The 56539-nt window shown below is 60.4% G+C and carries 54 protein-coding genes and 1 other RNA gene (1 of these 55 cut by a window edge); 35 read left to right on the top strand and 20 right to left on the bottom strand.

What is annotated here, in order from left to right; all coding sequences use genetic code 11:
- Positions 1 to 1983, top strand: the 3' portion of a protein-coding gene (locus tag CDA63_RS08300; protein WP_088463986.1) for a T9SS type A sorting domain-containing protein. It extends 480 nt beyond the left edge of the window; the window shows 1983 of its 2463 coding nt (coding positions 481–2463); its start codon lies off the left edge, out of view; its stop codon occupies positions 1981 to 1983.
- A 185-nt stretch (positions 1984 to 2168) separates the two neighbouring features.
- Here CDA63_RS08300 and CDA63_RS08295 read toward each other — a convergent pair whose 3' ends face one another.
- Together CDA63_RS08295 and radC are read right to left on the bottom strand one after the other, a co-directional pair.
- On the bottom strand, positions 2169 to 2783 hold the full coding sequence (locus tag CDA63_RS08295) for a DUF1684 domain-containing protein (protein WP_165768243.1): 615 nt from the start codon (positions 2781 to 2783) through the stop codon (positions 2169 to 2171).
- Positions 2784 to 2953: 170 nt separating this feature from the next.
- On the bottom strand, positions 2954 to 3715 hold the full coding sequence (gene radC / locus CDA63_RS08290) for a RadC family protein (RefSeq protein ID WP_088463984.1): 762 nt from the start codon (positions 3713 to 3715) through the stop codon (positions 2954 to 2956).
- A 113-nt stretch (positions 3716 to 3828) separates the two neighbouring features.
- Between radC and CDA63_RS08285 the strand changes: the two genes are divergently transcribed.
- The 6 genes from CDA63_RS08285 (at position 3829) to CDA63_RS08260 (ending at position 8306) form a co-directional block, all read left to right on the top strand.
- Positions 3829 to 5076 carry a metallophosphoesterase gene (locus CDA63_RS08285; RefSeq protein WP_088463983.1) on the top strand — a complete coding sequence of 416 codons (1248 nt, stop codon included), beginning with the start codon at positions 3829 to 3831 and terminating at the stop codon, positions 5074 to 5076.
- 220 nt (positions 5077 to 5296) lie between these two features.
- Positions 5297 to 5959, top strand: a complete 663-nt coding sequence (locus tag CDA63_RS08280) for a hypothetical protein (protein WP_088463982.1) — start codon at positions 5297 to 5299, stop codon at positions 5957 to 5959.
- A 187-nt stretch (positions 5960 to 6146) separates the two neighbouring features.
- Entirely contained in the window at positions 6147 to 6569 is a 423-nt protein-coding gene (locus CDA63_RS08275) for a carboxypeptidase-like regulatory domain-containing protein (protein WP_165768242.1), read from the top strand.
- Positions 6524 to 6808 (top strand): hypothetical protein, encoded by a 285-nt coding sequence (locus CDA63_RS08270; protein WP_088463980.1) that lies wholly within the window; start codon positions 6524 to 6526, stop codon positions 6806 to 6808. Before CDA63_RS08275 ends, CDA63_RS08270 begins: the two co-directional genes overlap by 46 nt.
- Before the next feature lie 156 nt (positions 6809 to 6964).
- Positions 6965 to 7888: a UV DNA damage repair endonuclease UvsE gene (uvsE, locus tag CDA63_RS08265; RefSeq protein ID WP_088463979.1), complete on the top strand. Its 924-nt coding sequence runs from the start codon at positions 6965 to 6967 to the stop codon at positions 7886 to 7888.
- Between the two features lie 70 nt (positions 7889 to 7958).
- Positions 7959 to 8306 carry a hypothetical protein gene (locus tag CDA63_RS08260; RefSeq protein WP_088463978.1) on the top strand — a complete coding sequence of 116 codons (348 nt, stop codon included), beginning with the start codon at positions 7959 to 7961 and terminating at the stop codon, positions 8304 to 8306.
- 72 nt (positions 8307 to 8378) lie between these two features.
- On the opposite strand, the gene CDA63_RS08255 is transcribed toward CDA63_RS08260, so the two are convergent.
- Positions 8379 to 8744 carry a hypothetical protein gene (locus CDA63_RS08255; RefSeq protein ID WP_126546780.1) on the bottom strand — a complete coding sequence of 122 codons (366 nt, stop codon included), beginning with the start codon at positions 8742 to 8744 and terminating at the stop codon, positions 8379 to 8381.
- A gap of 321 nt (positions 8745 to 9065) precedes the next feature.
- Positions 9066 to 9436: a transfer-messenger RNA gene (gene ssrA / locus CDA63_RS08250) on the bottom strand.
- A 177-nt stretch (positions 9437 to 9613) separates the two neighbouring features.
- Between ssrA and dnaX the strand changes: the two genes are divergently transcribed.
- From dnaX to icd, 4 genes are all read left to right on the top strand, one after another.
- A complete protein-coding gene (gene dnaX, locus CDA63_RS08245; RefSeq protein ID WP_088463976.1) occupies positions 9614 to 10876 on the top strand; it encodes a DNA polymerase III subunit gamma/tau in 1263 nt (420 codons plus the stop codon).
- Between the two features lie 202 nt (positions 10877 to 11078).
- Entirely contained in the window at positions 11079 to 11792 is a 714-nt protein-coding gene (locus tag CDA63_RS08240; RefSeq protein ID WP_088463975.1) for a hypothetical protein, read from the top strand.
- Positions 11793 to 12031: 239 nt separating this feature from the next.
- Positions 12032 to 14998: a M16 family metallopeptidase gene (locus tag CDA63_RS08235; RefSeq protein ID WP_242434609.1), complete on the top strand. Its 2967-nt coding sequence runs from the start codon at positions 12032 to 12034 to the stop codon at positions 14996 to 14998.
- Between the two features lie 216 nt (positions 14999 to 15214).
- Positions 15215 to 16477, top strand: coding sequence for an NADP-dependent isocitrate dehydrogenase (icd, locus tag CDA63_RS08230; protein ID WP_088463974.1), 1263 nt, complete (start codon positions 15215 to 15217; stop codon positions 16475 to 16477).
- Between the two features lie 86 nt (positions 16478 to 16563).
- Here the strand turns inward: icd and CDA63_RS08225 are convergent, their stop codons facing one another.
- Positions 16564 to 17631 (bottom strand): mechanosensitive ion channel family protein, encoded by a 1068-nt coding sequence (locus tag CDA63_RS08225; protein ID WP_088463973.1) that lies wholly within the window; start codon positions 17629 to 17631, stop codon positions 16564 to 16566.
- Between the two features lie 144 nt (positions 17632 to 17775).
- On the opposite strand from CDA63_RS08225, the gene CDA63_RS08220 reads away from it, so the two are divergent.
- On the top strand, positions 17776 to 18072 hold the full coding sequence (locus CDA63_RS08220; protein ID WP_088463972.1) for a DUF202 domain-containing protein: 297 nt from the start codon (positions 17776 to 17778) through the stop codon (positions 18070 to 18072).
- A 46-nt stretch (positions 18073 to 18118) separates the two neighbouring features.
- Positions 18119 to 19030: a glycoside hydrolase family 16 protein gene (locus CDA63_RS08215; protein WP_165768241.1), complete on the top strand. Its 912-nt coding sequence runs from the start codon at positions 18119 to 18121 to the stop codon at positions 19028 to 19030.
- 4 nt (positions 19031 to 19034) lie between these two features.
- Here CDA63_RS08215 and CDA63_RS08210 read toward each other — a convergent pair whose 3' ends face one another.
- A complete protein-coding gene (locus CDA63_RS08210) occupies positions 19035 to 19556 on the bottom strand; it encodes a DinB family protein (protein ID WP_088463970.1) in 522 nt (173 codons plus the stop codon).
- A 159-nt stretch (positions 19557 to 19715) separates the two neighbouring features.
- Between CDA63_RS08210 and CDA63_RS08205 the strand changes: the two genes are divergently transcribed.
- The 3 genes from CDA63_RS08205 (at position 19716) to CDA63_RS08195 (ending at position 23306) form a co-directional block, all read left to right on the top strand.
- A complete protein-coding gene (locus CDA63_RS08205) occupies positions 19716 to 20948 on the top strand; it encodes a pyridoxal phosphate-dependent aminotransferase (protein ID WP_206780453.1) in 1233 nt (410 codons plus the stop codon).
- Positions 20949 to 21087: 139 nt separating this feature from the next.
- Positions 21088 to 21582: a hypothetical protein gene (locus tag CDA63_RS08200; RefSeq protein ID WP_088463968.1), complete on the top strand. Its 495-nt coding sequence runs from the start codon at positions 21088 to 21090 to the stop codon at positions 21580 to 21582.
- Positions 21583 to 21758: 176 nt separating this feature from the next.
- Positions 21759 to 23306 (top strand): serine hydrolase, encoded by a 1548-nt coding sequence (locus tag CDA63_RS08195; RefSeq protein ID WP_088464041.1) that lies wholly within the window; start codon positions 21759 to 21761, stop codon positions 23304 to 23306.
- Between the two features lie 213 nt (positions 23307 to 23519).
- On the opposite strand, the gene CDA63_RS08190 is transcribed toward CDA63_RS08195, so the two are convergent.
- Positions 23520 to 24566, bottom strand: coding sequence for an NAD(P)-dependent alcohol dehydrogenase (locus CDA63_RS08190; RefSeq protein WP_088463967.1), 1047 nt, complete (start codon positions 24564 to 24566; stop codon positions 23520 to 23522).
- Between the two features lie 197 nt (positions 24567 to 24763).
- Between CDA63_RS08190 and CDA63_RS08185 the strand changes: the two genes are divergently transcribed.
- Positions 24764 to 25429 carry a cytochrome b/b6 domain-containing protein gene (locus tag CDA63_RS08185; RefSeq protein WP_088463966.1) on the top strand — a complete coding sequence of 222 codons (666 nt, stop codon included), beginning with the start codon at positions 24764 to 24766 and terminating at the stop codon, positions 25427 to 25429.
- A gap of 35 nt (positions 25430 to 25464) precedes the next feature.
- Here CDA63_RS08185 and CDA63_RS08180 read toward each other — a convergent pair whose 3' ends face one another.
- Complete coding sequence (locus tag CDA63_RS08180; protein ID WP_088463965.1) at positions 25465 to 26190, bottom strand: DUF1990 domain-containing protein; 726 nt, start codon at positions 26188 to 26190, stop codon at positions 25465 to 25467.
- Entirely contained in the window at positions 26183 to 26755 is a 573-nt protein-coding gene (locus tag CDA63_RS08175; RefSeq protein WP_088463964.1) for a DUF1990 family protein, read from the bottom strand. Before CDA63_RS08175 ends, CDA63_RS08180 begins: the two co-directional genes overlap by 8 nt.
- Before the next feature lie 113 nt (positions 26756 to 26868).
- Here CDA63_RS08175 and nfi point away from each other — a divergent pair, with 113 nt between their 5' ends.
- The gene (nfi, locus tag CDA63_RS08170) at positions 26869 to 27555 is read left to right on the top strand and encodes a deoxyribonuclease V (RefSeq protein ID WP_088463963.1); all 687 of its coding nucleotides are present in this window, start codon (positions 26869 to 26871) and stop codon (positions 27553 to 27555) included.
- Positions 27556 to 27568: 13 nt separating this feature from the next.
- Here the strand turns inward: nfi and CDA63_RS08165 are convergent, their stop codons facing one another.
- Positions 27569 to 28507 (bottom strand): glutamate--tRNA ligase family protein, encoded by a 939-nt coding sequence (locus CDA63_RS08165; protein WP_088463962.1) that lies wholly within the window; start codon positions 28505 to 28507, stop codon positions 27569 to 27571.
- A gap of 109 nt (positions 28508 to 28616) precedes the next feature.
- Positions 28617 to 30803 (bottom strand): S9 family peptidase, encoded by a 2187-nt coding sequence (locus CDA63_RS08160; RefSeq protein ID WP_088463961.1) that lies wholly within the window; start codon positions 30801 to 30803, stop codon positions 28617 to 28619.
- Positions 30804 to 31088: 285 nt separating this feature from the next.
- On the opposite strand from CDA63_RS08160, the gene CDA63_RS08155 reads away from it, so the two are divergent.
- Entirely contained in the window at positions 31089 to 31802 is a 714-nt protein-coding gene (locus CDA63_RS08155; protein ID WP_088463960.1) for a pirin family protein, read from the top strand.
- A gap of 394 nt (positions 31803 to 32196) precedes the next feature.
- Complete coding sequence (locus tag CDA63_RS08150) at positions 32197 to 34656, top strand: alpha/beta hydrolase family protein (RefSeq protein WP_088463959.1); 2460 nt, start codon at positions 32197 to 32199, stop codon at positions 34654 to 34656.
- 75 nt (positions 34657 to 34731) lie between these two features.
- Here the strand turns inward: CDA63_RS08150 and CDA63_RS08145 are convergent, their stop codons facing one another.
- Positions 34732 to 35784, bottom strand: coding sequence for a methyltransferase domain-containing protein (locus CDA63_RS08145; RefSeq protein ID WP_088463958.1), 1053 nt, complete (start codon positions 35782 to 35784; stop codon positions 34732 to 34734).
- A 123-nt stretch (positions 35785 to 35907) separates the two neighbouring features.
- On the opposite strand from CDA63_RS08145, the gene CDA63_RS08140 reads away from it, so the two are divergent.
- The 5 genes from CDA63_RS08140 (at position 35908) to CDA63_RS08120 (ending at position 39612) form a co-directional block, all read left to right on the top strand.
- Positions 35908 to 36843, top strand: coding sequence for a D-2-hydroxyacid dehydrogenase (locus CDA63_RS08140; RefSeq protein WP_088463957.1), 936 nt, complete (start codon positions 35908 to 35910; stop codon positions 36841 to 36843).
- Positions 36844 to 36978: 135 nt separating this feature from the next.
- Positions 36979 to 37494 carry an LVIVD repeat-containing protein gene (locus tag CDA63_RS08135; protein WP_126546779.1) on the top strand — a complete coding sequence of 172 codons (516 nt, stop codon included), beginning with the start codon at positions 36979 to 36981 and terminating at the stop codon, positions 37492 to 37494.
- A gap of 12 nt (positions 37495 to 37506) precedes the next feature.
- A complete protein-coding gene (locus tag CDA63_RS08130) occupies positions 37507 to 38268 on the top strand; it encodes an LVIVD repeat-containing protein (protein WP_088463955.1) in 762 nt (253 codons plus the stop codon).
- Positions 38265 to 38948 (top strand): hypothetical protein, encoded by a 684-nt coding sequence (locus CDA63_RS08125; RefSeq protein WP_126546778.1) that lies wholly within the window; start codon positions 38265 to 38267, stop codon positions 38946 to 38948. Before CDA63_RS08130 ends, CDA63_RS08125 begins: the two co-directional genes overlap by 4 nt.
- Positions 38949 to 39039: 91 nt before the next feature.
- Positions 39040 to 39612 carry a hypothetical protein gene (locus tag CDA63_RS08120; protein ID WP_088463953.1) on the top strand — a complete coding sequence of 191 codons (573 nt, stop codon included), beginning with the start codon at positions 39040 to 39042 and terminating at the stop codon, positions 39610 to 39612.
- A gap of 77 nt (positions 39613 to 39689) precedes the next feature.
- Here the strand turns inward: CDA63_RS08120 and CDA63_RS21570 are convergent, their stop codons facing one another.
- From CDA63_RS21570 to CDA63_RS08105, 4 genes are all read right to left on the bottom strand, one after another.
- The gene (locus CDA63_RS21570; RefSeq protein WP_262490653.1) at positions 39690 to 39824 is read right to left on the bottom strand and encodes a hypothetical protein; all 135 of its coding nucleotides are present in this window, start codon (positions 39822 to 39824) and stop codon (positions 39690 to 39692) included.
- A 61-nt stretch (positions 39825 to 39885) separates the two neighbouring features.
- A complete protein-coding gene (locus CDA63_RS08115) occupies positions 39886 to 40263 on the bottom strand; it encodes a DUF3037 domain-containing protein (RefSeq protein ID WP_088463952.1) in 378 nt (125 codons plus the stop codon).
- Complete coding sequence (locus tag CDA63_RS08110) at positions 40250 to 41035, bottom strand: HipA family kinase (RefSeq protein WP_088463951.1); 786 nt, start codon at positions 41033 to 41035, stop codon at positions 40250 to 40252. The genes CDA63_RS08115 and CDA63_RS08110 overlap by 14 nt, the downstream gene beginning before the upstream one ends.
- Positions 41036 to 41314: 279 nt before the next feature.
- Positions 41315 to 42487: an extracellular catalytic domain type 1 short-chain-length polyhydroxyalkanoate depolymerase gene (locus CDA63_RS08105; RefSeq protein ID WP_165768239.1), complete on the bottom strand. Its 1173-nt coding sequence runs from the start codon at positions 42485 to 42487 to the stop codon at positions 41315 to 41317.
- A gap of 172 nt (positions 42488 to 42659) precedes the next feature.
- Here CDA63_RS08105 and CDA63_RS08100 point away from each other — a divergent pair, with 172 nt between their 5' ends.
- The 9 genes from CDA63_RS08100 (at position 42660) to CDA63_RS08060 (ending at position 53020) form a co-directional block, all read left to right on the top strand.
- The gene (locus CDA63_RS08100; RefSeq protein WP_088463949.1) at positions 42660 to 43607 is read left to right on the top strand and encodes a 1-phosphofructokinase family hexose kinase; all 948 of its coding nucleotides are present in this window, start codon (positions 42660 to 42662) and stop codon (positions 43605 to 43607) included.
- 79 nt (positions 43608 to 43686) lie between these two features.
- Entirely contained in the window at positions 43687 to 44610 is a 924-nt protein-coding gene (locus tag CDA63_RS08095) for a DUF808 domain-containing protein (protein WP_088463948.1), read from the top strand.
- A gap of 199 nt (positions 44611 to 44809) precedes the next feature.
- On the top strand, positions 44810 to 45991 hold the full coding sequence (locus CDA63_RS08090; protein ID WP_126546777.1) for a toxin-antitoxin system YwqK family antitoxin: 1182 nt from the start codon (positions 44810 to 44812) through the stop codon (positions 45989 to 45991).
- Positions 45992 to 46170: 179 nt separating this feature from the next.
- Positions 46171 to 46572, top strand: a complete 402-nt coding sequence (locus tag CDA63_RS08085; RefSeq protein ID WP_088463946.1) for an NUDIX hydrolase — start codon at positions 46171 to 46173, stop codon at positions 46570 to 46572.
- Between the two features lie 98 nt (positions 46573 to 46670).
- On the top strand, positions 46671 to 46949 hold the full coding sequence (locus CDA63_RS08080; protein ID WP_088463945.1) for a hypothetical protein: 279 nt from the start codon (positions 46671 to 46673) through the stop codon (positions 46947 to 46949).
- Complete coding sequence (locus CDA63_RS08075) at positions 46946 to 47395, top strand: type II toxin-antitoxin system VapC family toxin (protein ID WP_088463944.1); 450 nt, start codon at positions 46946 to 46948, stop codon at positions 47393 to 47395. Before CDA63_RS08080 ends, CDA63_RS08075 begins: the two co-directional genes overlap by 4 nt.
- 136 nt (positions 47396 to 47531) lie before the next feature.
- Positions 47532 to 49061 carry a P-loop ATPase, Sll1717 family gene (locus tag CDA63_RS08070; protein ID WP_088463943.1) on the top strand — a complete coding sequence of 510 codons (1530 nt, stop codon included), beginning with the start codon at positions 47532 to 47534 and terminating at the stop codon, positions 49059 to 49061.
- Between the two features lie 171 nt (positions 49062 to 49232).
- Positions 49233 to 51848 (top strand): ATP-dependent chaperone ClpB, encoded by a 2616-nt coding sequence (gene clpB, locus CDA63_RS08065; RefSeq protein WP_088463942.1) that lies wholly within the window; start codon positions 49233 to 49235, stop codon positions 51846 to 51848.
- A 161-nt stretch (positions 51849 to 52009) separates the two neighbouring features.
- Positions 52010 to 53020: an SMP-30/gluconolactonase/LRE family protein gene (locus tag CDA63_RS08060; RefSeq protein ID WP_088463941.1), complete on the top strand. Its 1011-nt coding sequence runs from the start codon at positions 52010 to 52012 to the stop codon at positions 53018 to 53020.
- 201 nt (positions 53021 to 53221) lie between these two features.
- On the opposite strand, the gene CDA63_RS08055 is transcribed toward CDA63_RS08060, so the two are convergent.
- From CDA63_RS08055 to CDA63_RS08040, 4 genes are all read right to left on the bottom strand, one after another.
- Positions 53222 to 53560 (bottom strand): DoxX family protein, encoded by a 339-nt coding sequence (locus tag CDA63_RS08055; RefSeq protein WP_088463940.1) that lies wholly within the window; start codon positions 53558 to 53560, stop codon positions 53222 to 53224.
- 5 nt (positions 53561 to 53565) lie between these two features.
- Positions 53566 to 53916, bottom strand: a complete 351-nt coding sequence (locus CDA63_RS08050) for a DoxX family protein (RefSeq protein ID WP_088463939.1) — start codon at positions 53914 to 53916, stop codon at positions 53566 to 53568.
- 305 nt (positions 53917 to 54221) lie between these two features.
- A complete protein-coding gene (locus CDA63_RS08045) occupies positions 54222 to 54818 on the bottom strand; it encodes a hypothetical protein (protein ID WP_088463938.1) in 597 nt (198 codons plus the stop codon).
- Positions 54819 to 54823: 5 nt separating this feature from the next.
- Positions 54824 to 55324 carry a hypothetical protein gene (locus tag CDA63_RS08040; RefSeq protein ID WP_088463937.1) on the bottom strand — a complete coding sequence of 167 codons (501 nt, stop codon included), beginning with the start codon at positions 55322 to 55324 and terminating at the stop codon, positions 54824 to 54826.
- Positions 55325 to 55960: 636 nt separating this feature from the next.
- Between CDA63_RS08040 and CDA63_RS08035 the strand changes: the two genes are divergently transcribed.
- Positions 55961 to 56539, top strand: a 579-nt coding sequence (locus CDA63_RS08035) for a G8 domain-containing protein (protein ID WP_165768238.1), incomplete at its 3' end; no start/stop codon positions are given.

The raw sequence follows: 56539 nt of genomic DNA, 5'->3' as shown, positions 1-56539 counted from the left end.
AACAGCACCTTCAACTGGTACTACGGCCTCGACGGCGTGGTACCGGCCGGCAAGTACGACCTCGTGACGGTGGTGCTGCACGAGCTGGGCCACGGCCTGGGCTTTATTGCCGGCACCAGATATATTGCCCCCAACGGCTCGTATGGCATCCCGCCATCTATTTTCAGCACCTACATCGAGACCCAAGCCGGCGAGCTGCTAGTTAACAATCCGGCCTACCCCAATGGGTCGGCCGCGCTGGGCAGCCAGTTCGTCAGTAATCAGCTGTACTTCAACAGCCCTTTGGCCAAGGCCGTTAATGCCGACCAGCGCCCCCGCCTCTATGCTCCAGCCACGTATTCTGCGGGTTCGAGCATTTCGCACCTCAACGAGTCCACTTACATTGCCGGCAACATCAACTCCCTGATGACGCCTCAGATTGGGGCCGCCGAGGCCATGCACAACCCCGGCCCCATCACGCTGCGCATGCTCGATGAGATGGGTTGGTTTAACACGGCCATCCGCACCACGCCGCTCCCCGATTCGGAAGTGGCCCAGGATTTTCCCGTTACGGCCACCATCGTAAGCGACGGCACGGTTACGCCCGGCTCGGTGAAGCTCAACTACGCCATCGACAATGCCGCGCCGGTAGCTGTTACGATGACCAATACCGGCGGCAACGAGTACCGGGGCGTTATTCCAAATCCGGGCCTCAACCACAAAATCAGCTACTTCATCACGGCTTCCGACAACGAAACCAAGCGTACCTACACCGCCCCGGCCACCTACCAGCCGGGTGTAGCTACGGTGGCCCGCTACTCGTTCTTTGTTGGCCCCGACGTGATAGCGCCACTCGTGCAGTACCGCGCCCCCAACTACGTGTTTGCCGATCAGCTGCCGCTGGCGCTGCGCGTACAGGCCACCGACAACCTGGGCGTGGCCAGCGTGCGGGCTGAAATTTTTGTGAATGGCGTGGCCAAGCCTACCATTACGCTTACCCGCCAGGGCACGACCAATACGTACCTGGGCTCGTTGACGGCCGCTGGAGCCGTGGCTGGCGACGTGATTACCTACCGCCTCGTGACGCGCGACATTGCCACGGTAGCCAACCAGACCCTCAGCCCCGCCACGGGCCTCTACACGGTGAATGTGGTAAGCTTCAAGGCCGCCCAGGCCAGCTATGCCAACAATTTCAACACCACTGGCTCCATTGATTTCGTGGGCGAAGGCTTCAGCATCATGCAGCCGTCCACTTTTGCCAACCCCGCCATTCATTCCGACCACCCGTACGGCAACGACTCCTCGCTCATCTACCAGTTGCTAGTACCCATCACGGTTACGAACAAGAACCAGGTGATGAGCTTCGACGAAATCGTGCTCGTGGAGCCTGGCGAGCCCAACAGCCTATTCAACACGCCCGACTTCTACGACTACGTGGTAGTGGAGGGCAGCAACGACAAGGGTGCTACCTGGCAGCCTCTGGCCGATGGCTACGACTCGCGCTTTCAAGCTGACTGGCTGGCGACCTGGAACAGCCGGGTAACGGCAGAAGGCAACTCCACGGCCCTGCCAGCCCCGAGCCTGTACGCCAATCACTCCTTCAACCTGGCCGATAAATTTGCCCAGGGCGACGAGGTGCGGCTGCGTTTCCGCCTGACCTCCGACCCCGGCGCCTTTGGCTGGGGCTGGGCCATTGATAACCTCAACATCCGCACCGTGGTAACGGGCGTGGCCTCGGAGCTGCAAGCCACCGGCGGCCTGAACGTGTACCCCAACCCTTCGGCTGGCCAGTTCCGGGTGCGGGCCAACTTCGTGCGGCCCACCAGCGGCCTCGAAGTGCTCGTGCGCAACATGCTCGGCCAGGTGGTATTCCGCCAAGCCGTACCCACCACCACCGCCCTCGACCTGCCCGTTGACCTGAGCCAACTGGCCAATGGCCTCTACCAACTCAGCCTGGGCAACGGCGCCGACGCCGCCACCCGCAAAATTCAGGTGCAGCGGTAGGTACTTTGAGCTGTAGCTATCAGTTGTTAGCCATTAGCTTTCCGTTCTTACCCACCTAACAACAAGCCGCAAAAAAGGGCGGCCCCTCCAGTTTTGGAGGGGCGCCCTTTTTTGATGATGAACCCCGTCGGCTTGATGTAGCCATCCAGCCTGCGCTAACAGCTAACAGCTAACAGCCAGGGAACTCACTTATAGGCCTTCTCGCCGGCTTCGATCTGCAGTTTGAGACGGTTGTCGGCGGGCGGAACGGGGCAGGCGAAACCGTCGGAGTAGGCGCAGTAGGGGTTGTAGGCCTCGTTGAAGTCGAGTAGCACTTCGGTGTCGGCGGCGGCGGGCAGGGGGGCATCGAGGTAGCGGCCGCCGCCGTAGCTGCCGAAGCCGTTAGTGCGGTCGGTGAAGGGCACGAACAGGGTCGTGTCCTTGCCATCGGCCTTCAGAAACAGCGTGAGCTGGTACTCCTGCTTGTCGAACAGGAACTTGGCCCGGCCCCAGCGCAGGTACTTATCGGTTTTGCCGTCGGTGAGGGGCATTTCTACGGTATCACTCGCCGAAAAGTGCTCCAACTGCGCCTCCAGACGGTAGTCGCGGTCGGGCGGATAGAACTTGAGGCTGTCGAAGGCCTGGCGCTGGTCGGCGCTCAGGGGCGAGCTTTCGGGCCGACGGAAGGCCATATTTTTGGCCGTGCGGGCTTTACGGAGCAGGGCCACGTACTGGTCCTGGCCCAGCACGAGGTCTTGCAGAAAGTAGCCAAACACGAGCAGCAGGCCCAGGCCGATGAGTAGTTTAGGATTAAGGCGCAAAGGGAAGGAAGCTAAAAGTGAGGAATGGACCGTTCTGAGCACGGTTTTGCAAACGGAAGGTCGCAAAAGGCCAGACCGTAGCAGGAAGCCCTGCCACTTCATTTCCAACAAAGATGCGGCGGGCCAGCCGGCCAACTTTTAATTTTTCACTTTTAATTTTCAATTGATACTCACAGCATCCCCTCATCGGCGAAGCTGTGGTAGCCCTGGTCGGTGTAGATGAGGTGGTCGAGGATGGGCAGGTCGAGGAATTGGCCGGCTTCCTTGAGCTTGCGGGTGAGGGCAATATCGGCGGCCGAGGGGTTGCGGTTGCCGCTGGGGTGGTTGTGGATGAGGATGATGCTGCTGGCCAGCTGCTCCAGCGCCTCCTTGAAGATGAGCTTGGGGTCGGCCACGGTGCCAGCCACCCCGCCCCGGCTGATGCTCACAACCCGCATCACCACATTGGCCCGGTTTAGCAGAATCACCCAGAACTCCTCGTGGGGCAAATCCTGCAAGTAGGGCTGCACCACCCGGTAAATGTCGCGCGAGCCGGTGATGGTAGGCCGGGCAGGGGCCGCGGCATCGCGGCGGCGGCGGCCCAACTCCAGGGCCGCCACAATGGTAATGGCCCGGGCCTCGCCAATGCCCTTTTGCTTCATGAGCTCCTTCACCGAGAACCGGGCCAAGGTATTCAGGTCGTTCTGGGCGGCCTTGAGCACGAGCTTGGCCACATCGACGGCCGACAGTTTCGCGGTACCCGACCCCAGCAGAATGGCCAGCAGCTCGGCGTCGGAAAGGGCAGCCCGCCCCTTCTGAAGCAGCTTTTCGCGGGGTCGGTCCTCTTCGGCCCAGCTCTTGATGCCGAAGCTAACGGGCGCCGCGTAGAGTGCGGGGGCCGGCGGCAAAAGCTTTTCGGGGTGGTTTTCCGTCAGATTGTCAAACTCTTCCATGGGGCATCGTTGTTGTAGGCCCGGAATTTAAAATAAAAACCGGGGCAGCGCGTCTGCCCCGGTACCTTATCGGCTTGTTGTTGTCTGCCCCACTGGGGGTCGTTTCTCTTTGTATGTCCAGAAGTCTGTTTTTGCCTTTTTTCCTGGTGGTCGTGGCCGCCGCCGAATGGTATGCTTTTCAAGCCGTCCGCACGCTGGTGCAGGGCGTATCGCCCGGGGCCCGGCGCACCACCGTGGCGTTGTACTGGCTCGTAACGGCCCTGGTGTGGGGCCTGGGCATCTGGGCCATGAGCAACCGCCGCGCCCATGCCTCCTACAAAGCCTACCTGGGCGGATTGCTGCTGGCCGTTATTGCCGCCAAAATGGTCGTCATCGTCCCGCTGCTGCTCGAAGACGTGGTGCGGGTGGGCCGCTGGGCGGCCCGGCTTATCGGGCGGCCCAGCGGCAGCGGTTCGGGCACGGCCATTTCGCGCAGTGAGTTTCTGAGCAAGGTGGCCCTGGTAGCAGGGGCCGTGCCGTTCGTGGCCTTGCTCTGGGGTATGTTCAAGGGCCGCACCGACTACACCGTGAAGCGCGTGACGTTGCGCTTCCCCAATCTGCCGGCCTCGTTCGATGGGTTCAAAATGCTCCAGATTTCGGATCTGCACACCGGCTCGTTCCAGAGTAAGGAGCCGCTGCGCCGGGCCGTGGCCCTCATCAACGAGCAAGCCGCCGACTTGGTGTTCATGACCGGCGACCTGGTGAACAACTATGCCACCGAGGTGGAGGAGCACATCGATACGCTGGCCGGCATCCGCTCGGCGCGGCCGATTTACTCCATCTTGGGCAACCACGATTACTCCGATTACGTGGACTGGAGCAAGGAAGGCGGGCAGGCAGCCAAGGATGCCAACCTGGCCCGCATCAAAGCCAACCACGCCAAAATCGGCTGGGAGCTGCTGCTCGACGAGGCCCGCACAGTAGAGCACAACGGCGAGAAAATCAGCATTATCGGGGTGCAGAATTGGGGTGCCAAGGGTTTCGCCCAGTACGGCAATCTGGCCAAGGCCCACGCCGCCGCCGACCCCACTACGCCGTTCAAAGTCCTGCTCTCCCACGACCCCTCGCACTGGGATGCCCAGGTGCACCAGTACGAAGACATTGACCTGATGCTGGCCGGCCACACCCACGGCATGCAGTTTGGCGTGAACCTGCCCTTCCTCAAGTGGAGCCCCGTGCAGTACGCCTACAAGCAGTGGGCCGGCCTCTACCAGCGCGGCCGCCAGCATTTGTACGTGAATACCGGCCTGGGCTTCCTCGGTTACCCTGGCCGGGTGGGCTTTCTGCCCGAAATCACCGTGTTTGAGCTGCGGCGGGGCTAGATACGGGGAAAAGGCGGGGAGTTAAGAAGGAAGAAGACGGCAAAGTTGGTCAGGATAAAAATGGTCGTAGAGGAGGTGCGCTTTTCGCGTCTGCCCCGTGCCCATTTCACTTTCTAACTTCAAAACGTTCAAACTTATAAACTTCGGAACGAGCCGTTCCGTATACGCGCCATTCTCTCTTTTTCCCTTTCTCTTTCATTCTGACTTTCCCTCCCACCTCATGAAAAAGACCCTCCTTTTGCTCTCGGCCGCTGCGGCCTTCTCGCTTGGTTCATGCTCGGAAAATAACACGGCCGACACTGCCGCTACCGACGACATGACCACGACCACCACGACCACGACTACCTCCACGAGCATGGATTACTCGCCGGAGGCGGTCAACAGCCGTGCCGACCGCATGGCCAACGATATGGCCACCAGCATGAAGTTCGACGATGCCACCCGGACCAAAGTGCGCGATATCTACGCAACCCGGGGCCAGCGCATGGCCGAGCTCAACCAGAAGTACATGACCGACACGATGGGCATGGCCGCCGCCCGCCGCGACATTTACACCACCACCGATACGGAGATGAAGTCGGTGTTCACCGACCCCACGCAGTACTCGGCCTACGAAAGCAGCCGCAGCAACTACTACGATGAGCGGTACATGGACAACAGCAGCATGGGCTCATCGGACAACATGAACGCCTCTTCGGCCGACATGGACAACTCGATGGATGCCGGCTCTAAAATGAAGGACGACGCGGGCAACAAGGTGAAAGTGCAGGCCGACGGCGACGTTAAGATGAAGGATGCCGAAGGCAACAAGGCCAAAATGGATGCCGACGACGGCACCGTGAAAATGAAGCCCGCCGACGGTGACAAAACCGTTATCAAGTAGCGCATTGGCTGGGCCGGTTTATTTCGGCCGCCATTTTGCTATGCTTTAAGAGCCCGCACCTGCAACGGTGCGGGCTTTTTTTGTCTCCTTTTGGCGTTAGCGCCCCCATGAAGTCGGGGCGCTGGCAGGTTTATTCGTTTTCCCGAGCCAGGGTGCGTTAGTTTGTCTGTTGATGCTGTTAACTCGTTTGTCCGTTTCCCTGGTTCGTTGCTGGTTGCTGCTGGGGCCGCTGTTGTTGCTGGCCGGGCTGGCCGGGGCCCAGGTGCGCGTAACGGGTCGTGTATCGGAAGCCGGCTCGCGCAAGCCTATTCCCGGCGCCTCCGTAATGGTGCGGCGCACCCAGCTGGCCGTGGCAGCCGATGCCAGCGGCGACTTTGGCCTTTCGGCCGGCCGCACCGATACACTCGTGTTTCGGGCCGTGGGCTTCAAGGCCCAGCTGCTGCCCCTCGGCGGCACCGGCCTCTCCCAGCTCATCGTCCAGATCAAGCTCCAGCCCGACACCGTGCAGTTGGGCGAAGTGCGCATTACCGAGGGCCGCCCGACCGGGCCGTTATCAACCGCGCCTTGCGCAACATCAAGCGGCCCAGCACCGCGCCCACCAGCGCCGTAAAGCGCCCGCCCGCCCCCAAGCCGTTGTTCCCCGTCGATTCGGCGGCCCCCAAGGTGCCCGTGCCCTCCCTGGCCAGCCCGGTTAGCTTGCTATATGAGCAGTTCTCGCGGGCCGGCAAGGAGCGGCAGAAGATGCGCGATATTGAAGCCGCGGAAACCGCCCAAAAGGCCGCCCAAAAGGCGGCGCAGGACCGCCGCCGCTACAACCGTAACTTCAAGGATAACCGGGGCTACGAATAGCAAATAGGCTGACTGCGGCGCTGGAAGCCAGCAGAAGCGGAGCACTTGGGCTGACGTGTGGCCAGCGGGCGCAAGGGCTGGTTGCAACGCGAAATAGCTAGGTCACTTGAGCTGCTTTGCCGTATGCCTTTGGGAACATCATTCCCAGACCATCCCATGCGAATCGGCTATCCCTGCGTAAACGAATCCCTCGACTGCACCTCGACCAGTACGTTTCGGCTGGCTTCTTACTCCGATGAGCGGCTGGAGCTGACCGTGGGCAACAACCTACGGTGCCTGCGCCGGATTCTGGAATGGAACGTGGAGCACGGGCTACTGTTTTTCCGTATCGGCTCGGGCGTGGTGCCCTTCGGCTCCCACCCCATCAACACGTTTCCCTGGCAAACCCGCTTCGCCGCCGAGTTTCGGGCCCTGGGCGACTATATCCGGACCCACGGCCTGCGCATATCTTTCCACCCCGACCAGTTTGTAGTCCTTAACTCACCCGACACGGGCATTGTGGAGCGCAGCATTCAGGAGCTGATTTACCAGGGCTCGATGCTCGATTTGATGGGCCTCGACTCGACTCACAAGCTCCAGATTCACGTCGGCGGCCTCTACAACGACCGGGAGCTGGCCATTAGCCGCTTCATTGCCACCCACCAGCGCCTGCCCGAAGCCGTGCGGGTTCGGCTCGTGATTGAAAACGACGACCGCCTCTTCAGCCTCCAGGACTGCCTGCGGGTGCATGCGGTGGTAGGTATTCCGGTACTCTTCGACAACTTCCACCACGAATGCCTCCACCACGGCGAGCCCATGGCCGAGGCCCTGCGGCTGGCCGCCGCCACCTGGCACCCTCTTCGCGATGGTGTGATGATGATGGACTATAGCTCCCAGGCGCCCGGCGAACGAAAGGGTAAGCACACCCCCACCCTCGAAGACGACCTTTTCCAGGGTTTCCTGCAAGATTTAGGCGACCTCGACGCCGATATTATGCTCGAAATAAAAGACAAAGAAGCCAGCGCCCACCGGGCCTGCGCCATGTTGCGGGCTGGGGGCCTATTGCCCATCGGGGCCGTATCCACTCCGGCGGCCACCTGACCGTTGGCGGCTGTTTTACGTAAGCAGACCTGCCCCCGGGCAATTTCATTGTTTTCAGATTTTCTTTCCTATGATTTTCACTGACCTCCTCAACGCTACCACCCACTCGCTTAGCAACGGCCTCACCGGCATTCCGCTCAGCGCCGCCCAGGATAATACCGAAACCTGGCAGCAACACTTGCTGCAAAGCGGCGAGCCCCGCCTCCAGGATATCGGCCGCGAAATCGGCAACCTACAGTCCTTGCTCAGCGAGGGCGACGTGGGCCTGAACGCCGCCGCCATTGGCCGCTCGCTAAGCATGCTGGCTACCCAAACGGCCGAAGCAGTGGCCCAGGCTCCCGCCGAAATTCGCAGCAACCTCACGGCTTTGTCCGACTTGCTGCTCAAGGCCGGTGGCCAACTGGAACAGAAAGCCTAGCCGATTTCGGAGACATAAAGAAGCCGCCCCGTATTGCACGGGGCGGCTTCTTTGCATAAAAACAGAACCTACCTATTGCCCCATGGGGGTAGTACTGCGGGGCACATTGGCCTTACGGGTCGAACGTTTGGTGCTGCGGGTGCTCCGACGAGGCGAAGTCGTGCTCATGGTAGATGTGCGACGGTTGGCGTCCATGGTTGCCTGGCTCTCCATAGCGGGCGTACGGTCCATGGTTCCCACGCTGGTTTGGGTGGGGTTGCTCGTGGTTGGCGTACGCTGGTCGAGGGTGCCGGGGTTGGTCGTCGGGTTAGCCGGATTAGGTATCGGCATGGTCGACTGGTTCATAGTGCCACTCCGGGGCGTGCTGGTGGGCGTAATTTGGGCCGAAGCGGCCGTAGCCGTACCCACAAACAGGGCAGCGGCCAGCAGGAAATTCATTTTCATCGGAAGCTAGTTTTAATGATTAGTTGGTTGTTGCGGCCCGCTCGGGGCCGATGATCAGCTATACGTTTTCCGTAACTGGCCGGCCAGGAAAGCCCGAATTTTTAACTCGCTTAAAATACTATATATCAGCCAGTTAGTTGATACTGAGCATAACTGTAACATAGGCGGCATGGAATCTGGCCGCTTCCGATAATCAGCTGACAGCCAGCAGTAGAACAACTGTTTGGGTTAGTCACGACGAAGTCTGCTCAAAAATCTGAGCAACAAAAAACCCCGCTAGCCAGAAAGGCTAACGGGGTTTTTCACATCGTTCAGAAGTGGAGCTGCAGAGATTCGAACTCTGGTCCAGACAAGGAAGGCGTCGAGTTTTCTACGTGTGTATCTATGCTTGGATTTTCGTGAGCAACCAGGCGCACATCAGGCCCTTGGTTGCCCCTTATCTGTTTGAGTTTCGCCCGCAGGTCACAGTGCCCCACGAACTATCCCAACTCTTACGACGCCCCGAACTCACCCGTGAGCAGGATTACGGGTGCGGGACGATGGCAATTACGTAGTCCTAGACTAGGCAGCCATGGCGTAGCTATACTCGCCAGTTATTGTTTGGACAACTTTTTTTACGGGAGATTCATCCAACTCCCGACACGCTTACTCGCGACATGCACAAGCTGTCAATTCCGGTCAGCCCCAGTTGTGAAAGAACGATACCCGCCACGAATGGCAGGGTGCGAATGTACGCACGTTGCAGTTAAAACGTTGCGCGGCCGGCAAAACGTTCCGTGCAGCTGGCACTCCGGCCAGCCATATTGGCACGGCTGCGGCCTTCCAAAGCCGGGCTTTTCGGGGTATCTTTGCCTGTAGCTCGTATGGAAAATTTCGTTGTTTCGGCCCGTAAGTACCGCCCGGCCACGTTTCGTAGCGTGGTGGGGCAGCAGCACGTCACTACCACCCTCCAGAACGCCATTGCCTCCCAGCATCTGGCCCAGGCCTTTCTGTTTTGCGGCCCTCGGGGCGTGGGCAAAACTACCTGCGCCCGCATTCTGGCCAAAACCATCAACTGCGAGTTCGTGGAGGAGCACGTGCGCCGGGGCCGTACGGTTTCGGAGCTGATTCAGGCCCAGCCCGACATCGTGCCCGAGGCGTTGCTGACGGCCGCCGACCCCGACAATACTCCCTTCGAGCTGGAAGCCTGCGGCAAGTGCGGCTCGTGTCGGGCCTTCCAGGAAAACGCTTCCTTCAACGTCCATGAGCTGGATGCGGCCTCCAACAACTCGGTCGAGGACATCCGCAGCCTCGTGGAGCAGGTGCGCTATGCTCCTCAGCAAGGCCGCTACAAGGTGTACATCATTGATGAGGTGCACATGCTCTCGAATGCGGCGTTCAACGCGTTTCTAAAAACGCTGGAGGAGCCGCCGGGCTACGCCATCTTCATCCTGGCCACTACCGAGCGCCACAAAATCATCCCCACGATTCTGTCGCGCTGCCAGGTGTTCGACTTTAATCGGATTCGGGTGGACGACATTCGCAACCATTTGCGCTTCGTGGCCACCGAAGAGCAGATTCAGGCCGAGGACGACGCCCTGCACCTACTGGCCCAGAAGGCCGACGGCGGCCTGCGCGACGCGCTGAGCATGTTCGACCAGATGGTGACCTTCTCGGGCCAGCACCTGCGCTACCAGGACGTGATTCAGAACCTGCACATTCTGGATTATGAGTACTACTTCCGACTCGTAGACGCGCTATTGACCGAGAACCTGAGCGCCACGCTGCTACTGCTGGAAGAAGTGATGCAGAACGGCTTCGATTTGCACAACTTCGTGGTGGGCGCGGCCGAGCACCTGCGCGGCCTGCTCGTGTGCAAGGATCCCGTCACGGTGCAGCTGCTCGAAGTGTCCGACAACATCCGGGCGCGCTACGTGCAGCAGGCCCAGGCGGCCTCGCTGGCCTTTTTGCTGTCCTCACTGAACCTAGTCAGCGTCTGCGACCGGGAGTTCAAGCAGGCCAAAAACCAGCGCCTGCACGTCGAGCTCATGCTCATGAAGCTGGCCTACCTCAACGGTGCCGTGCAGTTTGCCCGCGACCTGACCGCCGCCCCCGCCAGCAACGGCGAGGCGAAAAAAAAAAAGTAACGTAAGCCCGCTCCCGGCAGTTGCGCCGGCCCCTGCGGCCGCAACTGCTCCCGCTCCCACCGGCCAGCTGGTAGCCGACGGCACCGCCGAAACGCCGTCCACGTATGCCGCCGCCCCAACCGCGCCGCCCCAACTGCCCAACAACCAGCAACCAACAACCAACAGCCAATTAGCCCACGCCCCCGCCGACCCCGAGCCTATTGTGCCGGTGGAAAGCGGCGTGGACGAGTTGCACGATACGCCCAGCATCGAGGACGAAACGGCGACCCAGGTGCCCACCACCGGCCAGCTCCGCGACACGGTGCCCCACATTGAAACCGGCCGGCCCAGCATTGCCGGCCACGAGCCGGGCCAGACGCCCGTTACGGCCGCGCCGCTGCCCCCGCCCATGCCCAAACCGGGGGGCTTGACGCCCCAGAGCAAACCCTTGGGATTAGGCACCAAACTACCCGGCTTAGGCAGCCTAGGCGCCATGAAGGCCCAGCTGGCCCAACAGGCGGCCGCCGGCAAGGCCACGACCGACGCCGAGCCCAGCGGCCCCGTTACGGGCCTGCCGCCCATCGACGACGCCACATTGCAGCGCGTGTGGCAAGAACTGACCGAGGAGCGCAAGGCCATCAGCATGATGCACTACGGCATCCTTAAACGCCCCGTGCAGGCCAACGACCAGCACCTGATTCTGCTGCAGGTGGATAACCCGGTGCAGGAAGACCAGTTCAACGACTTCCGGGCCGATTTCCTGGGCGAGTTGCGCCGCCGCTCCGGTTACCCCCGCCTCAACGTGCAGGTAAGCGTGGTGGAGCGCCAGGAAACCGGCCGCAAGCTCTATACCGCCACCGACAAGCTGGAGTACCTCACCGAAAAGTACCCCATGTTGGCCCAGATGAAGCAGCGCCTAGGGCTAGATGCCGACTGATCAGGGATTGGCGCGGATCTTAACGAACTACAAGAATTTTGCAGCTGGCCCTCATTAAACGGCCTGTTGAACGATGCCTGCCTGTGAAATCCGTTAAAATCCGCGCCAATCCGTGATCCTATAAGCATTTTTTCGGACTTGGAAGCTGCGCGGGTGTAGTGGGGCTTTTTATTCCCAGGGGGGTCGCCTATCTTTGACGTTCTACTTCCCTTCTGCTCGCTCTACGACTTGGTTTTCCTGTGAAAAAACCCCTTCTGCTTCTCGTTCCGGCCTTGGCTACCCTAGGCCTGACCCAGTGCCAAACCAGTAAGCCCGTTGCTTCTACCGCTCCTGCCACCGAAGCTACCGCTACGCCTAAGCAGAAGGAGTACAAGTACCAGACCGTGGAAGGTGACCCGCTGCAGGCCCGCATTTACACCCTCGACAACGGCCTGACGGTGTATTTGTCGGATTATAAGGATGCCCCGCGCATCCAGACCTATCTGGCCGTGCGGGCGGGCTCGAAGAACGACCCAGCTACTGCCACCGGCCTGGCCCACTACCTCGAGCACATGGTGTTCAAGGGCACCTCGCACCTGGGCACCCAGAACTGGGCCCAGGAAAAACCCGAGCTGGCTAAGATTGAAGCCCTCTACGAGCAGTATCGCGCCCAGCGCGACAATCCCGCTGCCCGCCAGAAGACCTACCACCAGATCGACTCCATCTCGGGCGTGGCGGCTACCTACGCCGTTGCCAACGAGTACGACAAGGTGATGGGCGCCATCGGCTCGAAGGGCTCCAATGCCTACACCTCGGTCGAGCAGACGGTGTACCAGGAAGATATTCCGAGCAACCAGATCGAGAAATGGGCCGCCATCCAGAGCGAGCGGCTGGGCGAGATGGTACCGCGCCTGTTCCATACCGAGTTGGAAGCGGTGTACGAGGAAAAAAACCGGGGCCTCGACAACGACTTCAGCAAGGAGTACGAGGCGCTGAACCGCACGCTGTATAAGCAGCACCAATACGGCACCCAAACCACCATCGGCACCATTGAGCACCTGCAGAACCCGTCCATCACGGAAATCAAGGCGTATTTCGATAAGTACTACGTGCCCAACAACGTGGCCCTGACGCTGAGCGGCGACCTGGATTACGACCAGACGATCCGCATCATTGATAAGTACTTCGGGCAGCTGAAAGCGAAGCCGGTGCCCGCGTTTACTGTCGCCCAGGAAGCCCCGATTACGGTGCCGGTCGTGACGAAAATCGTGGGTCCGAGTGCCGAGAACGTGATGCTGGGCTTCCGGTTTCCGGGCACCAACACGCCCGACGCGCTGGCCCTTCGCATGATCGACAAGATTCTGACCAACGGCCAGGCCGGCCTGATCGACCTCAACCTCAACCAGCAGCAGAAGGTGTTGCAGGCGGCCTCGTTCACCGACCTTAACAACGACTACTCCTCGCACGTGCTCTACGCCACGCCCCGCCAGGGCCAGAAGCTGGAAGAAGTGCGCGACTTGCTGCTCGGCCAGCTCGACAAGGTAAAGAAGGGCGACTTCCCGGAGTGGCTGATTCCGGCCATCATCAACAACGAGCAGCTCCAGCGCACCAAAAGCTACGAGAGCAACGAGGCCCGCGCCGGCGCGTTCGTGGCCGCCTTCGTGGCCCGCGAAGACTGGAAGGATTACCTGCAGCAGTTCGAGGATTTCGGGAAGTTGACTAAGGCCGACGTGATGCGCGTAGCCCAGCAGTACTACGGCCCCGGCTACGCTGTGATTTATAAGCGCACTGGCGAAGACCCCAACAAGGTGAAAGTGGTGAAGCCCGCCATTACGCCCGTGCCCGTGAACCGCGAGGTGGCCTCCGACTTCTACAAGCAGGTGACGGCCCTGCCCAATCCCGAGCTGAAGCCGGTGTTCGTGGATTACAAACAGGATATCAAGGAATTCAAGCTAGCCTCAGGCATCCTGGTCTACTACACCCATAACGAGGAAAACAACCTCTTCAACCTGTACTACGTGCTCGATATGGGCACCAACACCGACCCGCGCCTCGGGTTGGCCACCGATTACCTGCAATACCTGGGCACCGGCAAGTACTCGGCCGCCGAGTTGCAGCAGGAGTTCTACAAGCTGGGCTGCTCGTTCTCGGTGAGCAGCGGCCAAGACCGCACCTTCGTGAGTCTGAGCGGCCTCGACAGCAACATGGAGCCGGCCCTGCAACTGTTCGAGCAACTCCTACACGCCCCCAAGCCCGACGCCGCTGCCCTCAAAAACATGGTGGCCGGCGTACTGAAAGGCCGCGCCGATGCCAAGCTGAACAAGGGCGTGATTTTGCAGCAGGCCATGGTGAACTACGCTAAGTACGGCGCGCAAAACCCCTTCACTACTCAGCTCAGCGAGAAAGAGTTGAAAGCCCTGAAGCCCGAGCAGCTCACCGCCGTCATCCAGAAGCTGCCGACTTTCCAACACCGGGTACTCTACTACGGGCCGAAACAGGAAGCCGGTCTAACCGCTACGCTCAACCAGCTCCACAAAACGCCCGCTACCCTCACCCCTACCCCAGCCAGCAAGGACTTCGCGGAGAAAGCACTCGATAAGCCTAAAGTGTATTGGGTGGACTACAACATGGTGCAGGCGGAAATCCTATTCCTGACCAAAGGGCCTTTGTTTGACAAGGGCCTTGTACCCACCACCAGCCTCTACAACGAGTACTTTGGGGGCAGCATGGGCAGCATCGTGTTTCAGGAGCTGCGCGAGAGCAAGGCCCTGGCCTACTCCGCGTCGTCGCGCTTCTCCAACGCCGATAAGCTGGGCCGCAGCTCCTACAACATGAGCTACATCGGTACCCAGGCCGACAAGCTGCCCGAGGCTATGGCCGGCATGAACACCCTGCTCAACGACATGCCCACGGCCGAAGCCAACCTCCAGATTGCCAAGGCCGCCATCCGCAACAGCATCGCCACCGAGCGTATCACGAAGTCAGACATCCTCTTCAGCTATGAGCGCGCCAAGCGCCTGGGCCTCGACTACGACCTGCGCCGCGACGTGTACGAGCAAACCGCCAACATGAGCTTCGCCGACCTGCTCAAATTCCAGCAGGCCCGCGTGAAAGGCCAGCCCCAGACCATTCTGGTTATCGGTTCTAAAGACCGCCTCAATTTCAAGGAACTGGCCAAGTACGGCCAGGTTCAGCAGCTTACCCTGAAAGAGATTTTCGGGTATTAGAGATGGATTGAACGGATGAAGAAAGAACGTCATGCTGAGCGCAGCGAAGTCGAAGCATCTCTTTGCAATCAATGGAGTTAGCACTGCAGTAGAGATGCTTCGACTCCGCTGCGCGACGCTCAGCATGACACTCTGTTCAAACCATCCTCCCGCCACTAACACACGCACTAACCTCAAAATACCTGTCAATTAACACCTGACACCTTTTTTTCAAAAATGGCAGAGAAAATCACCATCAAGAACGGCAAGCTCAACGTGCCGGATCAACCTATCATTCCGTTTATAGAGGGCGACGGTACGGGTCCAGACATTTGGGCGGCTTCCGTCCGCGTGTTCGACGCCGCGGTAGAGAAGGCCTATAACGGCAAGCGCAAGCTGGAATGGAAAGAGGTACTGGCGGGCGAGAAGGCCTTCAAGCAAGTAAATAACTGGCTGCCCAACGAAACGCTGGACGCCTTCCGCGAATACCTGGTGGGCATTAAAGGCCCCCTGACCACGCCCGTGGGCGGCGGCATCCGAAGCCTGAACGTGGCCCTGCGCCAAGAGCTCGACTTGTATGCTTGCGTGCGCCCCGTGCGCTGGTTCGAGGGCGTACCCTCGCCAGTGAAGCAGCCCGAGCTCACCGACATGGTTATCTTCCGCGAGAACACCGAGGACATCTACGCCGGCATCGAGTACATGAACGGCACGCCCCAGGCCCAGAAAATGCTGGAATTCCTGCAGGATGAGATGGGCGTGAAGAAAATCCGCTTCCCCGAGACTTCCTCGTTCGGCATCAAGCCCGTGAGCAAGGAAGGCACCGAGCGCCTTGTGCGTGCGGCTATCGAGTACGCCATTGAGCACAAGAAGCCGTCGGTGACGCTCGTGCACAAGGGCAACATCATGAAGTTCACCGAGGGTGCGTTCAAAACCTGGGGTTACGAGCTGGCCGAGCGCGAATTTGGCGACAAGGTGTACACTTGGGCCCAGTATGACAAGGTGCTGGCCAAGCAGGGTCAGGAAATGGCTGATGCCCAGCAGAAGCTGGCCCTCGACAGTGGCAAAATTCTCATCAAGGACAGCATCGCCGACGCCTTCCTGCAGCAGATCCTGCTCCGCCCCGCCGATTACTCGGTGGTAGCCACCCTCAACCTGAACGGCGACTACATCTCCGACGCGCTGGCCGCCATCGTGGGCGGTATCGGCATCGCGCCGGGTGCCAACATCAACTACCTCACCGGCCACGCCATTTTCGAGGCCACCCACGGCACGGCCCCCAAGTACGCCGGCCTCGACAAGGTGAACCCCGGCTCGGTTATCCTCTCCGGTGCCCTCATGCTGGAGCACCTGGGCTGGAACGAAGCCGCCGCCCTCATCTACAAAGGCCTCGAAGCCGCCATTGCCGCCAAGCGCGTCACCTACGACTTCGAGCGCCAGATGGAAGGTGCTACCCTGCTTAAATGCAGCGAGTTCGCCGACGAGATTATCCAGGATATGTAGTAGCCCAACGGCTGCTTTAACTGAAAACCCCCGCGTTAGCTTTGGCTGGCGCGGGGGTTTTCAGTTAAAGCAGGTATAAGCAATAATTAGCCGGCGTTCAGATTGTTGTTTTTTGGAGACAGTTGATCTTGCGCGGACCGCTGCTCGGTTGATGCGGACAATTGCAACGGCTCGGCCTTGTTGTCGGCGAGTTGGCGCTGCTGCTCCGCCTGTTTCTCGCGCTGTTCCTGCTGCACCTGGGCCCGCGACTGGGGCACGTCGCCGGAACCGGCGGGCCAGCCTTCGCGCTGCTGATTGCGGTTGCCGTCCGTAACTTCGGTTTGGTCGTGGAAGAGGATTTGCTGAGTCGGAAAGGGCATATCGATGCCGGCCTCGGTGAGCTTGTTCTTGATGGCCGTGAGCACCGCGTCCTGCGAGTCCATGTAGTCGGCGCGGCGCGGCGGGTTGATCCACCAGCGGGCCCGGATGTTGACCGTGCTATCGGCCAGATCGACCACCAGGGCCTCGGGAGCCGGATCGGTGAGGATGCCGGGGGCCTCCTGGATGGCTTCGAGAATGAGCTTACGGGCAGTGGCAATATCGTCGCCGTACCCAATGCCGATGTCGTACTGGAGGCGGCGCTGGTCGTAGGCCGTGTTCACGGTCACGGCGTTGATGAACAGCTCGGCGTTGGGAATGACTACCCGGCGGCCGTCGTAGGTTTTAATGGTGGTGGCCCGGGTCTGGATGTTTTCGACGGTACCCTCGAAGTCCTTGTACTTGATCTGGTCGTTGATTTTAAAGGGCTCGGTGAGCAGCAGCAACACCCCGGCCAGGAAGTTCTGGAAGATATCCTTAAACGCAAAACCAATAGCCACGCCACCCACGCCCAGGGCGCTTAGCAGGCTGGTGGGCGTGAAACTGGGAATCATGATGGTGAACATTACCAACACCCCCAGGATGAGCACAAACACGTAAGCCAGCCGGCTCAGCAGCAGCGTTAGGCTCCGGCTTTGGCGGCGGTTTTCGGCTACCCGCACTACCAACGACCGAACTCCGCGCGCAACGAACACGAAAACGACGAGCACCACTACCCCAATGAGCAGGTTGGGCAGCACGGACATGAAGCTGCGACCCATGGCGTTGAGTTTCTGCCAGGCAATTGAAAAATCCATACGTAGGTAGAAGAGGAGAAAAATAGGCCGTTGCGAATATGCCAGCGGTATAGAACACGTAATTACCCCTACAATAGTTGTTACGCCTACCCGCCACCTGCCCAACAAAGCGGCGCTTCCGGCATTTTCTGCGTAGGCCCCTCCATGACAACTTTACACACCGCCACCCCCAACTCCCCCCTCGAATTGCGCGACCGGCTGGCGATGGAGCGCACCCGCCTGGCCAACGAACGGACGCTGCTGGCCTACCTGCGAACTGGCATGGCACTGGTCATTGCTGGCTTCTCGCTCATCAATTTCTTCCGCGACAATGTGTATGTCTGGGCCGGCGTCCTGTTCGTGCCCATGGGGTTGGTTATTGTCGTGGTTGGCTGGTTGCGCTACCGGGTGCGGGCACGCCACATCGAGCAGTACGTGGCCGCCGCCGACGCCATGGCCTAAGAGCATGGAAGTATCAGAAACCCGGTTTCCAACGTTTAGGCTGTTAATGCTCCACACCCGCTCCATGTTTGCCAAGTACTTTTCCAGCGTTGCCTGTCTTCTGTTGGGCCTGCTGCTGCCAACGCTGCCGGCCGAGGCCCAGCGCCGCCTGCGCTACGCCGACTGGCAGCTGGTTTTTGAGGATGATTTTGATACCTACCGCGACGTGGCCGACATGGCCGCCCGCTCGCCCTGGCAGTTTACGCCCGACAACTACCGTACGCTAGTGGGCAACCAGTACGAAGACCAGTATTACGACCAGCGCAACGCTACGCTGCGCGATGGCAACCTTTACCTCACCGCTCGCCCCCTGGCCGAGCCGCTGGCCTACAATTTCACGCTCGATGGCCGCGATACCACCAAGCTGCTGCACTACGAGTCGGCCTGGATTACGCTCAAGCCCGACTTCCCGACCAACCCGGCGCTGGGCGACACGGCCCGCTGGGAGGGCAACCGGGGATTTCAGTACGGGCTGTTTGAAATCCGGTGCCGGTTTGGCGGCGGCGCGGGTACCTGGCCGGCTTTCTGGCTCACCAGCGGCCCCACCGAAATCGACGTGTTTGAAGGCGACGACAACCGCAAGTTCTCCAACAACCTGCATTACCCCTCCAAAGGGCCTTTCCAACGCCAGCAGGCCGAATATGAAATGCCTTCCAGCAATGACCTGGCCGCCGACTTTCACATTTTTTCGGTGGTCTGGTCAGCCCAGGAGGTTACGTATTACCTCGACCGCAAGCGGTTGCGGACCGTTCCTGCCAGCCACATCCCGACCTATCCCGCCCCGGCCAACATCATTGCCAACCAGGCCGTGGTATCCTACGCCGACCTCGCCAACTGGCCCCTCGATGCGGCGGGTAACCGCTACAGCAGCCTGATCATCGATTACATCAAGGTCTACAAATTTCGGCCCGGCCGGTAGCGGCTTAGCCGGCCGGAAACGCCGCCTGCACCAGCCGGGCCGTAACCAGCACCTGGCCTAGGTGGCGGGTAGTATGCTCGGCCGCGTGCACGAGCAGGCCCACCACGGTACTCGGCAGGCTTGCCCGGCCCACCGCCCGGGACTCGGGCAGTACCGCCTCGGGCGTAACGCGGAGCAACTCCAGCAGTGCCTCGACGCGCTGGCTGAATTGCTCCAACAACTCGCTTAGGGTTTGGGGCGAAGCTGGGCCGGTTTCTTCGGCGGCTAGGTAGGCCAGCTGGGCTTCGGAAAGGGGTTGGGCGCGGGCGTAAGTGTGCATCCGGTCGAGGACGCCGGCCAGGTGGCGCAAGTGGAAACCCACCGAGGCGACCCCGGCGGGCCGGGCCGCCAGCAGTTCGGCCGGAAAACCGACCAGCGCGGTTTGCAGCTCCTCACGGGCCTGAAGCAAGGAGTGGGCCACGGGCTGGAGCAGGGGCGAAATGCCGGGCACGGGGCCGCGGAGCCAGACTTCGGGTTGGGCAGGCATACAGGTAGAAACAGCGGTAAAACAGCCAGCAAAGGTGGCCAGAGTAAACGCCAACGGGCCTACCGTTGTTTCCCGACGCGCCCAATTGGTCCCACTTGCTTTTTGCTTGGCTTGCCTGATAGCGGCCAACCGGCGGCGGGCTGCTACCTTGCGCTATGCTTGGCTGCAAGCGCCCACCTCAACGCGTATTCCCTCATGCTTTCAGTGTCGCAGCGTGGTCAGCTGCTCCCGCCCTCGCCCTACCGCCATCTTACGCCCTACGCCGAGGCCGCCCGCCAACGCGGCCTGACGGTGCACCCGCTCAATATCGGCCAGCCCGACATCGAAACCCCACCCCTCATGCGGGCGGCCGTGCAGCAGGCCGACATCCGGGTACTCGAATACGGCCCCTCGGCCGGGTTCGACTCCTACCGCCAAACCCTGGCCGCCTACTACCAGCGCCAACGCCTGAACGTAACGGCCGACGATATTATCGTGACGACGGGTGGCAGCGAGGCCATTTCGTTTGCGTTGCTGGCCTGCCTGAATCCGGGCGACGAGTTTATTGTGCCGGAGCCATTTTACGGGCCTTACCAAGGCTTCGCAGTGGCTACCGATACCCGGCTGGTAGCCGTATCGTCGTACCTGGAAGATGATTTTGCCCTGCCGCCAGTGGCGGCTTTCGAGGCCCTGATTACGCCCCGCACCCGCGCCATCCTGCTCTGCAACCCCAACAACCCCACCGGCTACGTGTACGGCCGCGCCGAGCTGGAACAGCTCGCCGGCCTGTGCCTGCGCCACAACCTGTACCTGCTGGCCGACGAGGCCTACCGCGAGTTCTGCTACGACGGCGCCTTTACCAGCGCCCTGGAGCTGCCCGGAGCCGAGCAGCACGTGGTACTGATCGATACCATTTCCAAGCGCTACAGCGCCTGCGGGGCCCGCATTGGGGCGTTGGTCACCAAGAACAAGGCCCTGCGCGACGTGGTGTTCAAGCTGGCCCAGTTGCGGGTGTGCCCGCCCGGCCTCGGGCAGTTGCTGGCCCAGGCCGCCGCCGACCTGCCCGCCGACTATTTCGACCACACCAAAGCCGAGTACCAGGCCCGCCGCGACCTGATGGTGCGCCGCCTGCAGGCCATGCCCGGCGTGCGCTGCCCCGAGCCCCGGGGTGCGTTCTACGTGCTCTGCCACCTGCCCGTCGACGATGCCGGCCGCTTTGCCCAATGGTTGCTCGAAGACTTCGACCTGCGGGGTGAAACCATTATGGTTTCGCCGGCAGCCGGTTTTTACGCCACTCCTGGGCTGGGCCGCCAGCAGATGCGCCTGGCCTACGTGGTCAGCCACGACATTATTGAGCGGGCCATGAATTGCCTGGAAGCGGCCCTGCAGCAGTACCCGGGCCGGCAGGAGTAGGGGGCGGGGCTTGCCCCCGCCCGCCGTTGCACGAAAATTACGTGCATTGTCCAACAATGGGTGGAAAAAACCACGCGCTTACTCGGGCCGCGCGCTTTTTTTCGTAGTTTCTGGGCTGATTCTTGTTTTGCTTACCGCCATGAAACGACTGCTCCCGCTGCTTTTACTACCCCTGCTGGGGGCCACGCCGCAGTTCCCACCAGCCCCGCCCCGCTCCGAAACTATCCGTCAGCTCACGTTGCGCATCAACGGCAAACCCGTGCCGACCGATACCATCAGCTCCCGTTTCTTCCTCAGTGAAGACCGCGCTCTGCGCCTCAACATCGTGCGCGCCGACGACCCCGACGGCCAGGGCCTCAACATCATCATCGACCGGTTTCCGGTGGAAGCGGGCACCTATAAGTTTCAGGAAATTCTGAGCGGCCGCAACCGCGACGCTTCCTACCGCTACGGCAAAACGTCGGCCTACTCCAAGTCCTGCTCCGACAACCCCGGGGTAGTCACGATTACGGGCGTGAACAGCGAGAAGCATTGGCTGCGCGGCACCTACCGCTGCCAGGTCTGCGAGGTAGGCCGCGGGGCCCGGCGGTTCACGCTGGAAGGTGAGTTCGAGTATCCGGTGGAAAAGGAGTAAGTAGGGAATTAGGGACTGGATCGAAAAGAACGTCATGCTGAGCGGAGTCGAAGCATCTCTACCGCTTCGTTGTAGTACTAACCCAACACCAGGAGTTAATTTTACAACGAAGCGGTAGAGATGCTTCGACTCCGCTCAGCATGACGTTCTTTTTGATTCAGTCCCTAATTCCACCCATGCCCTCCTCTACTTTCCTCCGAATAACCACCGCCGCTGCCCTGCTACTGTGCGCGGGCACTGCCGCCCAGGCCCAAACCACCGCCCCCAACCGCTTCATCGCCGACAGCCTCGACAGCTACGTGCAGCGCGGCATGCGCCTCTGGAACATTCCAGGCTTGGCCGTGGTGGTCGTGAAAGATGGCCAAGTGGTAACCCAGAAAGGCTTTGGCGTGCGCGAAGTGGGCAAAGCTGCCCCCGTGGATGCCCAAACGCTGTTCATGATTGCCTCCAACACCAAGCTGTTCACGGGCACGGCCCTGGCCAAGCTCGATGGGGAGAAGAAAATCAGCCTCGACGACCGGGTAACCAAGTACCTGCCCGATTTCCGCCTCTACGACACCATCAGCACCCGTTTGGTCACGGTGCGCGATTTGATGAGCCACCACCTCGGCTTTAAAACGTTTCAAGGCGACTTCACCTTCTTCAAATCCAACCTGGAGCGGGCCGATATTGTGCGCCGCATGCGCCTGATGCAGCCCACCCGTGAGTTCCGCAAGGATTACGGCTACTGCAACGCTGGCTTCGTGACGGCCGGCGAAATCATTCCGGCCGCTACCGGCGGCACTAGCTGGGAAAGCTACGTGCAGCAGAACCTGCTGCAACCGCTGGGCATGAGCCGCACGTTCGTGTCGTCGGTGGAGTTCGCCAAGCAGCCCAACATTGCCGCGGCCTACTCCAACACGTTCGGGCCGCTGGCCAAGGTACAGTTCGATAACTGGGACAACATGGGCCCCTGCGCCAGCATGGCTTCCAATGTTACCGACCTGGCCCACTGGCTCCGCTTCCAGCTCGATAGTGGCCGCTACGAGGGCCGGCAGGTGCTGCCCTGGGCGGCGCTGCGCAAAACCCGCGACGCCAATACCATCATCACCAGCCGCAAGTCGGCCACGCTGCCCATGCACTTCGTGTCCTACGCCCTGGGCACCGAAACGGCCGACTACAACGGCCGCCAGATTTTCTGGCACACCGGCGGGGCCTCGGGGCAGGTGAGCAACGTGTGCTTCGTGCCCGAAGCCAACCTGGGCCTGGCCGTGCTCACCAACAACGACAACCAGAGCTTCTTCGAGGCCCTGCGCTACCAGATCCTCGACAGTTACCTCGGCGTGCCCTACGTCGACCGTAGTGCCCAGGCCCTGGCCCGCCGCCGCGCCGGCGAGTTGGCAGCCGGACCCGACCCCACGCTGGCTCTAGCTGCCCGCGTTGCCAAGAAAACCAAGGCCCCGCTGCCTCTCAAAGCCTACGTAGGCGAGTTCGAGAACCCGCTCTTCGGCCGCATCCAGGTCACCCAGAAGGGCAAGCAGCTCCTCGTGGCCATCCCCAACCACCCCGGCCTCACCGCCACCCTCGACTACATGGATGGCCAGGAGTTTCGCGCCACCTACTCCGACCTCGTATTCGGGGTGCTGCCCGCCAAGTTCGAAATCGAAAACGGCCAGGTAAAAAACCTGGAGCTGCGCGTGAACGACTATGTAGAGCAAGACCCCTACGTGTTCGTAAAACGATAACCCGCCGCCGCTCCGTTTGCGCAATATGATGCCGTATGATTGTAGCGCGATGCTCCAGCCTCGCGTATCGTTGCTGACTTAACAACGTTTCGTTCAACGACGCGCGAAGCTAGAGCATCGCGCTACAGTTCTTGAGCCCTGGCGACAAAAATAGGGAGGCCCCGATGTACATCGGGGCCTCCCTATTTTTGTTGATTGCACTTGGCGGCAGTTTTACGCCTTCAGGCTGTCCATGTCGATGACGAAGCGGTACTTCACGTCGGACTGCATCATGCGCTCGTAGGCCTCGTTGATGTAGTCGATATTGATAACTTCCACGTCGCTCATCACGTTGTGCTCGGCGCAGAAATCCAGCATGTCCTGGGTTTCCTGGATACCACCGATCAGCGAACCGGCAATGCGGCGGCGCTTGGCAATGAGGTTGAATGCGTGCAGTTGGGCCGCTTCGGGCGGAACGCCGAGCAGCACCATCGTGCCGTCGAGGCGCAGGCTGGCCACGTAGGGCATCAGGTCGATGGGGGCCGATACGGTGTTGATAATCAGGTCGAAGTAGTTGCTGATGCTTTGCATTGCGCCTTCTTCTTTGGTAACCACGAACTTGTGGGCCCCGAGGGCTTTGGCGTCGGCTTCCTTGCCGGGCGAGGTGCTGAGCACGGTTACTTCGCAGCCCATGGCGGCAGCGAATTTCACGGCCATATGGCCCAGGCCGCCGAGGCCGATAACTGCTACCCGGTCGCCGGCCTTGGCTTTCCACTGGCGCAGCGGCGACCAAGTGGTGATGCCAGCGCACAACAGCGGGGCCACGCGCGACAAATCGAGCTTCTCGGATACGTGGAGCACGAATTTCTCGGTGACTACGATGTTGTTGGAGTAGCCGCCCTGGGTGATGGAGCCGTCCTTGTCCTTGGCGCTGTAGGTACCCACGAAACCGTTGTCGCAGTACTGCTCCAGGCCCTCGTTGCACTCGGCGCAATGCTGGCAGGAATCTACCATACAGCCCACCCCGGCCAGGTCGCCTTTTTTGAAGCTTTTGACGTGGGCGCCGACTTCCGTCACGCGGCCCACGATTTCGTGGCCCGGTACCATCGGGAACATCGAGCTTCCCCACTCGTTGCGGGCCTGGTGAATATCGGAGTGGCAGACGCCGCAGAACAGGATTTCGATGCGAACATCATGGGGCCCCACGTCGCGGCGCTCGAAGCTGAAGGGAACGAGGGGTTGGTCGGCGGCGGGGGCGGCGTAGCCTTGGGCTGCAATCATAAGAAGGAGTTTTTTCGTAGCGCACCGATTGTTCGGCGCGAACCAGCATAACTACTGACAGCCCTATTTGTTCCGGGGCGGCTGCTTTTGCCTGCTTTTAATGGTGCGTTTGCCGCAGCCGGCGTACCTTAACCGCCGGTAAAATTCAGCGGGCTTTACTGGCAAGTAGCCCGCTTCCCTATTTCTTTTATCTTCCTATGGCCCCTCAGACTTCCTCCGCTCCTGTTACCGCCGTCGGCGCCGGCCCCAAACACAACTCGCTGGGCCTGCGCATCTGGCACTGGTCCAACTCGGGCCTTGTGCTGGCGCAACTCATCACGATTCTGTTCCTATTCGTTATTGTGAAGGTAAAAACGCTGGCTCCCGAGTTCAGCAAGGTGCTGGCTGAAAAAGGCGTGAACCTACCGGCCGCGGAGCTACGCGGCCTTACCCGCATCATCGCCCACCGCATCTGGGACTGGCATATCTGGATCGGCATTACCATCTCGTGCCTGCTGGCTTACCGCGTTGTGGTGAGTTTCCTGCAGCGCGGCGGGCAGCGCACGGCGGCCAAAATCGAGACCATCAAGGCCCGGGCCGCCGCTGGCGAGGCTGGGGCGACCAAGGCGTTGTGGGTGCGTTACAGCTACCGCGCCTTCTACGTAGTGCTGGGCGTGATGGTCGTTACGGGCCTCATTCTGGTGTTCGAGGATTACTTCCGTAGCCTAGAGCATTACGCCAAGGAAGTGCACGAAATTTCGATGTACATCGTGCTGGCCTTCGTGGTAGCCCACATCGTGGGCATCTTCCGGGCCGAAGTTACTGAGGAGCCGGGCGTCGTATCGGCCATGATCAACGGGGGCGAGCCTGCCGAAGGCGTTTAGCCAGAACAAGTAGGGTGCGGGGCTTAGCTTCGCCCCTACCTGTTTTTGTCCAGCTGCGCCTGGGCGTCGTCGTGGGCTGAAATAGGTTTGACGGTCGGGCTGTCGGAGGCCGGCGGCGCCTGCCACCCCTCGCGTAGCATCTGCTCTACCTGCTGCCCAAGCCGCTTGAGCGACTGTTGGGAAAAGCGCACCTGCAACCGCCGGCCAAACAGCTTAAAGCCTAGCCAATAGAAGGGGTTGCGGATGCGGCCAGTTTGCGATACGGCGTGGATGTGGCACCACACGCGGCCGGTCGTGAGGTTTTTGTGCACGATGAATTCAATCTGGCCCCGCTCGAAATGGCCTTCGAGGGTGCGGTAGTTGTAGCCCCACACTTGCTCCTGCCCACCCTCGGGCAGCGGTCGGGTTTCGTCGGTTACTCCCCCGATGCGCACGCCGAACCAGAACGAAAAACCCAAAAACTGCGCCCGCAACACCATTACGCGCTGGCTAAGGGGCTGGTCGGGCAGAAAGATGCCGCTGATCAGGCCGGGCGGTGGAAACGAGTAGCGGCGCAGTACCTCGCAAGCGGCGGCCCAGGAGCCGCGGGCTGCGGGCGGGCCGGGCGCTTCGGTGGGCAGCTCGGTTTCGTAGTCGTCGACGCGCCAGCCGGTGGCGGCAGTATAGTCGGTTAATTGGTCGGGGTCAAAGTTATAACCCGTTTGGGTGTAGGCATCGAGGCGGGTCCGTTGGCGGGGGCTGAGGGCGGCGGAATCAGGCATCGGGCGTGGCATGAACAACATCGTTTTCGTCGCGCCGGATGGTTTCGACCTGCACCGGCCCCAGCCAGAGGCCGCCGCTGAGCTTGCCCACCCGCTCGCAGAAGGTTTCCCAGGTTTGCTGCTGCACCAGCCGGCCCAGGCCCAGCGTATCGTAGGTGAAGGCCACCAGCCCGTCGCGGGAGCGGGCCCAGGAATGAATTTCGAAGCGCACCGTGGCGGGCAGCGTGTCGTGAGGACGCAGTGAAAAACGGATGCGGCCGGCCTCCGGGTGGTTTTCCAGGGTGGCCAGCTCGAAGAAATCGGCTCCCAGGTCGGTCACCCGCACGTCGCCGTTCCAGGGGCCCAGAATTTTGATGCGGAACTCGTCACCGACTTCCAGGCACCCGGCTGCTCCCTTCGACTTCTCGAAATCGGCTAGCAAATCGGGCGAGAAATCGGGTAGGTGGCACTTTACATGGTCGAGCAGCTCGGCGGCCGACTGGCGCGGATGCTGCACATCGAGCCAGTAGCGGCGCTCGAAAAACGGGCCGCTGCCGGTGTAGGCGGGTTGCTCGGGTTTAGGCATGACGAAAGAAAAAAAAGGTCCTGTCAGCATTAACGCAGCCCGCGGCGGCGGGTTATCGGCAACCCCGCCCCGGCTGCAACAGTACACCCGGGTTCACCCCCGGTACTCCCCCGATGGCCTACTTCCGCCCCCCCGGCCCCGCGCCCGACCCACAACTGGTTCGTGAGCTAACCCAGTTACAGGACCAGATGCGCAACCAGATCCGCCTGGAGCCCCCGCCGGGCGAGCTGCGCTACATTGCGGGCTGCGACTCCTCGTTTCCGACCCCCGACACGGTGCTTTCGGTGTTTATTGTGCTGGAGCTGCCTTCGCTGGGCTTTATTGAGAAGGTCTACCACGTTGGCCCCGTACCGCTGCCCTACATCCCAGGGTTGCTCTCGTTCCGCGAAGCGCCCAACCTGCTGCGGGCTTACGAGAAGCTGCGCCGCCAGCCCGATATTATCATGGTCGACGGCCACGGCATTGCGCACCCCCGCCGCATGGGCATTGCGGCCCATTTGGGCGTCGAGCTCGATGTGCCTACGTTCGGGGTGGCCAAACAGCGCCTGACCGGTGTTTATGAGGAACCGGCCCTCACTAAGGGCAGCATCACTCCGCTCACCGATAAAAACGGCGAGCTACTGGGCCAGGTAATCCGCAGTAAAGACAAAGTGAAACCTTTGTTCGTGAGCCCGGGCCACCGTTGCGACCAGGCTACCGCCACCCGCCTTACCCTCGCCTGCCTGCGCGGCTACAAACTGCCCGAGCCCACCCGCCTCGCCGACCATTGGGCCGAGGAGTTTAAAAAGGAGATTCGGTAGCGCACCCCACTCCCTACCCCCCCTCGTTGTGCTTAGAACAAGGGGGGTTAGGGAGTGGGGTGAATTCGAGCAACGACTTCAACGACTCGCCCGCTTCTGCTGGCAGCTTCAGTAGCCGGGCTACGGCCCGGTATACGGCTTGGGCCGCAATGGCCTCGGCCAGAATCCCGCGCTGCTGGCCGGCCTGGGTTGACTTGGAGAGTTTCTGGCCGTTTTCGTCAAGTACCAAACCGTGGTGCAGAAACCGGGTCTGCTCGAAACTGATTTGCCCTGGCAGGTACTGCGCCAGCCACAGTTGGGCCGCCGTGCTGGGCAGCAAGTCCAAGCCCCTAACGACGAAATTGACGCCTAAGCGGCCGTCATCGAGTACTGATGCTACCTGGTAGGCGGCCGCGCCATCTTTTTTGCGCACCACAAAGTCGCCTAATTCCTGGGCCAGGGCTGCGGTTTGCGGGCCTTGGGCCAGGTCGGGGAACGTGATGGTGGTGTTGCATGGTACGCGGGCCCGCCAGGCAGCATGGGGCTCATCGGGGGGCAACTGCAACTCCCGGCAGGTGCCGGGGTAGCGGCCAGCAAGCGTGGCCGTGCGAGCCAGCGCGGCGCGGGAGCAGCGGCAGGCGTAGAACAGGCCGGGGTGGGCGGCGCGGGCAGTTTGCAGGGCAGCTTCGTACTCGGGCAAGCGGTGTTGCTGGGAAAAGTGCCGCTCGAAATCGTCGGGGCCGATGGGGCCGTGGTCGTAATCGAGGCCCAGCCAGTCGAGGGTCTGGAAGATGTTGTTTAGGTAAGCCGGCCGGTAGCGGGCCCGGTCCAGATCGTCGATGCGCAGGTGCAGCGTGCCGCCCGCCCGGCGCGTGAGCAGCCAGGTAAGCGTGAAGTTGACCGCGTTGCCCAGGTGCAGAAACCCGCTGGGCGTGGGCGCGAGCCGCGAAACGATGGGCGTATCCAAATTCATTACCACCGCAAGCTACGGCAGAATCCGCGTCCTTCAAACGGCGGTTTAGCAATCAAAAAAAGGCCTCCGAATTGCTTCGAAGGCCTTTTTTCAAATAATCCTGCAGCCCTTACCGGGCGCCGGGAGGGCAGTGCTCTTTCAGGTACTTGGTGAAAGTAGTGGCCAGGTGGCGGCTGGTGCCCTCGCCCTCCGAGATGCTGTGCGTGCGGTTCGGGTAGGCCATCATCTGGAAGGGCTTGTTGTTTTTGATGAGCTCATTAATCATCTGCTCGGCGTTGTTGAAGTGCACGTTATCGTCGCCGGTGCCGTGGATGAGCAGCAGGTTGCCGCGCAGGTTCTTGGCGTAGTTCAGGGGCGAGTTATCCACGAAATAATGCTTGTCTTCGGGTAGCAGGCCCATGTAGCGCTCCTGGTAGATGTTGTCGTAGTTGAGCTGGTTATCGACGGCGGCAATGGAAATGCCGGTTTTGTAAATCTGCGGATACTGGAACATCAGGTTCAGCGTGCTCGACCCGCCGCCGCTCCAGCCCCACACCGCCACGCGGCTGGTGTCGATGAAAGCGTTCTGCTGCATGAGCGCCTTGGCGGCCATGGCTTGGTCGCGGATGTTGATTTTGCCAATGTTATGGTAGATGGATTTGCGCCACTCGCGGCCCTTGGGCGCGGGCGCGCCGCGGCCTTCCACCGAGGCGTAAATGTAGCCATCGTCGGCCATGCTGCCCTGGTAGAGGCCGTTAAAACCGGTGCCAAAGCGGTCCACCACGGTTTGGGCGGCGGGCTCGCCGTACACGGTGAACACGATGGGGTACTTCTTGGCGGGGTCGAAGTTGGTGGGCTTCACCAGCCAGCCGTCCATCGTAATGCCATCCTCGGTTTTCACCTGGAAAAATTCGGGCTTGGCCAGCTTGATGCTTTTGGCTTGCTCCGGCACCTCGCTGCCGCTCAGGCGCTTATGGTCGGGCAGGGCCACCACGTCGGATACGGGGTAGGTGGCGCTGCTGGAGAAGCTGTGCACGGCCAGCCGACCGTTGGGCGAAATGTCGTAGCTGTGCGAGCCAGCCTGCGCCGCCGGCGACACCCGCTCGGCCTTGCCGCCCTTCAGGGCTACTTTATACAGGTAGGTTTGGGTGGCGTTCTGGGGCGAGGCCATGAAGTACACCGTGCCGCTCTTCTCATCCACCAGGTTCAGGCTGATCACGTCATAGTCGCCTTTGGTGATAAGCTTCTCCTTTCCCTTGCGGTCGATGGTGTAGATGTGGCGCCAGCCGTCTTTCTCGCTGAGCCAGACGAAGCGTTTGCCGCCCTCAATCCAGTCCCAGCCCACGGCTTCTTCCTTGGCATCCACCCAGGCCTTATCGGTTTCCGAGTACAGGGGCTTGGTTTCGCCGGTGCCGGCGGCGCAAAGCATGATCTTGCTTTCGTTCTGGCGGCGGTTGAGCTGCTGCACAATCAGCTCGGAGGGGCCGGCCCACTCCATGCGGGGCAGGTAGTGCTGCACGGCGTCGCCCGGAATCTGCATCCAGGTGGTAGCGCCCCCCGTTACGGGCACCACGCCAATGCGGGCCCGGCTGGGGTCTTCGCCCACCACGGGGTACTCCACCGGCACCGTAAACGGGTACAGTTGGTCGGTGGTGTTGAGCATCAGGTAGTTCTTGGTCTGGCCCGCGTCGAGCTGCCAGTAGGCCAGGGCGTGGCCATCGGGGGCCCAGCGGAAACCGTCGCGGCAGTTGAGCTCCTCCTCGTATACCCAGTCGAAGGTGCCGTTGATGAGGCTTTTGGTGCCGTCGGTGGTCAGGGCTGTGGCCGTGCCGGTGGCCAGGTCTTCCACGTACAGGTTGTGCTCGCTCACGTAAGCCACCTTCCGGGCATCGGGCGAAAACTTAGCGAACATCAGCGAGGAGCCGGGCCGGTCTTTGCCCACCTGCCGCAACGTTTTGGTCGCCATATCGAACACCCAGAAGTCGCCGCGCGAGTCGTAGCGCCATACTTTACGGGTGTTGGTGTTCAGGATGATTTTCTGCCCGTTCTCCGACAACGCGAAGCGGCGCACTTGCAGGGGTTCGGTCTGGCCGGCGGGTGTGAGCTGGGCCTTGCTGATCAATACCACCCGCTTGGTTTCGTCGCGGGCATCAATCTGCACGATTTCGTCGCTATCGGTCTTCAGGTAGCCATTGCCGTCCTGGGTCCACTGCAACCCGCCCCCGAAGGAAGGCCCCTGGGCATGGGCGGCCCCGAGGGCCGCCAACTGCAGAACAACGGCCGCGGCGGCCACTTTCCGCGTGAAGATTCTGAACATAAGGGCTGCGTATGAGAATCAAGGAAGAGGATTGGGCGGGCAAATTACGCAATGGCCACAGTTTACCGGGCACCGCCGATGGGATACGGCCGCTGCCAGAACCGCTGGCCCACCACCGCGCCAACGGCCAAATGGCACACTGGCGGCATCAACGTTGCACCTTTCGGTCAAACTGACATTATTCACCTTCCAGGAAGCAATAACTGAACTTTTTGGCGCAATACATGTATGTACACATATCAACCTGTAAGCGGCCCGTTGTCGCCTGCTTTTAGCCAACTGATTATGCAGACTACCCTTCATCCTGCCGACTCCCGGGGCCACGCCAACCACGGCTGGCTCAACTCCTACCACAGCTTTAGCTTCGCCGGCTACCACAACCCCGCCCGGATGCACTTCGGGGCCCTGCGGGTACTCAACGACGATACCGTGGCGGGCGGCATGGGCTTTGGCGCCCACCCCCACGACAACATGGAAATCATCAGCATTCCGCTCAGCGGCACGCTGGAGCACAAGGATAACGCCGGCAACCACGGCATCATCCGTAGCGGCGACGTGCAGATGATGAGCGCCGGCACGGGCATCGCGCACAGCGAGAAAAACCACAGCAGCTCCGAGCAGGTGAAGTTCCTGCAGATCTGGATCATCCCGAACAAGCGCAACGTAACGCCCCGCTACGACCAGCAGAGCTTCCGGGCCGAAGACCGCCGCAACCAGTTTCAGCAGGTGCTTTCGCCTTCGCCCGACGATGCCGGGGTCTGGATTGAGCAGGATGCCTGGTTTCACTTGGCCGATTTCGACGCCGGCCACGCGGCCGGGTATCAGGTGAAGAAGTCGGGCAACGGCGTGTACGTATTCGTGCTGGAAGGCGAGGCCACTATCGCCGGCCAGCAACTGCGCCGCCGCGACGGGCTGGGCATCTGGGAAACCGAGCAGTTCGACGTGCAAGCCACCACCGATACCCAGCTGCTGCTCATGGAGGTGCCCATGCAATTCTAACCTGCTTTTGCCAGTGCCGCGTGCTGGCTACGAAGCCCGTTCACATCCGCACCAATCTGGGAGCAAGCCTGTCCCCACCAGCTACCTCATTCTGGAGCCCATCTGCCAGCGGTGAAGCACGGCCGATTCCGCTCTTTCCGGAGCCCTACCGGACTGACTGCGCCTGCCGAACTACCTGGCCAAAAGCCCTGCAACCGATAGAGGCCATATAATTGTATTATTTTTCTATTTACTTGCAGGCCCCGTCGAATTGACGGGGCTTCATTATGCCTACACCACAGCTCATAATCGTGCTATTAAACTATTAGTAAATAACACATTATAATTATTATTAGTGAATTAGCCCGATAGTCCCCACTTTTGTAACTACTATTTAGGTGAATACCCTTTTTTCATGAAAGCAACGAGTTTTACGGTGGCTTTATGCCTGGTAGCGGTGAGCCTGAGTACGGCCCAGATTTTACCCTACCAACTTCCTCCGCGTACCCTGGTGGCGCTGGCCGATGTACCGCCCATGCCCCGGGTAAGCTTCTCTTCTGATGGGGAATGGCTGCTGCAAATGGATGTGCAGGAGATGCCCACCGTGGCTGACCTGAGCCAGCCAGAGTTGCGCCTGGCGGGGCTGCGCCTCAACACCGTCACGAATAGCCCCAGCCGCGTTACCTACGTGTCGGCGCTGCACCTGCGGCGCCTGCCCGATGGCAAAGAGCTGCTGGTGCAGGGCCTGCCGGCCAACGCCCGCATCAGCAATGTGCAGTGGTCGCCCGACAACACCAAGCTGGCCTTCACCCACACCTCGCGCAACCACATGGAGCTATGGGTGGTGGAAGTGGCCTCGGCTTCGGCCCGGCTGATACCCAATATCTTCCTGAACGGGGCCCTGGGCATGCCCTATGAGTGGGTATCCGATAGCAAAACCCTGATTGCCCGGGCCGTAGTGGGCGGCCGCGGCCAAGCCCCTAAATCGGCCCAAGACCCTACGCCGGGCCAGGACCCTACGCTGGCCCCACCTACCGATAGTCGCACCCCGGCGCCCCGCACGTACGCCAACAACCTCAAAAGCGCCCCCGACGAGCCCCTGCTCGACTACTACGCCCTGGCCCAGGTGGTGCGGGTAGGCCTCGACGGCCGCATGGGCCCGGTGGGGCAGCCCGGCCTGATTCAACAGGCAACACCTTCGCCCAACGGCCAGTACGTGCTGGTGCGCACTTACCTACGGCCCTACCCTTACGGGCTGCCTCTCAACCGCTTTGGGCAACGGGTCCAGGTGCTCACCATGGACGGCCTCATAGCCAAGGAAGTAGCAGAGCTGCCGGCCGTAACCGAACTACCCGCCGGCCCCGACGCAGTGCCCACCGGACCGCGCGAGTTTGGCTGGCGCGAAGATGTACCCAGCACCCTGTTCTGGGCCGAAGCCCAGGATGGCGGCGATGCCCAGGCGGCGGCACCAGTGCGCGACCGGATGTTCACGCTGGCCGCTCCCTTCGATGAGGCTCCGCGTGAGCTGGTCTCGCTGCCGCTGCGCTACCGCCGCATGTACTGGGGAAACGACCAGTTGGCGCTCATAGAAGGATACAACCGAGCCGAGCGCCAGGAAATCCTCTGGACGCTCGACCCGGCCACGAAAACATCGTTGCAACCACTGTTCGAGCGCTCGACCCAGAACACCTACACCGACCCGGGCACGCCCGCGGTGCAGCGTAACAAGCTGGGCCGGCCGGTGCTCCAGACCAACGTTGTCGGCAACACGATTTACCTGCTCGGTAAAGGGGCATCGCCGGAAGGCGACCGGCCATTCGTGGACGAACTAAACGTGCTTACCAAGAAAACCCAGCGTTGGTGGCGCTCCGAAGCTCCCTACTACGAGCTGCCGGTGGCCATCATCGACCCCACCAAGCACTTGCTCGTGACCCGGCGCGAGTCGGCGGTAGAAGCCCCCAACTACTACCTGCGCAGTACCTCGAACGCCAAAAACACGGCCCTAACGCGGTTTACGGACCCTTATACTGGTATGGGCCCCATGCCCCAGAAACAGCTATTGCGCTACCAGCGGGCCGATGGACTGGTGCTGACAGCTACTATTTACCTGCCGGCCGGCTACAAGAAAGAGGACGGCCCACTCCCGACCCTGCTCGAAGCCTACCCCACCGAGTTCAAGGACAAAGTGGCCGCCGGGCACATGAGCGGTTCGCTGCACTCGTTCACCCGCCTGCCCTGGGCTTCGCCCGTGTACTGGGCCTCGCAGGGCTACGCCGTGCTGCAAAACGTGCGCATGCCCGTGGTTACCACGGCCGGTAGCGCCAGCGCTCCATCCGCCGACTACGCAGAGCAGCTCACGGCCGCGGCCCGGGCCGTACTGGAGGAAGGCCGCCGCCTGGGCTACATTGACACGGCCCGGGTGGGCCTCGTGGGCCAAGGCACAGGCGCGTTCCTGACGGCCAACCTACTGGCTCACACCAATTTGTTTAAGGCCGGTGTTGCCCGTCCTGGCGTGCACAACCGGCCGTTGCTGCCGGTTCGGTTGCCGGGCGAGGAACGGCCGGCGCTGACAGCGGTAGATGCCTACCCCGCCCGCGCCCCGTTCAGCTTCCCCGACACCATCCGGACGCCCCTGCTGGTGCTACCCGCCGAACCCGACACCGAATCGGCGAGCTTCGCGGCCCAGAGTGAGCAGTTCTACGAGGCGCTGCAACGCAATGGGGCCAACGTACGCTACGCCGCGCTGCCCGGCGAAACCCACGGCTACACGGCCCGCGAGTCGCTGATGCAGGTGCTCTGGGAGATGAATACTTGGTTCGACACCTACGTGAAGAAGTCCGGCACCGCGCTACCAGCTACTTCCAAAGTCAACTAAAAACCGCCTTTGGCTTACAGCTCAGCAGCACACTATCCGGCCACGGCTCGGCATGTTGCTGGCCACTACCGGATACTAGCAGCCGCAGCCCGGCGCGGCGTCGGAGGAGGAGGAGCCAGCGGCAGCTGGCACGGGGGCACAGTCGAAAAGGCCGAAATGGTGCGTTTTGTCGCCTGTTACCCGGAAGTAGGCCCCGTAGCGGGTGTCGGTGAGCATGGCGGCCGTGTTGCCGCAGACCAGCATCGGGCGGTTGGTTTCGAGGCGGTGGTGGTCGTCGAGCTCGAAGGCGTTGGGCAGGCCGGGCAGCGTGCCCAGGTAGGTGGCAACCTGGCCGTAATCCTCGCAACGGTCTTCCAGATCGAGCTTGAACGCCCGCACCGTGAGCGAGTAGAACTTGATGTTGCCCACCTTGGCCTCGATTTCGGGGTTGCCAATGGTGAGGCGGCGACTGGAGGTGAGGCGGTAGTCGCGCACCCCAACATCGTGCAGCAGGCGGCGGAAATCGTCGATGTAAAGGGCGCCGCTCAGGCACTCGCCATAGAGCACCGGGTCTTGGCGCAGGCTTGCGGGAATGCGGCGGTCGGCGAATACGTCGGCGATGTGCATTTCGCCCCCGGGCTTGAGCACCCGGAAAATCTCGCGGTAAGTCGCCTCCTTATCAGTGCTCAGGTTGATAACGCAGTTGCTGACCACAATATCGACGCTGTTATCGGCCAGGCCGGCGGCCTGCAAATCCTCGATGTAGCCGTGGCGGAACTCCACGTTGGGCGCGGCGTAACCGAACCGCTCGGTGTGGGCCCCAATGTGGCGGCGGGCCACATCCAGCTGCTGCTCCGTCATGTCGAGGCCAATGACGTGGCCCTGCTCGCCTACCAGCTTCGAGAGCAGGTACACGTCGCGGCCGCTGCCCGAACCCAGGTCGAGCACGGTGCAGCCCTCCACGGCCGGGGGTACCGCCACCCCGCAACCGTAGTATTTTTCCAGCACCTCGGGTTCGAGCTGGGCCAGAATTCGCTTATGCTCGGCCGGAATATCGTCGGTGCAGCAGGCGTTGGTTTGCAAGTCGTGCTGGGTCTGGAGCTGGCGGCCGTAATAATCCTGAACCTGCTGTTGGGTGAGTTCTTCCATGAGAGATATGGGAATGCAAGTAGCCGAGGCGAAACCGTACGGCCGGACAAAATACCCATTTGTCGGCCTCCGGCAAGCGGCCGGGGTGCAACCTGCCGGTTGGTTTGGGTAGTATAGCCGCGTATGTACCTGTTTGTTTATTCCGATTTCTCGGCCGCTGCCCGCGCCGAGCTCCGCTGCCAACTTCCGGCCGGCACGGAGGCCGTGTTCAGCGCCGACTTGCCCACCGAGCAGCAGCGCCGCGCGGCCCTGGCCCGCGCCGAGCTACTGCTGGGCAACCCACCCGCCGACTGGCTTGCACCCCTGCCCACGCAGTTGCAGTTCTGGCAGATTGACTCGGCTGGCATTTCTCAGTACCAGCACCTGCGCCCTACTTTTCCGGTGGCCAATGCGGGCGACCTATTCGCCTGGCCCTGCGCCGAAACCATGGTGGCCGGGCTGCTAGCGCTGCTGCGCTACGTGCCCGAGCTGGCCGTTTGGCAGGCCCGGCAGCACTGGGAAGGCGGGCAGTTCCGGCAGCAACTGGGGTTGTTGCGGGGCCGGCGGGTCCTGATTTTGGGCCGGGGTACCATTGGGCAGGCTGTGGCCCAGCAACTCAGCGGCTTCGGGTGCCCGGTGCAGTTTTTGGCCCGCACCGATCCGCAGGCCCAGTTGCACACCCGCGCCGACGTGCTGGCCGCCCTGCCCAACACCGACATCGTGGTAAACTGCCTGCCCGGCAGTGCGGCGGGTTTCTTCTCGGCCGAGTTGCTGGCCGCGCTGCCCCCGCACGCCCTGTATGCCAGCGTGGGCCGTGGCTCTACCACCGACGAGCCCGCCCTGATTGCCGCCCTGCAAGAAGGCCGCCTCGCCGGGGCCGTACTCGATGTGACAGCCCAGGAACCGCTGCCGACTGATAACCCGCTCTGGAAGCTGCCCCGGGTGCTGCTCACCCAGCACACCGGCGGCGGCCACCTCGGGGAACAGGCCGGTAAGCTGGAGATTTTTCTGCGCAACCTGCACCGCTGGCAGCAGGGCGAGCCGCTGGAAAACGAGGTGGACCTAGCCCGCGGGTACTAAACGCAGCGTTGCCTCAGGACGGCTCAGCGAGCGGGCGCAGCCGTCAGCCTGCGAAACCAGTTCCCGGCTACTATTACCGTGCAACCATTGCTTCCGGGTCGGGCTCCTACGCCTACCATCTTACCCCGAGAAGCTATGCGTCGACGTTACTCTTTACTGCTGGCCGTCAGCCTGCTGATGAGCCTGAGCGCCTGCCCGATGGTGGACCCCATCGACCCGGTGCCGCTACCCAGTTACAGGCCCCAACTGATGGCCCGTAGCCAGTTGGAGCAAGCCGTGGCTGTATTGCCACCGCGCGAGTTGCACAACACGGGCAAAATCTACTTCCGCGACCCTTACCTGCTCATCAATGAGCAATACGAAGGGCTGCACATCATCAACAACCAGGACCCGACGCACCCGCAGCCGGTGGCCTTCTTGCGCATTCCCGGCAACGTGGACGTGGCCATGCAGGGATCCATCCTTTACGCCGACAGCGGCTCCGATCTGCTAACATTTGACATGCGCGACATGGCGCACCCGAGCCTGCTCAATCGGCTGCGGGAGGCGGTACCGGAGCTGCCTATGCCTCAAAACGGGCTGGTGCCTCCGCAGTACCAGGCGGCTAACCGCCCCGCCGACGCTGTAGTCATTGGCTGGCACAAACTCTAACCCTTCGGTCCAATGAAACATATTGCTTCCTTTTTCCGGTTGGGCACGATACTGCTAAGCCTGCTGCTGACGGCCTGTAGCGCCAGCAACGATGCCAGCCCAAACCTGGCTGCCGACAACGGGCAGGGTGGTTCGCTGGCCCGCTTCACGGTACTCGGCAACACACTCTACGTCGTCGACAACCAGAACCTGCGCCTGTTCAGTCTGGCGAATCCGACGGCTCCAACCCCCGGGCAGGTAGTTCCATTGGGACTGGGCATTGAAACGATTTACCCGCGGGCTCCCTACCTGTTTCTGGGCACTCAGCGCGGCATGTTTATCTTCGATGCTAGCGTACCTGCCCAGCCCAAGCAGGTAGCCTACTACCAGCACGTAGCCAGCTGCGACCCCGTGGTGGTGGATGACCGCTACGCCTACGTAACGCTGCGCGACGGCCGCACCTGTGGCGGCGGAGCCAACCAGTTGCAGGTAGTGGACCTGACCAACCTGGCCGCGCCGCGCCTAGCCCAGTCGTACCCCATGACGCACCCCATGGGCCTGGGCGTTGACAGTACGCTGCTTTTCGTGTGCGACAAGGAACAACTCAAGGTTTTCGATACCCGCGCCGCGCCCATACTATCCGCCCCGGAAATTTTCCGGGTGAATGTGTCCGACGTTATTCCGCACCGCGGGCTGCTGCTCGCCATTGGGCCGGATGGGCTATACCAGTACCGCTACCGCAACAACAAACTCACGGCCCTAAGCAAGCTTGCCGTTAGCCCAACCCGCAAATGAGGCGGTTGCTGGGGCTGGGGCTGCTAAGCGCGGGGCTGGCGGCGGGCGCACACGGCCAGTCGGTGCCGGCCGCCCCGGCCGCCACATTGCCCCCGCGCGCCTGGGCCCTGTCGGCAGATTTTATACCGCTGTTGGCCAGCGGCTACCACCTGAGTGCAGAAAGAAGAATCGGACAAAGCGGCCGGCAAACTATTGTCTTTACGCCCCAGTTCTACCGGGGCCCGGTCAACGACCTGACGTCGGCGCGGCACGAGGGTGCTACCGACCGGGTGCGGGGCTTCGGGCTGGCCGCGCAGCACCGCCTGTATTTGGGCCGCCAGCCCGAAGCCCCGCTGGCAGGCACATACCTGGCCTACGGGTTGGTCTACCAGCATTTTCAAATGCAGTTTCAATCGTTCAATTGGCAGCAGGAAGTAGCGCCCGACGGCCTTTTCTACTATGAGCACCGCCTGCGCGACCAAACCGAAGTCATCAATCGGTATGGGGCCACCGTGGTTGTAGGCCAGCAGCTGGAAATGCCGGGCAGCCCTTTTTTCCTCGACTTTTTTCTGGGGCTAGGATTGCGGCAGGCCTTTTCCCGGGCCACCTTACCCAACAAGCAATTCGCTACTACCCTTAGCGATTATGGCCACGCAGGCGCCTACCTGCCCATAGGCTGTCGGATAGGCCTGCGCCTGTAAGCTATGGGCCGCCCGCGCCCGGCTTGGTGAACACAACCTCGGCGGCAAGCACGGAGTAGGAAGGAAGAATCCACTCTCTTCCCCCTTTGCCATGGATGCCATTCGCACGTTTTCCGCCGATTCCGAAGCTGCCCTCTGGGAGCAGGTAACGGCCGACCTCAACAGCCAGCCCGACCTGTTCGATTACCGGGCTGATATCTGCCAGCCGCCCTACTGCATCCGGCTGGAGTTGGATATCGACCTGGGCGGCGGTTTCGAGGGTGGCTACGAAATCACGACGCTCACGGCGGTCGTGCCCGGACCGCCCGCCTTGCACTTCGCTCTCCACGAGCAGGATTGGGTACACGAAATCGGGAAGCTGCTGGGCCTCGAAGATGTGCAGCTGGGCTTTGCCGACCTCGACAAAACCTTCATCATCACGACCAACAACCAAAGCGCCCTGCGCCAGCTGCTGGCCGACCCGGCCATCCACGACACGCTGCTACTCCACCCGACGGCCCGCTTCACGCTGGCCCCGGCCTCGGAAGAACTCGGGGCCCCAGTGCTGCTCACGTTCAGCGAAGACCGCGCCGTGCTGGAGCCCGAACGCCTGCGGGCGCTCTACCAGTTGCTGCTGCGGGTGCTGCAACAACTTGCCCCGCAAACCTCCGCCCCTTCCGCTTAAACGCTAACCGGCCCCGCCACTATCCAGCAAGGACAGCGGCGGGGCCGGTTAGCGTTTAAGCGGCTTTACTACTGAAATCAGCGTCCCGGAATAAGGCCTACCAGGTGCAGCACCCAGGCCAGCGCATACACGCCCGGAATGCACAGCGCGTAGGCCCACCAGGGCATCCGGTTTAACCCGCGCATAGCGGGCCATTTGCTCCGTACTTCCATAAGGCATTAGGTTAAATGACTTGACTTATGGAATATAAGCAAATTATTATCTAACTAAAAGTCAGACTACTAATTGCTGATACAGCTGCGCCAGCGTGGCAGCGGGTTCGGCCGTGAGGCCGGGGTGGATGGCCGAGGTCTGGACGATGGTGCTGCGGGTGGCCGTGAGCCAGCGGAAGCGGGAGGCCACCGCCAGCTGCCCGATGGGCCCGCCTTCGCGCCGGCCCCCGCAGATGCGCTCGAAGGCCCGGAGCCGGGCCCGTAGGTCATCGAAATCGAGTTCGGCTTTGCTGAAGGCGCGTAACCGGTCTTCGGGCAAATGGCAGCGGGTTTCGAGGAAACCCTGGGCGGCGCAGTAGAGAATCACACCTACGTTCAGAAATTCTTCGCGCTCCACGCGGGGCACCACGCGCAGCACGGCGTACTCAAACAAGTGCATGGCGGGCGGTTTCGGCTTCGGCAACGAAGGTGGCGGAATCGGCCAGGCGGGCCAACAGGAACTGCACGTACTGGGCCCGCTGCTCGGCGGGCGTCTGGTCGGGCTCCTGAAGCCAGTCGTCGGGCACTAGGGCCACTACGGCCTCGATAACGGCGGGCGTAAGGCGGGCGTGGCCCAGGGCGTCGGCGGCGGCCAGCTCAGTGGCCTGGGGCAGCAGCACGTGGTCTTTGAGCTGCGGAAATGGGCGGGGCTTGGGAGCCGCCCAGCCGGCCCCGGCGTGGTGCACGTACAGGGCCGCGCCGTGGTCGATGAGCCACAGCTCGCGGTGCCACATGAGCAGGTTGGTGTTGCGGGCGGTGCGGTCTACGTTCAGCGTCAGGCAATCGAGCCACACGATGAGCGAGGCCAGCCGGGGCTCCACATCGAGCAGCAGCGGGTCGAAGGTGCTGGCCCCCGACAGGAAGTGCAGGGCCAGGTTGAGGCCGGTGCTGAAGCGCAGCAAGTCCTGGATTTCCTCGTCGGGCTCGGTGCGGCCGAAGGCTTCGTTCAGGTTGATGAACACCAGCTCGGGCATCCGCAACCCCAGCTGCCGGGCCAGCTCGCCCACAATCAGCTCAGCAATCAGGGCCTTGAGGCCCTGGCCCGCGCCCCGGAATTTCACCACGTACATAAACCCATCATCGGCCTCCACCAGGGCAGGCAGCGAGCCGCCCTCGCGGAGCGGAATCACGTAGCGCGTCATCTCAACGGTACGCAGGGAAAGGTCGGGCATAGGAAAGGCTGGAAGGGAAAGCCGATGGATTTAAGGTGCAAGAACATCATTCAGCGCGCAGCGAAGAATGATGGAATCTGTGTAGAACGATGGAAGAACGTCATGCTGAGCGAAGGCGGAGCCGCAGCTGAAGCATCTCTACCGCTTCGTAGCAGGCGACAGGATTAGTATTGCGGTAGAGATGCTTCGACTCGCCGCTCGCCTCGCTCAGCATGACGTTCTTCTGACGCTCTACACAGCTTCATGTTCTCCTATCTGTTTTACTATTACTAGCCGGCTTTATTCCGCCGTTTTCAGCAGCTGCTGCTGTAGCACCCGCCCTTTCACTTCGGCCTGGAGCCAGTAGCTACCGGCGGCCCAGCCCGCAGTAGAGAGTTGCAGGCTGCCATCGGGGAGACGGCGGGGGCTAACGGGCACGACGCGGCCGGCCGCGTCGGTTACCCGCAGGCGGCGCGCTTCCAACGGCCCGAGGGTGGAGCGCAACGTCACGGCATCGCGCACCGGATTCGGCACCACCAGGAATTCGGCCGAGTTGGCCCGTTCGCGGGCCGTGGCCGTTACTAAGCCGCCGAGCTGGTAGCGGCGCAGAAAGCGCCACACCACCTTGCTGGCATCAATGTCGCGGTTCGTGATGCCGATGTTGATTGGGGCACCGGGCCAGGTGTGGCCGCCCCCAATGATGCGGTAATGCTCGACCACGCTGCCGTTGCGGCCGCCGCTGAATACCTGCCGTTCGACCATGCTGCCGTCGTTGGGGTCGAGGTCGGGCAGTTGGGTGATGACGGGCGTGGGGTTGCAGCCGTTGCGCTGGGCCCAGGCCGCTACCAGGTCGGGAATGGGCACGAATACGCCATTGCCGGCGTAGGGTACCGTGCCATCGGCCGTGCCGTGGATTTCCAGCACCGGCACTGCCCGGGTGGGCGCGCAGGCAGCCACGTGGCTGGCGGCCATGCTGCCCGTAATGGAGGCAATGGCAGCAATTCGATTGCTGAGCCGGCAGGCCAACTCGTAGCTCATGAAGCCGCCGTTGCTCATGCCGGTGCTGTACACGCGCTGGGCATTGATGCGGTATTTGGCACTGAGCGAGTCGATAAGGGCGCTCAGGAACCCCACATCGTCGGGGCCGCCGAGGGCATAAGGCAGGAAGGTATTCCAGTAGCGGTTGTTGCTGCCGTCGATAGTCCCGTTGGGGTGCACAACCAGGAAGTTGGCCGTATCGGCAATGGCGCGGAAGTCGCCGTACTGCTCCTGCTCGGTTGCGTTAGAGCCGTAGCCGTGCAAATTCAGCAGCAGCGGTACGGCCTGGGCACCGGCCATGTAAGCCCTAGGGATGTAGAGGCGGTAGTCGCGCACCACGCCCCCAAAGCGGATGGAGCCGGTAACGGTTTGCTGGGCCCGGGCGGGGCCAACCAGCAGCAGCAGACTGGTAATAAAGAGTAGCGTGCGAAGCATAGCCATCCGCAAATTGAGTAGTGGAAAGATGGTGGAGTGCCGACGAGAAGTGGGCCGCCCCCTTTTAAGACGAAGAAACTCGCGGTATGTTTAGCCGTTCATACTGTTCAGCGTTCCGCAGCGGCCCGCCCCGGCTGCCGCTTCCCTCCTTCACCGAGTTACTCTTTTGCTTATGCCGCGCATCGTCACGCTCACGCTCAATCCTTCGGTCGATAAAAGCACCACCGCCAACCATATCATCCCCGACCAGAAGCTGCGCTGCGAGAAGCCTAAATTTGAGCCCGGCGGGGGCGGCATCAACGTGTCGAGGGCGTTGCGGCGGCTGCGTACCGATTCGGTGGCCGTGTTTCCGGTGGGCGGCCCCAGCGGCCTGCTGCTGCGCCAGCTCCTGAGCCAGGAGGAAATCGAGCAACGCCCCATCGAAACCGAAGGCTGGACCCGCGAGAACTTCATCGTGGTAGACGCCTCCACCGGCCAGCAGTACCGCTTCGGGATGCCCGGGGCAGCGTTGCGGCCCGAGGAGCAGCAGCAGGTCATCAATGCCCTGCTGGAGCTGGGAGAGCGGCCCGATTTTCTGGTTATCAGCGGCAGTCTGCCCCCCGGCGTCGAGCCCGAGCTACTGGTGAAAATTGCCCGCGCCGCCCGCGAAATGGGCGTTAAAGTGGTGGTCGATACCTCGGGGCCGGCGTTGCTGGCGCTGCTCGAAGCGGGCGTGTACCTGGCCAAACCCAACGTGGGCGAACTAAGCAAAATGGCTGGCGTGGAGGAGCTCGACAGCGAAGCCATTGCCGGGGCCGCCCACCAACTGGTGGCTGACGGCAAGTGCGAAATTGTGGTGGTATCCATGGGCCCCCAGGGCGCCTGCGTGGTATCGGCCGAGGGGGCCGACTACGTGCCCGCGCCCTCCGTGAAAAAACGCAGCACCGTTGGCGCCGGCGACAGCATGGTAGCCGGCCTGGTATACGCGCTATCCGAAGGCCGCACCTTGCGCGAAACGGCCCGCTTTGGCGTAGCCTGTGGCACCGCCGCCACCATGAACCCCGGCACCGAGCTGTTCAAAAAAGCCGATGTGGACAAGCTCTACCAATGGCTGCTGCAAACCATGCCGGCGCAGGTATAAGATACCCTGGCGCGTTCCCGCCCGCGCCACTAGGGCGTAACCAGCAGTCATCATCATCCCTCCCCCCTTCCGTTAGTGTATGGCCTCAGGTCTGGTAGCTCTTCTCGATGATATTTCCGCGCTGGTAAAAGTTAGTGCCGCCAGCCTGGATGGTGTGCCGGCGCAGGTGGCCAAAACCACCGGTAAAGTATCCGGCATCGTCATCGACGATACGGCCGTGACACCCAAGTACGTCGTCGGCCTCGACCCTGCCCGGGAGCTGTCCATCATTTACCAGATAGCCCGCAAGTCACTGTTCAACAAACTGGTGCTGCTGAGTCCGGCGGCGCTGGTGCTGGGCTATTTCGCTCCCTGGGCCATCACGCCCATTCTTATGCTGGGCGGAGCATACCTGTGCTTCGAGGGCTACGAGAAAGTCCACGAGCTGTTCAGCTCGCCCGCCGACGGTCCTGCCAAAGTCGAGGATCTGCCCGTGATTACGCCCCAGGAGCTGGAACAGCAGCGCGTGGCCAGCGCCGTGCGCACCGATATCATCCTGTCGGCCGAAATTATGGCCATTGCCTACAGTGAGGTTTCCGGCCAGGCTATCGTCAACCAGATTGTGGTGATGGTGGCCGTGGCCGTATTTATCACCGTGGCCGTGTACGGGTTTGTGGCCCTCATCGTGAAGGCCGACGACGTGGGCCTCCACCTGGCCCAGGATGTGCACCACCCCACCACCCAGAAGCTAGGCCGCGGCATCGTGCGCTTCATGCCCCATTTTCTGCAGATTTTGAGTTACGTAGGCACGACGGCCATGCTCTGGGTGGGAGCCGAAATCATTGCCCACGGCATTCCGTTCACGGCTCATTTGCTGCACGAGCTGGAAGTGGCCCTGGCCCACCTGCCGGTGGTGGCCTGGCTGGCCAAAGCCCTGAGCTGCGCTATTGGCGGTTTGCTCATTGGGCTGGTAGTGGAGAAACTGGTGGGGCTAGTGAAGAAGCTACGCCCGCAACAGCAGTAAAACCACGCAACTGCCTCGGCCGCCGCCATCAACCCCGGCATCGAGCAGTTCCGCAAAGCCGACGTGGAGCGCCTCTGCCAATGGCGGCGGTAAACTATGCCTGCCATTAGGGCTTAGTAGTAAGGGCTTGAGCAGCCCGGTATACTGAGCTTGCCAACGTATCTTACCAATTCCATTAGCTCTTATTCATCCCAGATATATGAACAACTTTGCTAGGAAAAACCTGGGCTTTAGGTTGTTGCTACTAGTGCTACTCGGCGGGGGAGTTCTCCGGCCCGCGTTGGCTCAGCGAGCCGTACTGGCCAACTGCGTTCAGAGCCTGACCAAGGACTCTAGCGCGTTTTTTTTCAACGAGAAATACGAGCTATCCGAGGCTGGCTGCGCCGTTATCAAGCGGTTGGCCCGAATCGATACGACCGGCAACTTCGTTGGGGTGGTATCCGATTACCGCGTTTCCGATGGTAGCCTGCTGGCCCAACTTAGCTATCAGGACGGAGAGATGAATGGCCCTGTTACGCTGTATTATTCGGGCGGCCAAACCGCCGCGCAGGGGCAGATGCTACAAAACCAGCGCAGTGGCAACTGGCAATACTGGTATCCTAACGGCCAGCCTCATCAAACGCTGCTCTTCCTGCTGGACGAAAACAAGTTTCGGACCATTGCTTACTGGGACTCTACTGGAGTGCAGCGAGTGGTAAACGGCACCGGCCAATGGCGTACTCGCACCGAACAGGGTCTGCTAGCCGTTGGCCCCGTTCGCCAGGGCCTTATGGATGGCACCTGGAAAGCCTACTTTCTGCAGAGCAAGGAATTGGCCACTACCGAGGAATTCGAGGCCGGCATATTCCGCCACGGTCATCTGGCCCAGGCACAGGCCAGTGGGTCCGACTACCGGGTTTCTTCCCGGCTGCCGCTCGAAGATCCGGCTCCTTTTCTGCGAGCCCAGTTCTTACTTTTGGGCCTTAACTGCGTCGAAAGCCGCCAACGAAGCCAGTTTGAGCTGTTGAAGACCGTGTTCCGGCTGCCAAGCGTTACTATTGGCTCCCGCCGGTGGGCCGACCGCCTCGCTCAGCGCCTCACCCGTTACCGCGAATCGTCGTGGTATGCTACGCTGCCCCCCATCGCAACCGTCCGCTGCAACATAGATGCCAGGGGTCGTTATCTTGATTTCTCCTCCAATACGCCGGCCCTGCGCGAAGTGGTGCGCAGGCTGGTAGCCGGTTTACCGGTCTGGCAGCCGGCCAGCTACGAGAACATTCCGGTTGTCAGCTACATTGATATCAGCCTGGATTCGAAAACCGGCCACGTCCGGGTCCTGCCTGCTGCCCGCCTCACCACCGACCTGCTTCCTAATCCTCAACCTACTATCTGGCTCAAATAACGGCTGAACTCAGCCCGAATCCCTGAGACGTCACGCACCTTTAATTTCCCCCTACTATGCCCTCCCCGCCCCAAAAACCCGAACTACCGGCCTGGGTGTTTCTGGCACTGCGCTTTGGCTCGGTGGCACTGGTAGCGGCCGTGGCGTACTTCGTGGTGCGCTGCCAGTAACTCGCCCCTATGCCGCTGATTGACAAAATTGCCTGGCTCCACCTGCACGAAGGCCGCGTATTGAGCACCCGCAGCCGGGGCAAAGACCGCTACTACCTGCCCGGCGGCAAACGCGAAACCGGCGAAACCAACGCCCAAACGCTTATCCGCGAAATCCGGGAGGAGCTGACCGTAACCCTGGACCCGGCCAGCCTGCAACCGCGCGGCGTGTTCACGGCCCCCGCCCACGGCCACGCCCCCGACGTGCTGGTCCAGATGACGCTCTACGCCGCCACCTACACCGGCACGCTGCAGCCCGCCGCCGAAATCGAGGAAGTGGTCTGGCTCACCTACCGCCACCGCCCCCAGGTATCGGCCGTCGACCAGCTGATTTTCGACTGGCTGCACGAGCGGGGCGAACTGCTGGCCTAACTGCCCGGGTAAGCGGCCGGCCATCGCCCGCCCCGCCCGCTGCCCCGGCTGCTCCCGCCGCTGAGAGAAATGGGAGCTTCTGCGTAACTTAGCTTCCTATGGAACTCGAAGTGAAACTCAAATTCCCAACGGAAAAGGCTGCTGCCATTTTGGAGTGGCTGCGAAGCCTGCCGTATGGTGCTGCTGAACTGCAAAGCCGCCATACCTATGCGCCATCGGAGCCGGTTGCAATGGCTAGCAACCCGGAAGATGCCGCAGAACGCGAACGGGTATTCTATTCCTTATTTGGCGCGTGGAAATCGGAAGAGACGGGGGACGAACTAAACCGCATGCTCCAGGAAGCCCGTCACACCGAACAGCGCGATATTGAGCTATGAGCCCACGCTATCTGCTCGATACCAACATTTGCATTCATTACCTGAAAGGCGAGTTCGGTATCGCAACGCGGGTGAGGATGATCGGATTGGAGAATTGCTTTCTTTCAGAAATCACCGTGGCGGAGCTGCTGTTTGGCGTGGCCAATAGCGCCCCGGCGTGGCAAACGAAGCGGCAGCTTGACGTGGCCGCCCTGCGCCACAGCTTTGCCGAGCGCGTTTTATCCATCAGTCCCGCGCTGGAAACATTCGCCGAAGTGAAAACCCATCTGCGCCGTCTCGGCCGGGCAGTGGATAGTTTCGATTTGCTGATTGGCAGCACGGCACTCGTGCACAACCTAACGTTGGTGACGCACAACACTCGGCACTTTACCGATATGCCGAATATTGCCTTGCAGGACTGGGTTGCCGAGCAGCAGGCCGCCGACGAATCAGTCAACGCAAAGTAACCGCCGCCCCGCCCGCTGCCCCCGCCGCTGGCATGATACCACTGCTTCTGCCATACGGACACATCACCTACCGCTTAAGAAACTACAGACTCTGCGTAGCTTGATTTAACTTTAATTTGACTAAAAAGAAAACGTAATGGATTGGTTTAAAAATCAAGGCAAGCAACAGAGTAGCACTTCTTATTTCACTACCCAAAACTTTTTTATTGGTTCTCCAGAAGCGGAATCGACTGAAAACTCTCAAATAAATCTTTTCGATGTTTTTGAAGATTTTTTGGGCATTTTTCCAAAACTAGCATATGAAAAATTTATAATAACTGGCAGGAAGGGCGCTGGAAAGTCTGCTATTGCTGAAAGTGTTTACATGAAGAAATCACATGATTTATTCTGTGATTTTATAAAAATCAGAGACTTTGATTCCCAACAATTAATGCAGGCAAAATTAGATGCAGATAGTGTTATTATTCATAAGCAATTATTCGAGTGGACTATTTTAGTTAAGTTGATTAATCTTCTACTAACTAATCAGGCTATTATTCATTCTAAAGAAGCTCATCTTCTGAAAAAGTTTATTGAAAAAAATTCAGGAAAAGTCGGATTGAATAGCTTTGAAATAACCGAAATAACAAATAGTTCTTCTGTTGAGATTGAGATAGAGCAACTTAAAAGATTTATTGCCAATAAGTTTAAGAAGGATGTAGGAATCAAGAGCAGTAAAGCTCCTTTCTATAAAGTTTTACCAACTTTACGCGAAACTGTTATTGCATTACTAAAAGAAGACAAGCCGAATGAAAATAACTATATGTTATTTTTTGATGATTTAGATATTAGCTTTAATAAAAACGACTCTAATAAAGTCGAAAATTTAATAAACTTAATTCGCTTATCAAAAGACTATAACATTGATATTTTTGGCAAAATGGGTCTAAATGTTAAGCTAATTATCTTGCTTCGCGATGATATAAAAAACACTATTGTTAATTACAATGCCGATACAGCTAAGCTCTTCTCAAGTTATGAAGTGCCTTTACTTTGGTATCAACAAAATGTTTATTTAGATGACGAAGACAAACTTCCTTTAAAGAAGCTAATTAATAAACGAATTAAGCTAAACTTAGATAATAATAAAATACCCATCAATTCTTACGGACCTTGGGAAACTTTAATAGATTACGATGTCAATTATAATAGTTCGTTCAAATATATTCTCGACTTTACTTTTCTAAAACCCAGAGATATAATACTTTTCTTCAAGCCATTAGAATACAATAACTATAGAATTCCCTTGAGAGAGTCTGACGTTAAAAAGCTTATCAAGTCTATGACGAATGACATTGTCATGGAATTAAAAAATGAGCTTTCTATAACTTATAATCCTACTCAAATCGAAGCTATTTTTGACATGCTTTCTAAAGTAGTTTTAAAAAATAGATTCTGTTTAGAGGACGTTGATTCAGTAGTTAAGGCAAATACTGATATTTTTTCAATGAGTTCTAAAGAATTGCTTACTAGCCTTTATGACTACTCTATCGTGGGAAACATCGACAACTTGGATAGACTATTTTTTAAATATCGTAGTAACCCAGATGATCCATCCAAAGTTAATTTAGCTTACGATTTTATACTGCATAAATCTTTGATGAATTACTTTATTAATAGGTACTAGTAATATATTTAGAGCATTAGATAATTTATAACATTCTGCTTTTTTGTCATTATATTCCATTTTAATTCAATCTTTCCCCGCCAAAAAGTCCGGAAAACCACCCTCGCACCCCATTTGCTAGTCCCTGCGTAGAGCTTCCTACCCGGAAGCCACTACTTAGAGACTCGCATCATGGACTTTAAAAACTTCACCATCAAGGCGCAGGAGGCTGTGCAGAAGGCCACCGAAATTGCTGGGGCCAACCAGCAGCAGGCCGTCGAAACGGGCCATTTGCTGAAGGGGCTCTTCCAGAGCGACGAAAGCGTCTTCTCGTTTCTGGCCAATAAGCTGGGCGCCAACCTCAACATCCTCACGCCCCGCCTCGATGCCCTAGTGGCCGCTTACCCCAAGGTGAGCGGCGGCTCGCCCTACTTCGCCAACGAGGCCGCCGCCGCCGTGCAGCGCGCCACCGCCGCCATGAAGGACATGGGCGACGAGTTCGTGTCCGTCGAGCACCTGCTGCTGGGCATCCTCGGCGGTAAGGATGCCGTGGCCACCCTGCTCAAAGACACCGGCTTCAACGACAAGGACCTTAAGGCCGCCATTCAGGAGCTGCGAGGCGGGCGCAAAGTCACGAGCCAGAGCGCCGAAGACCAGTACCAGAGCCTGAACCGCTACGCCGTGAACCTCAACGAGCAGGTGCGGCGCGGCAAGATGGACCCCGTGATTGGCCGCGACGAGGAAATCCGCCGCGTGCTGCAAATCCTCTCGCGCCGCACCAAAAACAACCCCGTGCTGCTGGGCGAGCCCGGCGTGGGCAAAACCGCCATCGTGGAGGGCCTGGCCCAGCGCATCGTGGCCGGCGACGTGCCCGAAAACCTACGCGACAAAGTCATCATGAGCCTCGACATGGGCCTGCTAGTGGCAGGGGCCAAGTACAAGGGCGAGTTCGAGGAGCGCCTCAAGGCTGTCATCAAGGAAGTGACCGACTCCGACGGCCAGATTGTGCTCTTCATTGATGAGATGCACACCCTCATCGGGGCCGGCGGCGGGGGCGAGGGCGCCATGGATGCCGCCAACCTGCTCAAGCCCGCTTTGGCGCGCGGCGAGCTGCACGCCATCGGGGCTACCACGCTCAAGGAATACCAGAAGTACATCGAGAAGGACAAGGCCCTGGAGCGCCGTTTCCAGGCCGTAATGGTGGACGAGCCGACCATTGAAGACGCCATCAGCATCATGCGCGGCATCAAGGAGAAGTACGAGCTCCACCATGGCGTGCGCATCACCGACGATGCCGTCATTGCCGCCGTCGAGCTGAGCTCGCGCTACATCACCGACCGGTTCCTGCCCGACAAGGCCATCGACCTCATGGACGAGGCGGCCGCCAAGCTGCGCATCGAACTCAACTCCATGCCCGTGGAGCTGGATGAGATTCAGCGCCGCATCATGCAGCTGGAAATTGAGCGCGAGGCCATTCGCCGCGAGGAAAACCACGACCGCGAGGCCGTGCTCAACAAGGACATTGCCGACCTTTCGTCGCGCCGCGACGAGCTGAAGGCCCAGTGGGAAAACGAGAAAGCGGCCCTCACCGGCATCCAGACCGAGAAAGAGAACATTGAGCGCTTCAAGCTGGAAGCCGACCAGGCCGAACGCCAGGGCGACTACGGCCGCGTGGCCGAGCTGCGCTACGGCAAAATTCAGGAAGCCGAAGCCCGCCTCAAGGAGCTCCAGGCCCAGGCCGAAGCCGACAAGGGCAAGGAAGGCGGCTCGATGCTCCAGGAAGTAGTCACGAGCGAGGACATTGCCGAGGTGGTGGCCAAGTGGACCGGCATTCCGGTGAACAAGATGCTGCAGTCGGACCGCGAGAAGCTGCTGAGCCTCGAAGCCGAGCTGGGCAAGCGCGTAGCCGGCCAGAGCGAGGCCATTGCCGCCATCAGCGACGCCGTGCGCCGCTCCCGGGCCGGCCTCCAGGACCCCAAGCGGCCCATCGGGTCGTTCATTTTCCTGGGCACCACCGGCGTGGGTAAAACCGAGCTGGCCAAGGCCCTGGCCGAGTACCTGTTCAACGATGAAAACGCCATGGTGCGCATCGACATGAGCGAGTTTCAGGAGCGCCACGCCGTATCGCGCCTCATCGGGGCGCCTCCCGGCTACGTGGGCTACGACGAAGGTGGCCAGCTCACGGAGGCCGTGCGCCGCAAGCCCTACTCGGTGGTGCTGCTCGACGAAATCGAAAAGGCCCACCCCGATGTGTTCAACATTCTGCTCCAAGTGCTCGACGACGGCCGCCTCACCGACAACAAGGGCCGGGTGGCGAACTTCAAGAACACCATCATCATTATGACCTCGAACACGGGGGCCGACATCATTCAGCACAATTTCAAGGAGCTGAATGAGTACAACCACGACGAAGTGGTGGACCGTACCCGCAACGAAGTGGTAGAGCGCCTCAAGCAGCACATGCGACCCGAGTTCCTGAACCGCATCGACGAAATCGTGATGTTCCAGCCGCTCAAGCGCAAGGAAATCCGCAAAATCGTGGACATCCAGTTCAAGCAGATTCAGCAGCGCCTCAACGAAGCCGGCATCCGCCTCGAAGCCACCGGCGAGGTCCTGGACTTCCTCGGCGAGCAGGGCTTCGACCCCACCTTCGGAGCCCGCCCGCTCAAGCGCGTTATCCAGCGCCTGGTGCTCAACGAGCTGAGCAAGGACATCCTCTCGGGCCGCGTGAGCAAGGACGCCGTAGTGGAAGCCGTGCTCGAAGACGGCGGCATCCGCTTCAACAACGTGGAGATGCCCGCTGTGTAGGTTTTAGGTTAGTTGGTAAATGGAAAGCCCCGCTGGCGTTGTGCCGGCGGGGCTTTTCTCTTTTAGCGCAACCTCCGCTGGTTAGTGCCGCAGTCATTCTTCCTTTTGGGCTGTTGTCCGTATAGCTGGCGCATTGCAAACCACTCCTTACCACCACTCCAATGGCTCACTTCCTGCCCATCAGTTTCCCCAACCGCTTGGCGCTGCCGAGTTTCCTGCGGCTGGCCACCTTGGCTCTCGGCCTGCTAACGGTATTACCCGGCTGCTCCGACGATGACGACATGGTAACGCCCCCAACCGCTGCCCCCGACCGCATCACGGTACCCCAGGCCGCTTTGCACCCCGAAGGCATTCAGTGGGACGCCGCCAACCAGCGGTTCGTGGTGAGTTCCCGCACGCAGGGCCGTATTGGTACCGTGAAGGACGACAGCACGTACACCGTGCTAGCTGACGACCCCCGCCTCGTTTCGACCATCGGCCTGAACCTCGACGCCGGCCGCAACCGTTTGCTGGCCGCCGTGTCGGATGGGGGGTTCAACCCCACGCGCAGCTCAGCCGCGACGTTGCGCAAGCTGGCCGCCTTGGCCATTTTCAATTCCAACACCGGCAGCCTGATGTCCTACGTCGACCTGGGGGCCCTGCGCCCGGGCGTCAACCACTTCGCCAACGACATTACCGTGGACGCCCAGGGCAATGCCTACATCACCGACAGCTTCGCGCCCATTATCTACAAGGTCGATTTGCAGGGTACGGCCTCCGTTTTCCTGGAAGATGCGCAGCTGAGCGGCGGCACCGGCTTTGGCCTGAACGGCATCGTATTCCACCCCGACGGCTACCTGATTGCTGCCAAGAGCAGCGACGGCAGCCTGTTTAAAATCCCGCTTACCAACCCCACAACGTTCAAGCGCATCACCATCACGCAGAGCCTGGTGGGCGCCGACGGCCTGCTGCTGCTCAACCCGCAAACCCTGCTGCTGGTGTCGGGCAGCCAGACCACCGTCTTCCGCCTGACCAGCACCGACGCCTGGGCCACGGCCACGGCCAATGGCACCTTCGCGACCGGCCCGGTAGGCCCCACCACCATCACGCGCCGCAACGAGGCCGATGCCTACGTGCTCTACCCCTACCAGGCTACCTCACCCCGCTTTGCCATCGTGAAGGCCAAGCTCTAAGCAACGGTCCTGTCACGCAGAACGCCCCGCTGGCAGTACGGCGGGGCGTTCTGCGTGACAGGACCGTTGCTTAGAGCTTGTTAGACACGCTCGATATGCGAGTCAGCTGTCTGGTTTATGCGGTGAACAAGCGGTACGGGTGATGTAGCGCGGCTTAGGTCGGGTGTATATCAATACTCAGCCGGCTTGAGGTTCACGGTTTCAGTAGGCGCGCAAGGAGACGTAGAAAATATAGGCGTTCAGGAGCATGAACAGAAACGACGGCAACGACAACCAGAGGCCGTCCTTTATTTTGAGGCGGACGCCAAAGCCCAGCAGCATCAGCAGGGCCAGTCCCCCGGAGGCAACGGACAGTATCAGCGGAACACGCAGGCCCACCAGCAGCCCAAGGCCACCGAGTATTTCCAGTACGGCGGTCAGCGGACCAAATTTCGCCAGTCCGTACCGCTTGAATTCGTCTTTGAGCTTTTGGGAGGTGAAGTAATTGATTCCGTAAAACAGAAACGAGAGGGCCGAAAGCCAGATCAAAACAGTCATCATTACACTTAACCGGTAATCAGGCCCGCATGAAAGGCTGCCACGAACAACGACAGCAGCAGTAGCAGCAGGGAAGGCACGTACTTATGCCAGGGGTTACGCACTTTGATATGCGCAAGCTGAGCGCACAGCATCAGAAAAGCCATCAGCAAGGCGGGAACCAGCACCAGCGCGGGATACCAGATACCGGCAACCAGCAGCGTGGCCAGTGCTATTTTGGCGGCTCCCACCATGTTGCGCACCAGGTCGGGTAAGCCGTACTGCTTGAACTCTTTAACAATGTTATCGAAGCGGAATACCCAGACTATCACGATGGAAAGCGCGATGATAAGCTGCGCGAGAGTAACTATCGTATGCATGGGCGATTGGTTTTAGGGCACTGGAAAACAGCCGGTTGCGTGGAAACTCTTCTTCTGGCCAGCAGGCTTAAACTTGCTACCGGCCTGGCGGCCAGCAACTTGGTGGGTTCTGGTTCCAGGGTGCGCCAGTTCTGGAATGGACAGCGCGCCGCAACAGACCCAAGAACGGTTGCTCCGCGCTTGTATCGGGTTTAGGCAATACTGTAGCTGGTAACCGTTGCTGGCGGGAACAAGTTTTTTGCGACCCGCATTTGCGGCTTCTGATAGTGCTTGCAAAGGCCTTCCGTAGCAGAACTCCTGCGCCCTTACCGAGTCGGCAGGGCCACCCGCGGCTGTTGCTGCTCCCGCTCCATTTGCTGGCGCAGGGCTTCGCGCAGGTAGGCCGCTTCGGCAAAATGACTGTCATTGAGCTGGCTGCGGTACCGGGCCGGAATTGGCTGGCCCTGGAAATAGGCCTTATCCACGGCTACCAGGTGGGCCTTGTTGAACTTGGTAGCGTGGGCAATAAAACCGACCACGGTACCGGCCAGCACGGCCCCACCCAGGGGAGGCGAAATAGCCTCGTCGGCCACGGTGGTCTGGCCATAGCGGTCGGTGGAGGAAATGGGCAGCGCCAGCATCGCTCCGGCAATAAAGGGCACGGTGAACAGCCAGCCGGCGTAGCGGCGCTTGCGAAACAGGCTCAGCAGGGCCCCCGTGGTATCGGCCTCGGCTGCCCGGGCCTGAAAGCGCGGCAGGTACCAGCCGTTGAACAGCAGCACCGCCCCCGAATCGGCGGCCGCGGGCGCGACGGCGGTGGCAACTGGGGTAATAGCCGATGGGGAAACCGCAGGCGTTTGGGCCGACGCGGTGCGGCCGGTGGTCAGCAAGGCCAACAGCAACAGCAGAGTAGAAAAACGCATGTTATTTAGCGGGCGGGGGTTACGGGAAACGGGGTGTACTCGATGATGGGCTGAGCGAAGAACCGGGGCTTGAGCTTGCGGCGCAGGCTGCGCGGCAAGCCTTGCCCGGCCCCGTAAGCAGTCATTACCTGCCCGAGGTTGCCGTTGCTATAATGGAGCAGCTTCCCCAGGCCGTAGCCCAGAAAAGGAAGTGTCACCAGCAGCACCGTGCCCGCCGCCGGGGCCTCCTCGTACACCGTGTAACCCGGACCACTGGTAATTTCCCGGCCGCCGCTGGTAGCCAGTCGTCCCCCAGCCAGGGCACCGCCCACCATCCAGCTAATGCCGCCCGCCTGCCGCTTGCTATACAGGTTGATGATGGCCTGGGCCGTATCGTTGTGCAGAAACTGGCTGCGCAACTGCTGCTTGAACGTTTCGGACGGCAGATTGACGGGGGCCTGGGCCCGCAGGGAGCCCACGGTAGTGAGCAAGAGCAAGGCACTTAGCCCGGCTAGTCGGAATAGCATAAAGCGAAGGGTATAGCAGAAAATCGGGTTCAAGATACCGGACTTTAGTGGAATACTTTACTGCGTTCAGCAGATAAATATAGCGGCCGGATCTTCTTCAAAATGCTTGCCCCTTACCCGAACTGGTTTTACTTATTACGAGCTACTCGTGTGGCGTCTTCCCTGATGCAGTGGTTGGTCAATATAGGTTCTCTTGAGCCTTGCTCATAGCTCATGGGCTGACCACGAATTCTTCGTTGAAAGACACTTGGCTACTTATTCTAAATTCTAACGAGGGCAGCTAGCCCTATTATAACCCAATTGACACATTCAAATATTATCAGCTCAATATTTATCATTTTCTCAATAACACATAGTTATATCACGATTAATAAGCAGCATATTTACCTTTTGATTGGCAGCAGGATATAACGGTTTTTTTGTAGCCTGTACCTCCATCCAGGATTTGTAACCTGGCCTGATCAGCAGCCCGGCCTCATCCTGATTACAGCACGTTTCTACAGGTCACGGCCTCTCACTAACACACTTTTCAGGCCCTGGCGGCTGTTTTTTTTCGATTACCACAAGTCGATTGACTTGCTGGCTCTTCTTCCCTTTCATAACTATATGCTAAAACCATTACTCCCGTTGTCGTCTTTGCCGACGACCACCCTGTGGCAGCAAACCCGTGGCTGGCGTCCGTTGCTGGCCGTTACTATGGCCTTGCTGCCAGCCCTGCCAATGCACGCTCAGCAGCGGCCCACGCTGGTACCGGCCACGCCGGTTTCCCGCACGAGTCCGCTGGCAGCAGGTCCGACGACCGTTCTTGCCCCCACCACTACCCGCATTAAGCCCACTGCTACTACGGTCCGGCGCAACGTACTGGGGGCAATTTCCTCCACCGCTACCGGCGGCAACTGGAGCGCCCCGGCTACCTGGGTGGGCGGCGTAGTACCTACCGCAGCCGACGATGTAACCATTGTAAGCGGCGCCACCGTGACCCTCGATGTAGCCGCCAGCGTGGCTTCGGTTACGGTATCAACCGGCGGCTCGCTGCTCAACTCGGCCACCGACAGCTACCAGTTGCAGGTAGCGGGCAGCGTAACCAACAACGGTACGCTCGACCTGAGTACTAGCTGTATAGTCCCAGAGAGAGATGGTGTATTTTCCGGGCTGGAATTTCGCACGAACTTATGGGACAAGTACTCCACGGCAGCGCCCGCACAACTTCGGCAA

Origin of the sequence: Hymenobacter amundsenii (genome assembly GCF_002204745.1) — a bacterium.
In the GTDB taxonomy this organism is placed as follows: domain Bacteria; phylum Bacteroidota; class Bacteroidia; order Cytophagales; family Hymenobacteraceae; genus Hymenobacter; species Hymenobacter amundsenii.
This window is presented reverse-complemented; position numbering and strand designations above follow the sequence as displayed.

Excerpts from the sequence above, each read along its gene's own strand:
- CDA63_RS08090 (WP_126546777.1), top strand. The coding sequence starts at position 44,810 with ATGAACAACTTTGCTAGGAAAAACCTGGGCTTTAGGTTGTTGCTACTA.
- CDA63_RS08085 (WP_088463946.1), top strand. The coding sequence starts at position 46,171 with ATGCCGCTGATTGACAAAATTGCCTGGCTCCACCTGCACGAAGGCCGC.
- CDA63_RS08195 (WP_088464041.1), top strand. The coding sequence starts at position 21,759 with ATGCCCTCCTCTACTTTCCTCCGAATAACCACCGCCGCTGCCCTGCTA.
- CDA63_RS08040 (WP_088463937.1), bottom strand. The coding sequence starts at position 55,324 with ATGCTATTCCGACTAGCCGGGCTAAGTGCCTTGCTCTTGCTCACTACC.
- CDA63_RS08185 (WP_088463966.1), top strand. The coding sequence starts at position 24,764 with ATGGCCCCTCAGACTTCCTCCGCTCCTGTTACCGCCGTCGGCGCCGGC.
- CDA63_RS08130 (WP_088463955.1), top strand. The coding sequence starts at position 37,507 with ATGAAACATATTGCTTCCTTTTTCCGGTTGGGCACGATACTGCTAAGC.
- CDA63_RS08210 (WP_088463970.1), bottom strand. The coding sequence starts at position 19,556 with ATGCCTGCCCAACCCGAAGTCTGGCTCCGCGGCCCCGTGCCCGGCATT.
- radC (WP_088463984.1), bottom strand. The coding sequence starts at position 3,715 with ATGGAAGAGTTTGACAATCTGACGGAAAACCACCCCGAAAAGCTTTTG.
- CDA63_RS08175 (WP_088463964.1), bottom strand. The coding sequence starts at position 26,755 with ATGCCTAAACCCGAGCAACCCGCCTACACCGGCAGCGGCCCGTTTTTC.
- uvsE (WP_088463979.1), top strand. The coding sequence starts at position 6,965 with ATGCGAATCGGCTATCCCTGCGTAAACGAATCCCTCGACTGCACCTCG.
- CDA63_RS08285 (WP_088463983.1), top strand. The coding sequence starts at position 3,829 with ATGTCCAGAAGTCTGTTTTTGCCTTTTTTCCTGGTGGTCGTGGCCGCC.
- nfi (WP_088463963.1), top strand. The coding sequence starts at position 26,869 with ATGGCCTACTTCCGCCCCCCCGGCCCCGCGCCCGACCCACAACTGGTT.
- CDA63_RS08070 (WP_088463943.1), top strand. The coding sequence starts at position 47,532 with ATGGATTGGTTTAAAAATCAAGGCAAGCAACAGAGTAGCACTTCTTAT.
- CDA63_RS08215 (WP_165768241.1), top strand. The coding sequence starts at position 18,119 with ATGCTCCACACCCGCTCCATGTTTGCCAAGTACTTTTCCAGCGTTGCC.
- clpB (WP_088463942.1), top strand. The coding sequence starts at position 49,233 with ATGGACTTTAAAAACTTCACCATCAAGGCGCAGGAGGCTGTGCAGAAG.
- CDA63_RS08055 (WP_088463940.1), bottom strand. The coding sequence starts at position 53,560 with ATGATGACTGTTTTGATCTGGCTTTCGGCCCTCTCGTTTCTGTTTTAC.
- CDA63_RS08150 (WP_088463959.1), top strand. The coding sequence starts at position 32,197 with ATGAAAGCAACGAGTTTTACGGTGGCTTTATGCCTGGTAGCGGTGAGC.
- icd (WP_088463974.1), top strand. The coding sequence starts at position 15,215 with ATGGCAGAGAAAATCACCATCAAGAACGGCAAGCTCAACGTGCCGGAT.
- CDA63_RS08260 (WP_088463978.1), top strand. The coding sequence starts at position 7,959 with ATGATTTTCACTGACCTCCTCAACGCTACCACCCACTCGCTTAGCAAC.
- CDA63_RS08120 (WP_088463953.1), top strand. The coding sequence starts at position 39,040 with ATGGATGCCATTCGCACGTTTTCCGCCGATTCCGAAGCTGCCCTCTGG.
- CDA63_RS08165 (WP_088463962.1), bottom strand. The coding sequence starts at position 28,507 with ATGAATTTGGATACGCCCATCGTTTCGCGGCTCGCGCCCACGCCCAGC.
- CDA63_RS08100 (WP_088463949.1), top strand. The coding sequence starts at position 42,660 with ATGCCGCGCATCGTCACGCTCACGCTCAATCCTTCGGTCGATAAAAGC.
- CDA63_RS08045 (WP_088463938.1), bottom strand. The coding sequence starts at position 54,818 with ATGCGTTTTTCTACTCTGCTGTTGCTGTTGGCCTTGCTGACCACCGGC.
- CDA63_RS21570 (WP_262490653.1), bottom strand. The coding sequence starts at position 39,824 with ATGGAAGTACGGAGCAAATGGCCCGCTATGCGCGGGTTAAACCGGATG.
- CDA63_RS08075 (WP_088463944.1), top strand. The coding sequence starts at position 46,946 with ATGAGCCCACGCTATCTGCTCGATACCAACATTTGCATTCATTACCTG.
- CDA63_RS08200 (WP_088463968.1), top strand. The coding sequence starts at position 21,088 with ATGAAACGACTGCTCCCGCTGCTTTTACTACCCCTGCTGGGGGCCACG.
- CDA63_RS08110 (WP_088463951.1), bottom strand. The coding sequence starts at position 41,035 with ATGCCCGACCTTTCCCTGCGTACCGTTGAGATGACGCGCTACGTGATT.
- dnaX (WP_088463976.1), top strand. The coding sequence starts at position 9,614 with ATGGAAAATTTCGTTGTTTCGGCCCGTAAGTACCGCCCGGCCACGTTT.
- CDA63_RS08050 (WP_088463939.1), bottom strand. The coding sequence starts at position 53,916 with ATGCATACGATAGTTACTCTCGCGCAGCTTATCATCGCGCTTTCCATC.
- CDA63_RS08155 (WP_088463960.1), top strand. The coding sequence starts at position 31,089 with ATGCAGACTACCCTTCATCCTGCCGACTCCCGGGGCCACGCCAACCAC.
- CDA63_RS08180 (WP_088463965.1), bottom strand. The coding sequence starts at position 26,190 with ATGCCTGATTCCGCCGCCCTCAGCCCCCGCCAACGGACCCGCCTCGAT.
- CDA63_RS08160 (WP_088463961.1), bottom strand. The coding sequence starts at position 30,803 with ATGTTCAGAATCTTCACGCGGAAAGTGGCCGCCGCGGCCGTTGTTCTG.
- CDA63_RS08190 (WP_088463967.1), bottom strand. The coding sequence starts at position 24,566 with ATGATTGCAGCCCAAGGCTACGCCGCCCCCGCCGCCGACCAACCCCTC.
- CDA63_RS08220 (WP_088463972.1), top strand. The coding sequence starts at position 17,776 with ATGACAACTTTACACACCGCCACCCCCAACTCCCCCCTCGAATTGCGC.
- CDA63_RS08080 (WP_088463945.1), top strand. The coding sequence starts at position 46,671 with ATGGAACTCGAAGTGAAACTCAAATTCCCAACGGAAAAGGCTGCTGCC.
- CDA63_RS08140 (WP_088463957.1), top strand. The coding sequence starts at position 35,908 with ATGTACCTGTTTGTTTATTCCGATTTCTCGGCCGCTGCCCGCGCCGAG.
- CDA63_RS08255 (WP_126546780.1), bottom strand. The coding sequence starts at position 8,744 with ATGAATTTCCTGCTGGCCGCTGCCCTGTTTGTGGGTACGGCTACGGCC.
- CDA63_RS08105 (WP_165768239.1), bottom strand. The coding sequence starts at position 42,487 with ATGCTTCGCACGCTACTCTTTATTACCAGTCTGCTGCTGCTGGTTGGC.
- CDA63_RS08225 (WP_088463973.1), bottom strand. The coding sequence starts at position 17,631 with ATGGATTTTTCAATTGCCTGGCAGAAACTCAACGCCATGGGTCGCAGC.
- CDA63_RS08135 (WP_126546779.1), top strand. The coding sequence starts at position 36,979 with ATGCGTCGACGTTACTCTTTACTGCTGGCCGTCAGCCTGCTGATGAGC.
- CDA63_RS08095 (WP_088463948.1), top strand. The coding sequence starts at position 43,687 with ATGGCCTCAGGTCTGGTAGCTCTTCTCGATGATATTTCCGCGCTGGTA.
- CDA63_RS08115 (WP_088463952.1), bottom strand. The coding sequence starts at position 40,263 with ATGCACTTGTTTGAGTACGCCGTGCTGCGCGTGGTGCCCCGCGTGGAG.
- CDA63_RS08125 (WP_126546778.1), top strand. The coding sequence starts at position 38,265 with ATGAGGCGGTTGCTGGGGCTGGGGCTGCTAAGCGCGGGGCTGGCGGCG.
- CDA63_RS08060 (WP_088463941.1), top strand. The coding sequence starts at position 52,010 with ATGGCTCACTTCCTGCCCATCAGTTTCCCCAACCGCTTGGCGCTGCCG.
- CDA63_RS08280 (WP_088463982.1), top strand. The coding sequence starts at position 5,297 with ATGAAAAAGACCCTCCTTTTGCTCTCGGCCGCTGCGGCCTTCTCGCTT.
- CDA63_RS08145 (WP_088463958.1), bottom strand. The coding sequence starts at position 35,784 with ATGGAAGAACTCACCCAACAGCAGGTTCAGGATTATTACGGCCGCCAG.